Source organism: Bradyrhizobium sp. Ken01, assembly GCF_055807355.1.
Genome location: NZ_JBVVPC010000052.1, coordinates 1 through 52,077 on the forward strand (window position 1 = coordinate 1; position 52,077 = coordinate 52,077).

Genomic DNA, 52,077 nt, shown 5'->3' on the forward strand with positions numbered 1-52,077 from the left:
GCGGGCCGCTACGCCCATGCCAAACAGTTCAGCCGGCATCAGCGGCAGTTGCGCATTCTGCGCAGCCGGCTCGGCCGGATCATCCGCGATATCCGCCGCAGGATCGAGGGCCAGCCGGCACTGGAGGAGGCGTTCGCCCTCCCGCTTGGCCGGGCCTCGCAGATCCGCTCGCAGCAGCAGCGACAGCGCGGCTGGAAGCTCTATTCCTTCCATGCCCCGGAGGTGGAATGCATCGGCAAGGGCAAGGCCGCCGCACCTTACGAGTTCGGTGTCAAAGCTCCATCGTCACCAACAACCGCCGGGCTCCCGGTGGGCTGTTCGTGCTGCACGCCAGGTCGCTGCCCGATAATCCCTACGACGGTCATACCCTGCGGGACGTCATCGACCGCACCGAGGCGCTCACCGGCTGTGCGATCGAGCCGGCCTACGTCGATAAGGGATATCGCGGCCGACACGCAAAATCCCCCGTCGCGTCTTCTTTCGGGCCCAGAAGCGCGGCGTGTTCGGCGCCATCAAGCGCGAGCTGCGGCGCCGCTCCCCATCGAGCCTATCATCGGACACCTGAAGGCCGAAGGTCACCTTGGCCGCTGCTACCTCAAAGGCCGCGCCGGCGACGCCGCCAACGTCGTGCTCTCAGCAGTCGGACACAACTTCCGCCGTATCCTCGCCTGGCTCAGAGAACTCTTGTGCCTCTTCATGATCCAGCTATGGCATACGCTTGCCTGTCCAGTCCCGCTCAATTCGGCTTCTTAACGGAAGTGAGTACAAACGTCACGGCACGCTCAGCCTGTTGGCGGGATTGACCTGCTCACCGGGAAGGTCCACGCGCTCGTCAAAGACCGCCACCGCAGCCGAGAGTTCATAGAATTCCTCAAGCTCCTCGATGCCGCCTATCCGGCCAGGGCCGCGATCAAGTTGATCCTCGATAATCATTCCGCCCACATATCGAGAGAAACCAGAGCCTGGCTCGACACACGACCGGCAGGCCACTTCCAGTTTACCTTCACGCCCGAGCACGGCTCCTGGCTCAACCCATCGAGGGCTTCTTCTCCAAGTTCGCCCGCTCAGTCCTGCGTCACATCCGGGCTACATCAAAGTATGAACTCAAGGAGCGCATCATGGCCGAAATCGACGACGTCAATCGCCATCCCGTCGTCTATACTTGGTCCTACAAGCTCTCCGACGCCGCCTGATATGATTCGAACCAAGCAAACGCTGACCTAGTCACGTGAGTCTAAAGTTCGCCACATAAAGTCTACTGGGCTTTGTGGCAGAACCGTTTGACGGAAGCCAATATCTGGTCTGCGGACCTGGTCCATTTGCAGGACTTCGGGTTTCTGTTGTGCAGGACGACGAAGGTACGGATGTCGGTCTCGAGCCGCCATGCGAAGGTATGAACACCCTCGCTGGATCTGCTTTCTGTTGAGTTCAGCGAACCAGCGCTCCACCTGATTGATCCATGATGCGGAAGTCGGCGTGAAGTGAGCATGCCAGCGCGGCCGGCGGGAGCCATGCTTTGTCTTGTGGGTTGCGTAGTCATCCATGACGATATGGACATCGAGCCCTTCGGGGACTTGGGCATCGTCCTCTTTGAGGCACTTCAAGAACTCGACGGCCCGTGACTCTTGTAGCATTTGCTGATGATAAACCCCGAGGCGACATCGAGTCCGGCAAACAGCGTGGTCGTGCCATGCCGCACATACCTGTGCGTACGACGTTCCGGTACGCCAGACATCGGTAAGACCGGTTGCTCGCGATCAAGTGCCTGGATTTGGCTTTTCTCATCCATGCTAAGGGACAGGGCTCGGTTCGGCGGAGACAGGTAAAGGGCGACGAGATCGCGTACCTGAATGTCTGGCTACGGTGTGGCTGCAAGACGAACGCCGCCCACATTCGGCAAATCGTGGTGTGGGAAAAGCCAGTTTCCTCAGCCATTGAGCGGATCGACCAGTGCGTCGCGTCGACCGGCATCGTGCGCAACGTCCGCTCGATTACGGCAGCAACCTCATCGTCGTTGATGGTTCGAGGGAGGCCGGGGGGGCCTCGTCGAGAGCGGCGCAATGGTAAACTCCGGACCCGAAGGGCTGTCTGGAACACCACCGCAAGCGTAGTGATACCTGCACCATCACCCGAGAATCTGGCCGCCCTACTACTGCACGACTCGCAACCTAAAATGGAGACCTTCAAAGACTGATCTCTAGTCCGCAATTACAGCAACGTCTGGAAATCTCAACGCCTTTCGCTGGGCGCTCCCGGACAGAATTGAGCTGCGACTTTGCTGGCCCGCGCATTGTGTTGGCGACGGCATTGGCCGTCGCAGGGCCCAGCTGAGCTCGCATATCTACTTGAGCTGCGCGTGTAGCGAGACATGATCGAGTTCGCCTTCCCACCAGGACACAAACACCGCGGCAATACCGTTTCCGATGATGTTGGTAAGCGCACGCACCTCGCTCATGAACTTATCGATCGAGAATACGATGGCAATGCCAGGGACAAGTTCAGGACTGACCACAGTCAATGTCGCGGCCAGGGTGACAAAGCCGGCACCGGTAACACCGCTTGCGCCTTTGGAGGTGAGCATCGCCACAATGAGTATCGTGAGCTGCTGGCCGAAATTGAGATCGACCCCGAGCGCTTGCGCGATGAACAAGGTCGCCAACGTCATGTAAATGTTCGTCCCATCCAAATTGAAAGAGTATCCTGTCGGCACTACTAGGCCGACGACCGCCTTCGAACAGCCGAGCCGCTCCAGCTTTTCCATCAACTGCGGCAGCGCGCTTTCGGACGACGATGTTCCAAGCACGATCAGCAGCTCATCCTTGATATACCCGATGAACTTTAGAATAGAAAATCCTACCAAGCGCGCGATCAGGCCAAGCACAATGATCACGAAGAGCCCGGCTGTCACGTAAAACAGGGCAACCAATCCGAGGAGTTTACCGAGCGCGGACGGTCCGAATTCGCCGATAGTGTAGGCCATGGCTCCGAACGCCCCGATTGGCGCTGCCTTCATTACGATCCTGATGACTCCAAACACCGCTTGCGCAGCATCGTCAACCAGACCGCGCATCCGCTTACCCCCCTCCCCAAGCGCCATCAGCGAGAACCCGAATAGGATGGCAAACAGTAGCACCTGGAGCACGTCACCTCGGGCCAAGGCGCCAACTACACTATCTGGAATGATATTGAGGAGGAAATCGACCGTCTTCTGCGCTTCCGCCGTCTTGACGTAGTTGGCTACGGCCGCGGCATCCCCCTTGGGAGCGAGCCCATGACCGACCTGAGCGAGATTGCCCATGAAAAGACCCAGGATGAGCGCGAAGGTTGATACGATCTCGAAGTAAAGTAGCGCCTTGACGCCGACTCGGCCGACCTTTCGTGCATCCTGAACATGCGAAATTCCGGAGACAACAGTGCAGAAGATGATCGGCGCGATCACCATCTTGATCAGCTTGATGAATCCATCACCAAGCGCTTTGACCCAGCTACTCGTCCCCACAGCGGGCCATAGCCAGCCAACGAGAATGCCAATCAGGATCGCTATGAGCACCTGGACGTAAAGCACTTTGTACCAGGGCCCAGATTTCCGGAACAAGGCGGCGGCTTTGACAGAGCGGCGCTGGCGCTGATTGTACATCATGGTCGACCCGGCGCTGTGCTCGCAAAGAGGGTGCTCATTAAAGGTACAGCTTCGCTCAGTGTTCCTGCACCGGCGGGCGCAGGGGAATCCGACGGCTCTGAACAGCACAGTCCAGAGCCACGGACTGGCGCCTCTCCCGAATCGGCTTGCCGTCCAAGCGGAACGAAGTTCTGAACCGCTTCCGACAGCAGCGATAGAAAGTAGAGAAAGTTTCCTTGAGAGCTGGAAAGCATCAGCGTCACCACCCATTTCTATTTTTTAGTTGTTCGAAGATGCCATCCAGCATCTTCTAGGACGCCAATCTTAGCAGCCGCCGACCACTCTTCACTTCAGCAGGCACTCTCGCCGTTATCGCGTCGGAGCGCGGCCAACCTTGAGGAAACATTCGCCATAAAGAACTTATGGTGGTGCGGCCTCGCCTGCGTTCACCGGCTCGCGACTCCTGTCCTCACTTCATGTGAATGCCCCGGCATTCCCAAGAGGTTTCGATTTCGATCGCAAAACCACGAGGCCGAAAAGACATGCCAAGCAGCATTGCTCACGCTGCCTCCCTTGGCGATCTCGGTTCCGGTTTTTCGAGAGCCGTGTTTTGCGGGGCTGAACAGCACTCCTCGTAAGAGAGCTTCTCACTCCTGTAGCTCGCCAACGCCTGGAGAGAGCACTGCACGACGTCCCGTTTCGCTAGATCCGAGGCAGGCGCTGCATCCAGCCATCTCAGCGCCACCTCGACCAATTCGATCGCGCGGTCCCTCTTACCGGTCTCGTAATAGTACTGAGCGACCGCCCCGTACGACAGGAACTTCGCGCCGTCGCTGCCGCGGGGCGGATTCGCCGCCAGGATGTGTTCGGAGAGCTCCTTGCCCATGGCAAAGCGCTCCGCATGTGGAAAATCGGAGTAGTCTTTCGCGGGGTCGAACAGTTGGCGGATCGCGACGCTCATCCAAACCACGGACTTCTTCTCGATCGCGTCGCGAACTAATTGGCGCAGCACCGGCAGGCCAGCCCCCAGGTCGCGTATCTTGTGAAGCAACAATTCCGCTTGAAGCCCACGGAAGGTGACCTCGTCCGGCATCACGGCGAGGGCCTCCTCGATAGCTGAAAGGGCTGTCGGCCAATCCTTTCTCTTCATGGCGGGCTCAAGTCTGGCAAAGATTGGCTCCACCAGAGCTCTCTTCTGCGATAGTTCACGCTTTCTGCGTCGGCCCGTGTTTATCCTTTCCGCATCCAGCGCTTTGGCTTCGTCGCTCATTGCCCAGGATCCGTTCAGAACTTTGGGCAAGGCATGATCGAGCTGCGTCGGATGGCCAATAAAGGCGATGTGGCCGTCACGGTCAACGACGAATGACGTGGGAATCCCGACAGAAAAGCTTGGATCCAGCCAAAGCTTGTTCATTTCGCCGGCATAGTCGAATGCGATCGCGTAGTTCAGATTTGACAAGCTTTTTGTCAACCAGGCGTCCAAGCTGGCTCGCGCTTCATTTTCCGTCGAAGCTTGTTCGTGAGCAGCGATGCCCACCACCTCAACTCCGTTGTTCCTGTATTTGTCTTGCAGGACCACCAGATTTGGCATCGAGGCGATACATGGTCCGCACCACGTCGCCCAAAATACGAGGATATATACTTTCCCACGTTCGAACTTTCTAACGGGCTGGCCGCGTAGCCAGTTCTCCACTTTGATCGAGGGGGCCCGCGAACCGACGCTCAGCAGGTTCGCCGCACCGACTTGACTTGCGCTCTCAGTCAGACTGGTCATTGCTCAAATTCGCTTTACCTGGCTCTGCGGAGAAAATAGCAAGTCGCATGCCAGCCAGCGCTCATTGAAATTACGCATTTTTTGTATCATTCCTGTCGAGCTTGCGACGCATGTCGCATATCCGACCAGTTGCTTGGAGCTTCTCAGGCAATCGGTCGGTCGGAGGTTCTTGACGCGCCTGTTATCCGATGAGGCGGGAAGTCAGGCAGCGCAAGGTCGAGTTCACCACTCCACGTCCTGATCGGCTTCCAGGATGACCATTTCGGCGCTCGGGATCACGACGTGAACTGACCTGCTTTGGCCCGTCAACTTGCGCTTGAGTGCGATCTGACATTTCCAATGTAACTTTTTGAGCCAAGGGGGATTGAGGGATAGTTTCCTTCCTTTGCGGCCATTGCTCGAGAATTCACCCCGTCGCGTACTGGACGAGGAAAGCCCACCCGAAATGCAGAAGTTGAGCACCTGCTCATTCCGATCGATGGCCGCGTAAACAAAAGCAGCCATAGGCGGCCCGATCCAGGAAGCGCTCAAGAGCCGCCTGGGCGACGACGCTCTCGCGCATTCCCGGGCGGTCAGCAAAATGCTGTTCTGAAACTTGAACCGCTATCTTTCTGGTCCGCGGAGCTTCGCTTGGGCTCAGCTGCGCGTCCACCTCAGCGTCATTCCGACTTGAGCTCGGTTTTTTGCGGCGCCCGGCGCCAATCTGCATACTCCAGCTTGCTTCTCTCTGCGAAAGCATGATGGAGCTGCTGCCGTCGATCGCGCTGCGCTTTCTCAACCACTTTGCATTCGAAACGTTTCCGACGATCACGGGCAACACACTGCAGCCCGTCGATAAAGGCTGGGTCTTCGAACAGCCTTGGTACCAATGCGTGGAAAAACCCTGCACATAGGAGAACTATAGTGGACAGGCTAAAGCGCATAACTGAACTCGTCGCTGAAAAAACATCGATAGATAACGAGCTTAAAACGCTGAAGGAGCAGATCACTCAGGAGACTGCGGCACTCAAGAAACCCCGCGCGACGCGCAAGAAGAAAGGGAGCGAGCTCCAACTGGTGAACCAATGAGTAAGGTCGACCTTGAAGGATCGGACAAAAGAGGACTGCCATGAGCGACCTTCTCTGGTGTCCCGAATGCCGTCACTCTCGCATTAGCGAAGAACACTCCTGGCTCTTCGTTCAGCGCTGCGAAAGATGCGGAACCGAGTTGGAGGACGATGCGCCGCCTCTCGAATCGATTTCAGAGAAGTCGATTTCGGCTACAATGTCGAAGAAGAAGAGGACGACGGAGAAGCCGAGCGGGACGAAGCTGAGGGCGACGAAGCCGACCCGCAGTAAGAGGAGGAGCCGCGCGAATGCGGCTCTATTTTTGGTGTCACTTGAGTTACGCCACGGATTTAGCGTCTAAGAATATGCAGCATGTCCAGGCGATCACCGGTCATGCTCATTCGTACCGGCGCGGCCCTGTTTCGGCGGCCTCGTTCGAAGCCACGCAACGTCGGGCCCATTCGATTTGTGCGTCGGTAGCGCGCTGATTACGAGCGTACATCTCGGCCACCGGTGCCGAATATTTCGGGACGTAGTATCTGACCTCGCTGCATGATACCGCGATGTGGGTCTGTAGTGACGCGAAGCGAAGGCTTCGGAGCCCAGGGGCAGCAGCAACGTAACAATGGCCCCCGCGCGTACAATCATTCCCCCGCCGCCTGTCTGCTTCCCACGGAGAGCAGGTCTGAGTCGCGCACACGACGCAAATTAAGAATCGCGCACTGGTCAAAGCGCCGGGAAACTGTTGCTCCAACGCTTCGGTGTTGCAGATAATGGCTGCAGATGCAGGTGTTTTGAAGCGGCCTGGACGCGGCTTCGTATCAATGTCGACGCGGGGACGCGCGATCGTTGCATTGAACGGTAGCTATCAGCGCCGAAGAACTCTCCTTCTCCGCGCGGCCTTCGGGATACGCCGACCAAACCTTCTCGCGTTAGCGGCTTGCAGGCGACGCCTAAGCGTCTGCAGTTGCCCGAATAGTGCGATGAGCTCCTCGACCCGTTCACGCAGAATAGCCGAATAGTTGTAAACCTGACCTCGATTACTCATTACTGCCTCGAACAATGACTATTGAAACAATATGCAGGCCGCAACGGGAAGAGTATGCAATCGGAGGTAGGACCATACAAGCTCCAAAAGACGGTAGCGTGAACTTGGAAGGCCCCAGACACCAGAGGGGTTGTCGCTGCGCGTTCCTTTCGCTTTGTGTTTCGGGTCAGCTCCGTTCGAAGGTTCAGTCGATTGACAAGGCTGCGGGGGCGATGCTGCAATACAAGAACGGGCACACGCGCCGGCACCGGTGTGGCGGTTACTTCCCTACTGATGGGTCTGGTGCTCGCTCAAGAGGCGTGCGAGGCTTGCCCATCCCCGTGGTCCCGGAGGGAGCCTCGCCACCAGCTGTGGTGCTCCCAACCCGCTCAAACGTCGTGACGAATGCCGCGAACGCCGCGACTATCACGGCAATCGCGAACAACAGGATCACAGGGTCGGGATTCCGCTCAGTACTCATGAGCAACTCCACTCAGGCGGGCCGGCAGCTGAGCAGCGCCCCAAATAAGCCGCGCATCGCGGCGTATCAGCTTTCGGTCGAGAGCTTCGGGCCCAGCGCTCTCCAAATTATCACGTGCGCTTACAAACGGCGCAGTTTATTGCAGATTCAAAATATTTGTTGGTCAAACCGGGGCGTTGGTTCGGATGGGTTAGCGCCCCGAACAAGCGGGTGCTCCCGCGAAGCATCATGCCATGTTGGCTGAGTGTCCTGAGCGCCGTCGGGGTTGAGGAGCATGGGCAGGTTTGCTGTCGTAACCCGCCAGCGCTGACGGCGCTGCTTCGACGGTTATTGAAGGATTACGTCAAGCTGCGAAATCCGCGCGCGACAATGCCGCATCAAGTGGCATTCGAAACTGATGTGAAGCCTGAAGCGAAAGCAGTTCCGTTTCGATGCTCTGACGGAACCCAATTGGATGCCCTCAAAGGGCAAATTTAGTTATGTCCGATAATCATGATGACTCCACCGCAGTAATAAAAAATAGGATTGGGGAAAACAGAAGCAGGGAGTTTTGCGATGGAAGCTATGCGCCGCTTTCGCGCGATGGCGTTGCTATGCCGACAAGCCGCCGCGCGTGATCCCGAGAGAAGCTGGAAGCTGCTCGCAGAGGCAGAGTACTGGGAGCATCTGGCGGCTACAGCTCTAGCCCACTAAACGCACGAATTAGCGATTGCTCAAATGTCCTGTTTTATCGTGGCTCCTTAATCCAAATTATATTCCGGGGCAGGTAATGACCAATATTCGCGAGGGCTACAGCTGTGCTGTTCTGCACGCACGCCTCCAAACGCTCATCGCCGAGCTTAGAGAGGTGGAGAAGCTTCGAAATAGGCTTCGAATCGTAGGGGCGAGAACAATCGGCAGAAGACGGCGGGCTGGAGCGGGCAGCAGAGCAAGAGCCGTTTGGAGACCATGTTAGATGAACCTGAGCATTGATCCGCATCAGCCTACGGCGTAAAGAATGAGAAATAGCCGGGCACGGGGAGGCCAATCTCTTCCCAAAATCCTGGCCACCTGTTCGCCTCGCCGGTGCAGCGGCAACCGGAGTTTGTGCACTCCATCCAGTCATAGATAGCCACGAGACGAGCTTGCCATTTGTACGCCGTCTTGGGCTGCAGCGTCACGGCTGTTGCCCCTACAAGTCGAGAGCAATCGTTTGGAAGACATCCTGCTACGGGAGACAGGATATTGGGTTGATACGTAAACTGTTCGTGCCCTTCTCTGATTTCGAATTCGACGATCCCCCTCGGCGGGCAAATATTGGGCGAAGGATCTGGATCGCCGCCTACTCGCAGAACTACTCGATTGGTCTTTGCGGTGCCCGCCCAAGGAATCTGTGTCCCATCATGGCTCATTTGCTCCACAGACACATTTTTCGGCTCGTGCCTTAAGAGGGTAATCCCGAAAAAACATCTTTGCCGTTCAAGCAATTTGGGCGCGTCCGCCGACCGGCGAGGTCGCTCGGCGAGAACCGGCCAGCAGCCAAGTGCGACTAGCGAGAGTAAGATTGCTATGGAAAACGGCTTAACGACAGCATGCCCTCGAAGCATTTTTTGATCCTTCTCGACAAATTGGATCGACAACAACTGAAGCTAGGAAAATCCACGGCCCAAAAGCCACACCTGTCCTATAACGATGATCGTGCGACAACCAATGGGTGTTTCTATTGCAGAGCAGCATCTGTTGCAGCGCTTTGAGGTTTCATCAATGTCAGCCGCTGGGGGCCGTGGCGTCAACGCGCTCTGTGAACGCTGACAGCAAACGACCACTATGAGTGCGGCCATCATTGCTGTGACGCTGCCAGGGCAGCGGACAACGGCGGTCGCGTTGTCTTATTGTGCGAAAATTAGATGTGTGCGGGGTCCAACCAGCCTCGCCCGAGGAAATATAACAATCGGTAGAAATTTGGAGAGGGGGCGCGACGAGATGTCTACGCTAGGATGTGCTTATGAGCGACGAACCGAAGTTTGACCTGCTGCCCAGACCGCCTTCGTTCGCCGACGAAAAGGTAATCATTGTACAGGCGACTACAGGGCGATACTGTTCGAGTGGTACAAGATCGTGGGCAGTTTGAACGTGGTCGTTGCCCACATACAACGCGAATCGCCCGCCTTCAGACCGATCCCTGACAAACAATTCAGTGTACTGGTGGGCCTGCTGAATCGGTGTGCTCGTCTTGCCGGTCGTCAGCACAATCGCGTCCTCGCCAACATGAGACCAGGACAAACGCAGCAAGTCGCCTAGGCGCAAGCCAGTATGCCCGGCCAGATCAACGGCGTGGGCGATTTCGGCAGAGCAGGCCTTCCTGATCCGCACGACGTCAGAGATCGGTCCAGATGATCTCCGAACGATCGTTGTTGTAGAGGTGCTAATGCCTTCACAGGGATTGCCTGCGATCTTGCCGAGCTCGATGGCGTGCGCACCCGCGGGCTTCTAGCGCTGCGGCGCCAGCATTCAGGCGGCGTCTGAGTGCTGGCTTACGCATCTGCTCACGCATTTCAGCAAACCATCTGAATGGTCGCATTTTGCACCAGAAGTTCTTGGCCGATAGCTTCGTGCGCAAGCCTGTGATCCCCGACAGTCCAGCCGCCGCCGGCAGGCACCAAATTGAACAGCGTGCCTGAGATTAGACTGAAGGATCTTGCGTCGGCGAAGGTCTTGGAGGTGATCTTTCGGCGATGAGGGAATCGGTCGGTCGACCTCAGCATCTTGACGGCTTCCCCAACCACATCTTCGAATACTAGCGAGATCATACCCGTTCCCTCAATCCGCGGTCGCCTGAACCGCACGCGGGCGGGTGTTTCCCGGTGGTAACGGTGATCTTGCCGCCGCGATCAACTTCAACACGCTGGATTCCAGGCAGCGATTAGAACGTCCACGGTCTTCCGAATGTCGGCGGGCTTCACGCTGTGCGGTCCAATAGACATGCGAGACTCCGTGTGTTGCTGATTTGGCGTTAGCCGGGTTTAGGCCCGCAAAGCCACATTCTCAGCCTTTCATTCCGTTGTCCCCAGCTCGCCCACAGGTTCACTCGGAAACAGCCCTGTCGGGAATAGCTGCCACAGTTTGGGCGGACTAGACGGTCGAAAGCCCGCAGGCGCGAACCGGGCATCGATTCATCCAAGCCGGTGGGCGTCAGACGGCAGAGCCGGCTGAGTGGTCACGAAGGCAATCTTGCGCGCTGACGATGACGTTCAAAAGGTCGTTCCTGTCAAAAGCATTGTCCGGCCGTCCGCTCGCCGAATACTTTCCGCTGGAGACGTCCTCGACGTAGGTCAGCATCGCGAGCAGTCCGGGCAACGTTGTCGGAACGCTTGTGGCGAGTTCGTGCCGGACTTCAGCCTCTCGGTCGCCGAACGTCTCTTCCTTCACCGTATCCGGATCAAGGGTGCCTGGTACCACATCGCGAATTGCAGCCGAGTAGTCTGCACTCGCTTTCTTATGAGCCTCGATTTCTGCGAAGGTCGGGTCGGCCTTGACGCAGCTGGCGCCCAAAGCGCCTCCACGCGGGGATACTTTCGCCAGCCTACAAATCATTCCAGCGAGATCGCCGTCGTGCGCCCAATCGAGAGATTGACCATGCGATCTGAAGAATTCCAGCACGCGAGTGAATTCAAGCGTGTCCTCGTCTTCGTCCTTGAAACCGGGCCCCTCCACATGCCGACGGAAATAGTTCAAAGCGCGCGCTGCCCCGTCCTCGTCCATTTGCCAGCCTTCGCAAATATAACGGGTCCGCAGCACGTCGACGATTTGCTCAACCCGGGCCAAAATGCCCTGGTGGTCGACGACAGGCTCATGGGGAGCCAAGTTCATGGCGACGGCTGGCGCGCCCGCCGCTGCCGCAGACGAGACGAACATGTTCATAAGGAGCCTCCGACTCAAAGTTGGTGATCCAGTCCCGATCAACGAATCCGCGGACCCGGCACCCGGTTCGATGCGCTCGCGGGCGGGCAGGGATGCGTCTGGATAGCTGGTCGGAATCAGCGGAGGGGATGACAATCTGGCGGCGCCTGGGGCGCTGTACGGTCGTTTGCTGATCATGGTGGTGCTCTGTGGCTCAGGGCTTTTGAGGGCCCTTCTACGCAGCGGGACAGCCGCTGCAGCCGGGGGGCGAAACTCGCCAAAGCGATGAGCCGAGCGCCTTTAAGGGTTGCCCCTCTGGACAGCACGCCCGACACCGGCCATAAAGGCAGGGTTCGGAGCCGCACCGCCAAGTGCGTCCGTCGCAAAGGTCCCGGCGGGATGTCTGCATTCAGCCGTCACCCCCGACGCCGATCGGGAGCATCCTGACCAAAGATGTGCGGCTATAGCTCTGGTCCGGGTTTCGACGCCCACGGACACCCTACCCCGCTAACCAAATCAGCCCTTTCGAGGGGCGCTTCGGCGCGTCTGTGCACCCGTACTTTTTCCCAGGGTACGAACGGGCTGTGCTGCTTGCGCCGAATCGTTTCGGAGCTAGGGCCTGTCTTTCGCTCGATTGGACATTCCGTGCCCTATTTCCACTGCTCCTCGACGATGCTCGAACCCGGCGCTGTCGACTCCCGGCAACTGGGGGCGCATTGTTCGCCTAACCGGCTGGCCTTACAATCAGGCGTTCCGGAAGGCGGTTTTTGAGTACGTCAGGAACCAAGAGTTCGCACAAAAGCCATCGCGCCTCGACTCGCTCTTTTTCTTGACGACGAATATGAGGCACGCTTTTACGCCACTTCGGATGGCCGACAGGCCACGATACTGCCCTATGAGATTGAGCTGCTCGACGCCCAAGCCCCGAAGCACTTTGCTGACTGGCGAAGTCTCCAACCACAAACGCCTTTGGTCGACCTCAACCGGGTCCGTGACTATTGGTCGGGGCAAATGCTTCCTCCGCACCGGATTGACGACAACGCGACTGCAGCGTGCCGTGAAGTCATCGCTGTTACCCCGGCGCGGATCATTCGGCGTATTTAGCGCGTAGGACTTGCGCTCGCGCTTTGGTTGCGATCTGATGCCTGCTTTCTAGATATGGCATTTTGCGCCGGAGGATTTCATGTCAGTAGCGGCAGCAGCAATCATGCGGGTGATTCGTCGAGAGCTCGCAGACGTTCAAAACCACATCGAGAATAAGGAGACTGACGAAGCGCAAAGCGCGCTCGATGACGCCATTCGCAAGTTGAAGCGGATAGCGAATGAGTTGGGATGAGGGTATGGATCGAAATCAACGTCGCCTAGCGAAGAAGCAAGCGCCAAAAGCCGTCGCGGGCGGGATCGACCCATCCGCGCTCAACGAGTTTATTGTCGCGGAGTTGGCGCGACAGATTCATGGCCATCTCGGTCGCGCCAAGCAGAGCTTCAGCGTCGATGAAACGCTGGAGTATTTGTTCTCGAAGATCGATTTGACGGTGAAGGGTATGGCCGACATTCCTATCGCTTGCGGTCGCGGATGCTCCCACTGCTGCAACATTTGGGTGAGCGCCACAGCACCTGAAGTCCTTTTTCTTGCAAAGCGTCTATCGTCGCGGGCCGGCGCTCGCGTGCGGGAGGCGCATGAAATCACCAAGTCGTTCTCGCACGAGCAACGACCCTACAATCCTCACCCGTGTCCTCTCCTCGAAGCGGATAAGTGCTCCGTCTACCAGGACCGCCCCCTGTTTTGCAGGCTGGCTTCGTCTGCCGACGCAGAGATTTGTCGGCGCTCGTACACCAACCTCACCGACGAGAACATTCCCACCCCGATGATGTACATCGTCGGGCGCGATGCTTACTCAACTGCACTTTCTGTCGCATTGAAGGGAGCGGGCCTTTCGCACGTCTGCTACGAGCTCAACAGCGCACTCCAGCTCGCGCTAAATACGCCAGACGCGGAGAGAGCTTGGCTATCCGGGGAGGACATCTTTGCGGCAGCACTCACTCAAGAGGACGCCGTCCCCTTCGAAGAATCGCCCGGCCACGCCATGCTTTATGAGATGGTCTTCAAATAGCGGATGACGAAGAGAAACGCGCCTTGCACATGCGGCTCTGGCAAGAAATTTAAGCATTGTCACGGGCGTAAGGGGGCAGACGAGCGAAATGAAGTCCTCCGCCGCCGGCGCGAGGCAGAGATGCGGGGGCAGGCTCAACAAGGGCTCGGCAAAGCGGGATGCAGGCCGCGAGGAACGTAGCCTCGTGTTCCGGAAGTTCGTTGGCGAAATGGGCAGCCCATACCAGCTTGCAGATCGCGTCGAGATGGTCCGGCGATTCGCAGGGAGCAATGTCGGCATGCAGCTTCACCGCCGCCGCAATCTGCAGCGTCGCGCCGGGCGCGGTCTCCTCCGCAACCGTCATTGCGGCACCGCCCGGCCAAAGGCGAGTTCCGCAACGGCTGCCGCAGTCGCTGGCGGCAAATGGAAGTCCGCCCTCAGGCGACGCGCCTGCAACGCTTGTAGGGCCTGCGCGGGGGTGCTATTTGTGTCGGTGCTGAAGTTGAATTTGCGATTGGGGGCTGCCTTTGCCGAGGCGGCCCTTCGCATTTCAGGAGGCGTGGCGCCTCCATTCCAGCTTCAGCGAAGCTACGCGTCTCGAACGGACTGAGGGCGCCATCGCTCACCCCGATCTGGAACATTCCGTCGTCGCGCTGGATGATCAGCGCTCGGTTTTTGCGAGCACTGCGTAAGGTATTGATGGGATTGGGGCGAATTGGCGCTGGTTTTGCAGCTAACACTTTGAATGTCCTTGAGAACATCGAGCTTCCCAAGCTGAGTACTGGCTTATGGCTGTCCATAAGGACTGCTACGCGCCAATTCGGCTAATCCAACAAGGCGGTCCTCGCCGGAGGGAGACCCGGCCCCGAGGAAATCGGGATAGCGGTTGGCCGCGATGATCTGGACGTCGAGCTTAGGGTAGAGCTTGCGAAATGCCGGCAGCATCGGCGCCATGTAGATCATCGCAAACGACAGCGAACTCGTGACGCGCAGCATGCGCTTGGGCGACAGCGCGCGGTCTCTGACGCCATCCTTCAGGAGCGGGCTGCAACGCTGCAACAGATCCTGCCCTGCCTGGGTCAGCCATTGCCGGCGCGTGTTGCGCTCGATCAGCCGCACCGCGAGCCGCTCCTCCAGTCCGCTCAGGTGTCGGCTCGCGGCCGCGTTCGACATCCGCCGAATGTCCGCAGCTCTTGGACAGGCTGCCGAGCTCGGCGGTCTTGGCGAAGATCTCTAGCTGGAGCAGCCGATCCAGTTTTGGCACATATCGGAAAAGAGACCTACGAATTTGGTTGCCGCTTTCCGCAAGGCAAATTATTCGACACGCCGAACTCACACGTGACTCGAGCCAATGGCGCGCCAGTAACTGCGGCCCGTTATTTTGATGGGCGCACCAGACTCGAACCTGGGACCCGCTGATTGAGAAACCACATCCGCCGTACAATCAATCAGTTTTCGCCTCCGTGCGTTTTCATTTTCGCGTTGAACGCGCACACATCTGCCAGGTTTGTGGCCCACAACTCTGCAAACAGCCGAAGAGCGATTCTTAATATGGATACATCCAATAAGTCGTATTCGAATCGTCGGGCATCGATCGCAGGGTCGGCGTCCGCTGCGGGGGTTTAAGATGCGTCGAAGACGAGATGATCCGGCCTATGTCATCGAGAACCGCGCGGCTGGTTGAGTACGTACTGTGATTTAGAGCAAACATTTCGCTTCCCACAGCAGAAACATCGACCGTTTCGATACCGGGCACGAGAGTTGGCCCGCTCTTGGTTACGAACCCCATTCGCGACGCGGATTGCGCTTTCTCCATGGAGGCGAGCAACGCGAGATCCGTCGAGGACGCGTATAGCGTCACCGCGCCCGCCGCTGCCTTGATTTGGCTCGCGCGCTGAAGATAAATGTCGCGATCCACGTCCGGGGCCGCAAAAATCAATTCAGTAATCCCGAGCGCCGTCTGGCTCAGCGCGGCTTGCTGCAAGGCGCCCAAAACCACCTCGCTGCCCAGACTATGCGCAATCACGATAATCCGTGACACTTTGCCCGCCGTTTTAATGAGCTGGAGGAGATCGAACAAGCCATCCGGAGCGTACAAAGCACTCTCCCGATCGTAGTCATAGTCCTTCACTCCGCCCTTGGACGGCCAGGAGTACATCATGACACGGCCTTTGTAGTTCGCGTCGAAAGCAATTTGAGCCGCCTTGAAGGCTGCGTCCGAAAAGGCAACGTTGTAGCCGTGCACAAAGAGCATCAGGCTGTCGGCCGGATTTGCGATAGCGGAAGCAAACTCCTCACGAGAAAGACGATCGAGCTTCTGGATTCGGAAGTGCTTTCCATCGGCCTCCGCCTCCTTGCGCATCCCGAACCAGCTTGTCTTCGGCGTTTCGACTTCTCCCATCTTGTGAACGATGGGAATGCTAACCGTCACGCAGCCAAATGTGTTGGTGGCCGCACGACTATAGGAGATCTGGGTCAATTCCAGACCGGACCCACCGGTCACCACGCGATTGGTGGCGAAGTAGACGGGTACCAACCCCTTAATCACAGATCTATTGACCACCACCGCGGCTCCGGTGCTGCGTTTGTCGGGAGGCGCCTCCTCGCTCGCCTCACCGGTTGTCCGTCGCCACGGCCGATAGGCATGATAGTGCCGGACATGGTGGTAGTACCCGGGGCCATAGCGATAGCCGTATTTCTTGAACGCGCTCTCATGTTTCTGGGGCGCCTTCTGTATATGCCGGTTGGCCTGCTGCGAGGCCGGACCCTGGTGGGCGCAACCGGTCGCGAGCGCGCAAAACAAGACAATGAGCACTGTTCGAAGCTGCTGGAACGCGTGGCCGAGCCGATGCAACCGGTTCGAACCTCGAATTGGCAAGACGAGCATGACCATCGATCAGCTACCTACTTTGCAAGGGTTTGGGAAACGTTGACCGTAGCGCCCAGCCATCCGCGATACCTGTCGACAGCAGGTCCGCTGGTAAGCTTGTAGGTGAAGCGAACCTCCGCCCCGCCGCCGTTGATCGCGCAACCGATATTGCTGGCACCATTGGCGGTCTCAACGTGCCACGTGCACCCTGTGATGCGGTAGCCGGGCTCAGCAGGGAAAGTCTCGGCGTAGTCCGCCGAATGCTCCGCAAATACGACCGGGTGATCGTCCTTGATTTTGTCCACCGTATACGCCCGCTCGATCAGCTTCGGGTCGACGAGCTGCGACACCGGGACGTTCACGATGAGGCGGCGGTCTTCGGGCAGAAGCGTATGGATCGCTCCGGAGAGGATTTCGGGGATCTTCACGCCGGCATTGGCTTGCGTCTGCACATGCGTGGAATTCAGTTTGGTCCAGTTCTCAAACGAGATCGTTGTCTCGACCCACTTGGTCCAGCAAACAGACGGCTGCGGAATGGCCGCGATCATGCTGTACAGGGGGCTTGCAGTAATCACGGTGGCGGGAATGATGAAGTTGACGCCAAAAACATCCGCCTCGTTCCACTTGACGATGCCGCCAACTGCGATCCCCAGCAGGGCGCCGAACTCGTTGAATGCGGGGCCGCCGCTGTTGCCGACGTTCATGACCGTGTTCGTTTGCCAGCGACCGTTCGGGCTAGTCTGGTTGCTTATCAGACCGCTCGATATGCTCAGATCCAGATCGAGCGGATAACCGAGCAGATAAAGCTGAGTCCCCATCGGGGCTTGCTGGTTGTCATCGATCACGGGCATCGGACAACGAGAGGCGCCTCCGCTGTTTCCGGCGGACTGCGACAGCTCGAGAAGAGCCAAGTCTCTGGCATCGTCGCGATGAACCGCAGTGACTTTGATCGGGTTCGCATTGCGCGACCCGAGACGGGCATTGACTTCGAAGCTCTTATAGTTCTCCTCGCGTCCGATCACATGGCTGTTGGTCAGCACGAGGCTGTCGCCGATGAGCAGCCCGGAGCCGCCGCCGACTTCCTGCTTGTCGTTGTACATCACGCCAACGAACTGGACGTGAACCGTCCTGACGTTGTAACGCGCAGCAATTTGCACTGCCGCACGATCCGCCTGCGCGGGAGCGCCCATGAATACCAAAGGGCCGAGTGTCAGGAGGGATAGAATGTCCTGACAGCGGCGATATCGAGAGGGCTGAGCTGTCCGTTTCCGTTCCATGCTGGATTACAATAGTTCATTATGGAATTGGGGTCGTACTTGGTGACTTTATAATCGCCGACCGAGCCAGAAGCTTTCTCGTTGCGGCACTGCTCCGGCGCATCGTCGCGGTTCTGTTCATGGGTGAAACCAAGAGCATGTCCGAACTCGTGGACTGCAACCGCACGAATGCAGAACTCGCGTCTATTTCGACAGCCCTTGCTCCAATGATCGAAACTGAAATTGAGAGTCATGCCCGATGGCTTGCGGTCGAGATACTTGCCGACGACGTCGGTGTGGGCACCCTCATCAGAGACTCGCACGTGCACACCCGGCGCGCCGTCGGTACAGGACGGCCAGGTCTTCGAAAACCGCACGCCACCTTGCGCCGCAGTCTCCCACGTTTCCGCAACCGCTTTTCGAACAAGATCGGCATACTTTTGATCCTTCGGCTGCAGGTTTTCCCAGCAGACCGGTATCTCTTTGATGTCCCATTTCGAGCCGCGAATGACCGTGCCGTACAATTCCATTTCGGAGACTCCCGAAGGAAGCGCAGGTTGAGCGTTCGCCCCCCAGCAGAACAAGAGGACGAGCAACAGAACGAGTCTGGGCGGCCACGGGCGAAACATTTTCCTACTGCGTCGGTGTAGGGGTCGGCGGGAACACAGGCACTGGCGCCACAATGAAACCATTTGTCCGAGGCCCAGCGCCCGTACGGCGCCCGGTGGACCCGGCTGCTCCCGGGAATTCCTGCGACTTTTCTCCTCCCGGCGAGGGTGCCGTGTAAATTGGATTGTCCTTTGATCCAAGCGGCGGCGTTTTGTCCGCATAGCCGGCGGACCCGGATTTGGCTCCGTTAGCAAGGACGGCATTCGGACCGTTGATGTAGATTCCGAGATTACTGAATTGCTGAGCGGAGGCCGACGCCTGGACTGCAGCAGGCGTCCAGCGCGACGAGGTGAGAGAGTATTTTGCCTCGACGCCGCCAGTAACCTGGACTGAAAACGTGTACGTCATTTGCGCCGGCTCCGCGCTCTCCGAAGGCATGGCCGGCGTGAGATTGTTGGCGGCTATGAGGATCGCGTTGTCCCGTAACCAAGCTGCGAGCGGCTTGGATGCATCGACAATGATGCGCTTGTAGGCGGCGCGGTCCGGATACTTATGCTCGGCGAGGCCCTCGAGTTCGATCAGGTCCGCAGGCGCTCCTCGATAGCAGCCACGCTCATACCTTGCTGGATCCGCCGGCGCCGGCGCCGTATCGGACGCTAGCTGGGCGTTCTGCTTCATCAGAAATGACCAGATCAGGTCATAGGTATCCTGGGCTGAAGCAGTGGGGCCCACATGGGTCACGTCATTACTGCTCACGCTCAGAATCCTTTTGTAGTCGAATGCTGTACCGGATCCGAGCCCGCCGGTATCGGTCACCTTCAACTCCAGAAAGAATGTGCCGTACAGGAAGGGGTCGATGTCGAAATGAGCGTACCTATCGAACGCCTCTTCAGGCCGCCTCTTGTAGATCTTCAGGTATTCCTTTCGCCTCTCGCGTTCGAGCTGGTAGAAAGTCACGACCTCACACCTGATCGACTTGAGAAAGTACGGCAGCTCACCCACCGTGATCACACCTGTCTGCGGGTCATGAATATGATACAGGCTGGTGCACCCGCCCACGGCAAGGCAGATGCCAATGCCAGCCGCGGCTCGGCTGAATATCCCCATATGAACGCCCCCGTCCGCGTGCCTGAGCACCCGCGGATCTCCCGTGCACATTGAAAAACAGTCCGCATGGGTTCGTCAATAGCATCGTGACAACAATGCAGCTTTTCGTTGTCCCCACTCGGTTTTGCGCAGATTTTCACTGCGGTCGTACACTTCTGCGAAAGCGAGTCACTTGTGGCGGCTCGGCACCGGCCGACAAGTGTGAGCAACTGGTCGGGCCGATTGCAAAATCGTCGGCGCACGCCTATCGATGGAATATATTGGTGGTGGTGATTGGGACGAAAATTTTGCCTGGGCGCGTGGACAGCCGAGCCGAAACGTCAGTTTTTGATGCCTGGAAGAAGGAGGCGCGGGAGCTTGCCGCGCGGCAGGAGCTAGTCACGAAGGCCAGTCGGGATGATCTCAGGAAAGCTCTGATCGAGCTCGATACGCTGTTTCGGAATGCTCCGGGAAGCGTGCACAAGGCCTACCGAAATCTTACAGAAAAGCGAATCGAGGACGCACGAGAGAGCTTCACCGGCGCAATAGGAGATGGCCATCTCTCTTGGTCGCTGTCCGATGAGACGCCTGAACTCGCGGCCGTAAGAATGGGCGGCCTGATACGGGAACTCGATCGTGCGCTTGCTGATCGGCGGTCTCATTGGCCGATCGCGCCGAGTGAGTGGCACGTCGAGCAGCTTAGATGTTGGTTCATTCCGCGGCAGGGCGTGAGCGCATTGCGTCCGGCTCGAAGGCTGCAGGCCTACTCAAAACGAGGCCTGCTCTTTCATCGGATCTTGCCCTCAGTGATACAGGGCTATCCTGTCCAGGTCGTGGATACTCGCACATTGCATAGTACCGCACCGGATGTGAGCGAATGGAAGATGGGCGCTTGCCTGTTCAAGCCACTAGAGCTCGAGCCAGAGTTCTGTTCAACAGAGGGCGATAAGCGCTTCATCATCTCGGGCATTGAGGTGCCGTTAGCTGAGGACACGATTTCTCAGCAGATCAGTCAGGCTCTGAAGGAGAACTGCATCGCGATTGTGTGGCCCGAGTTAACCGTCTCGCCGGAATTGCGCGAGAAGATCCTCAAGCTCGTTCGAGATCGCGACATCACGGACGAGCTGGAAGCTCCCGAAATTCTGATTCCAGGGACCTGGCACGAGACAACCGACCGTGGGATCGTCAACCGAGCCCGGATCTACAACGGCTATGGAGAGGAGCGCCTGATCTACGACAAGATCGCCCCGTACGCGGACGATGGTTGGGGAACGGAAAACATCGCTGCGGGTGACCGCGTATGTGTCCTGGCAACCGAAGGCGCTTTGATTGGGATCGCCATTTGCCTGGATTTCTGTGACGTCTGCGAGACACCCTTCAGCGAACTCGATGTGGACGTGATGCTTGTCCCATCGATGGGAAACGACCGCACGATGCACGGCCACCAGATCACTGCGGCTCAGGTTGAGGTGCGGTTCGGCACCCGTAGCTTCGTGGTGCAGCATCCGACCCAAACAGCGCTCAAAGATCACAGAATAGGTAGCATCCTACCGCTTCTGAAGGAACCCAGCGCGGTTTCTCTCGAGGAACTCGGTCAAAAAAGCGTTTGGGCTGCCTACAAATGGGGCCCTTGAACCTAGATTCGGGGACTAAAATCAGAGTAAATCGTTGTAAAACGTTCTTAATGGTTGTGGTGTAGGGCTAGCCCATGTCGGACGTAGCATTGGAAAAGATAGAGACGGGCGAAGCGACGGCGAGCGAGGCACGGCGTGTCATTTCGGACCTCCTCAAAGAGGGCTCCGAAAGAAGCTTGGAGCGCCTCTATGCAACACTCGGGGCGTGGGTTTGGAACGCCCTTGAAAGCCGTCGGCGTGACCCTGAGCTGCGGGAATGGTTCGATATCTTGCGTCGGATGAGCGCAACACTCGGACCAAGGAATGCTGCCTATGCGGAGCGCTTCAGAGCATTCTACGACCTTCTGCAGATGTCGATCAATACCTCGAAGCTCGCGCGTCCAGACGAGGTCATGCATCGTCAGCACGTCGTCGCAATACTTGCGTTACTCCGCGACACACCGTCGGGCCAGATGGAAAAGGCAGCGATCGCAAAGAGGTTGTCTCTGAGAGATGCAAATCTCAGCCGTATCCTCCGCCTCATGACGAATGCGCGTTTCGTGGAGCGAACAACACAGGGCAAATTCGCTCATTTCGCGCTGACGCGTGACGGCTTGCTTGCGTTAGAAAAGCGCGAAGCGAAGGAGCGTGGCGGGTCAACCCATCTCGTTCGAGACAAATTTCCGGTAGCCGCCCACCCGCTCCACCTAGCAGCAGATGCAGACACGGTTGTTCGCACCTTTATTGATTTGGCAATGCAGGGCTCATCGCACGCCACAGCTGGGACGCTGAACGCGAGCGCTGTCGGCGTCCGGCGAGCGATGGAGGACTATCTGCTCCATTTCCATGGGCCGGCACCCGCCGCGCCCGGATATATGAAGGCGAGGACGAAAAGCTCCTATCAAGCTCTTACCGTCGCTGTCGTACAGGCAAAAAAGGCCGAAGCGCACGGCTCCTACACGATAGAACCCATGACGAGTGCCAAAGCCGTCTCATTCCCCGTGGGGATCCTGCATCTGCAGGGAGAGGACACCGAACATGTCGAATGAAGATCTTAGTGCTTCGAAGCCGGATGAGGTGCAAAGCGATCCCGACGCTGTCATGTTGTATGGAAGCGCCCTGGTCGACCGGCTTACATATATCTCGGCGACATTCAGCTCGCTGGTCATGAGTATGGGCAGAGCTGCGCGTGACAATCGCGATGTCCTAGTCCCGCTCGTCGAGGTGAAGTTCGAGGGGCCGACCGGCCAGGACGACACTGTATCCAACACCTTTTTTTCGGGGCTAGTGCCGCTCGAAAATATAGCTTTCGTTCTCGAGGATATGTCTAGCGATCTCACGACTGTTTGCCATCACTTAAGCGCGGTGGGTGCCGGCCCGGTGAAACCTGACTTCAAGCGACTGGGCGAGACGAAGAGGCTTTTAAGCGAAGCCAAGGATAACCTCGAAAAGTGTCTGGCCGATTTGGAAAGAATCGGCTGACGCTCGCGAAAGCGAGGGCTCGAGGTGGTCGGCTGCCAGCCAGGCACCAGGCAAAACCACCTACTTCTTCGAATGGCAACGAGAGTGGTGGCACGTCGGCGACCTAGACTTTATACAAGAGGACGCCGCTTTCCTGATCATACCTGAGGAGTCTCATGGTGCGGCTCGGATCTTCTTTGATGACGCCGAGAGGGAATATATCGGACCCAACTACAAGTGCCCGTTCATCGATCCGTATTGGGATCTTCAAAAATTGAAAACTACACTCAAGGCGCCATAGCAAACTATAAGGAGAACACTTCTTCAACGTCCAAGAGCCTGTAAATCCCCGTTCGCCCTTGGGGAACCAAGTCGATCGTGTTGTTCAACTTGGCGCGAAGCCTTGGCACGAAGACGTCCAGTCGAACGTGCTTATCACCTTTCTCTCTACGCAGCACCTCGATGTTGAAGACTTCGCTATCGATAGCATGACCCTGCACCGCACAGAGATGGCGCAGGAAAATGTGTTCGGTTATCGAAAGCCGCTTGGAGATCCCCAAACGATCGGTAATCTGACGATCACCAATCGTGAACATCCAATTCCCGATCCGAAACCTCCGGCCGGAATGCGATTGCTTGGAACGCCTCTCGGTATGCGTTCTTCGCCAGACCGACATTGCCCGGGGTGCGATTGCCATGAAGCCGTAGGATTTTTCGACGTAATCATCTGCTCCATACTCGATGAGAGGTGGCGCCTCCTCGTCAATCGGCAGATTAGAACATACGATGATGCCAGCATTCGTATTGTTGATTACAGCTTTCACGAAAGCTTTGCCCGTTTCCTTGTCGGTCGGCTTTCCCCAGTATTCCGAGATATCAAGGTCAAGGAAATACAAGTCGATATCATCTTTCTCGAGATATTGGCGAGCGCTTGCTACGTCGTTGACCCACTCTATCTTGCAATCAAGCTGCCCAATTTTCGTCAGGGGATTTTTTAACGCCGTTCCAATGCGATCTGCATCAGCCTTATCGTCATCGACGATTAGGATGCGGGGGGCACGCATCACATCGGCCGGACCGGAAGGACTCTTGTCTGCGAGATCGGTAGGCTTTTTGGTCGAAGCCATCACTCGGTCAGCCGCCCCTGCATCAGCATCGACAACAGAAAGCACGGCATGATCGCGATCTCCGGCTTGTGCCCAGCGTGAAGCAAAACCGTGGAGAGCGTGATTACCGTCAAGAAGGCGATCAACATCTTCCAAGATGGCTCGTCCGCAGTCATAGCGACCTCCACAATTAGGGCACATAGCCCCCATACCCTACATAACGCACAATTTCCTACCTGAGATTGGTAAACGAAACACTAAGCTGCCAGGGCATCGAGGACATGACCAAGCGGCAAGCGTGCGGCTATCGAAGTCGCTTGAGGACGTCGTTGTACGCGACACCGAGCGAGAAGCGCATCAAGGTCGGCAGGACGCTCGGAGTCGAAGCGAAATTGCGCGTGCCACTCGAGCTTTGTCCGATGAACACCGCAATGGGGTTGTCGGTGAACTGCCCCCCGTGAAAGACGATGAGCGAACCGCGCCCGAGCCAACCGTGAAACTGCCCATCGCGATATCGTAGATATAGGTGAAGTCGCCCGTGCCCTACTAGCGCCGCCGACTTGCCAGCGGTTTAGAAAAAGTCGGAAGCCAGTAGGGCGGAACATTCGTACGCAAGGCCAGCGCGGCCCCACTCCTGTTCTGGACCATCATCGAGAAGACGCCTCGCAAGTCCGGCCGTAGCGCTGGCGCCCCGATATTTATCCAGCCGCCTCCCGAGCATGGGAGAGCATGACGACGCCGCTCCCTTGTATAGCGTTTCCAACTATTGAAATTCACGACTTGCTGCATGAAGTCGTGTAAAGAATTCGCACTCTTGACTGCGGCAAAGTGCACTCCCAGTCGGCACTTCGCGCGGCCGGTCCCGATGCACGTCGATGATGATGACATGGCCCTCGGGGCGGCGGCAACGGCCTCACATTTCATAGGAAGGCTGCCATTCAACTCATTTCGAGAGAGCTTGAATCGTACATAGCGTCATATTGTACGCTTTCGATCGCAGTTGCGCCTCCGTTGTGCCATTGCGAAGACAGTTATCGCGGATGTGTCGGCTTATGGACAATACCGCCAATGGCATGAGTGATGCTTGTTGGAACAAGCGAGAGGTTAGATCGACGCCGTCGATGCATGTGCACTCGGCAGCCACCGGATCCTGCTGGACTGGGGGCGCTAGGGTGAGTGAGCCATCGGCGCTGTCTTCATCTATCGCGGCCGCGGCTTGCGACCGTGAAGTGTCGCGGTGATGGGCGACGAACCGAGGATGATGCATGAGCGAACCGACATGAGGGATGCAACGCGAGGGTGCCCCCTCAAGATCTCTTTGTTCCCAATGGCGGAGCGCCGACGTGGATAATATACAATCGATGACTGCACAGGAGCTGCGCTCTGCAATTAGTGGCGGCAGGGTCTTGGAGGTAACCACGACAACGGGCTGTGTCGTCGGATGTTCTTATTGCCCGCAGGACAAGTTCGCCGAACGGCAAAGAGCTATATCCGACGTGAAGCATCTTTCTTTGCAGGATTTCAAGCGATGCCTGGCGCGCGTACCAGCAACTGTGGACATCAGCTTTTCCGGGTATTCGGAGCCTTGGCTCAATCCGGCTTGCACCGAAATGGTTGAGCATGCCTACGCGTGTGGCCATGGAATCCGGATTTTCACAACCCTCGTAGGAATGAATGGGCGGGATCTAAAACGCTTGCGTGCGTTGCAGTTCCGCGGTTTCCTGGTGCACGTTTTTGACGACGGCACGCATATGGACAGTGGTCTCGTCAAGCGCAACTATGTCGATTTGATGCGCCAACTTGTCGATGCCGGCATTTCGTCACTGCTCTTCATAGTCATGGGCGAGGTGCATCCTGAACTACTCGACATAATACCTGACGAAGCGCTCGTTCGCTCGCGTCCCCCGCGCAGCAGGCGTGGGAGCGGCGAGCTTAGGATGGTTGAAGCACGACAGCCAATCGTTGGAGCGTTGAGATGTCCAGACGAACGACAATACCGGAATGTTCTTCTCCCAAACGGCGACGTTACCTTCTGCTGCATGGATTTTGAGCGACGCCACGTTCTGGGCAACCTTCTCCGCGACAGACACAAGGATCTCTTTGAAGGGGCGGCTTTTTGCAAGATTACCAGTCGCATGAACGGCGCGGACGGTTTTCTACTTTGTCGATCGTGTGAATTCGCTGAGCCACTGAGGTCGGAATGCTCATCCTTGAGAGCAGTTGACCCTGACTGATCGAAACGAATCGGGAGCCCAGGCGAGGACGGCCTTGCCGCTCATCATCACATCAGCCGCGGGGACGACCCCGCCATAACGGAGGGTTGCCATGGCCTGGAGCATTTTGTTGGTCGCGGGCCTCCTGGAAGTCGCCTGGGCAATCGGGCTCAAATACACCGAGGGCTTTACCAAGTTCGTTCCGTCCGTGCTCACGCTCGCGGCCATGGCCGGCAGCGTGATCCTGCTCGGCCTTGCTCTGAAGACGCTGCCGATTGGAACTGCCTATGCGGTCTGGACCGGCATCGGTGCGGTCGGCACCGCAGCGCTCGGCATCATCCTGTTCGAGGAGCCGGCCGCCGCGTTTCGCTTTGCCAGCATCGGACTGATCGTGGCCGGCATTGTCGGGCTGAAGCTCGTGTCCTGACGAAAACATCGAAAGCATTGACCCCGACCAGGTCAGCGCCGCAACGATCGCCGAGACTCTGGCCGCCGTAATTGTCGAGCTGGCCTCGTTTGCAGCGCACCGCCGAGGGGCGCGGCACCGACAACGGCGCGGTGATAATGTGGCCGCAGAAAGTCGCCGTGAACCAGATGCCGATGCAGGCCCTCTGGGCCGAGACCTGTTGACCGCGAGCCTCAGTCTCGCAACGTGAACGCCCGTGGTACGGACGATACGCCCGTCGCCAATCGGCGTGCCCACGGCCATTGCGTCTGGCCCGATGCACCACCTGGAGCGGCACCAACAATTGGCTGCCAAGCTCGCCAATGCGACCAGAACAGTAATGGACCCAGCTATGCCGCTGATGCTCATGGCGGCGGCCAAGAAAGGTCGCTTGCTCGAGTCATGCGATGCCTGCTCTACGGAGCTGCAGGGGAGAAGGTGCATCACAGGACGACATGATCGGCAGAGCGTCTTCGTTTGCTCCGAACTGGTTCCGACCATCCCGCCTAAGAGTACGAGACCATCCTACTCGTCGCATGGTTGGGCGGCAGTGTTGAGGACTTACTCCCGATCGAGCCAGCTCGCTCGTGACTGTCACCTCACGCGGGAGCCGATCGCGGCGTATTCTGGTGTAGGGGCCAGCCATCAAGGATGTGCATTCGCGTCGTCCGAACAGCTGGCTGGTCGACCACCCAACCGAATGCACGCTCGATATAACGAAGGTACGGCAAAGCTGCCCGACCATAAGCCCAGTCCGGCACGATCGGCGGCGCGTTGCGCGGCCCGGTATGGCCCTGTGGAAGATTGCGTCTGATCGAACGCGAGACCATTGCGCACCAACCATTCTCCGACATCCATGCCATCAGCTGAACAGGTCGCAATCGTCCGTCCAGACTCATCCTGCAGCACTGACAGGCAACTGACTTCGCGCTCTGCAATGAAGCCTTCAAGGTCGCGCACGGCCCTGAGGCCACATCGATATGGATTGCCGTTGATATCTCTGCACATTTGGGACTTGTCCGGCGCGTCGATGCCCCAGAGCCGAACGCGAGTCCTGTTGATTTCAACGGTGTCGGTGTTGATGACCTTTGCCCGCCCGGTCAACTGGCCGGCCAACACGATGCTGCACAGTGCGAACATGGTCAACACCACGATCAATCCGGGCATAGCGATCTTCTTTTCCGAACTGCGAACATTCCGGCCGAGCGCAGCAGAGCATAGGCAAGTGGCCAAAGGCGCTCGATCGCAGTGCCCAGAAGGGTGCTAATGTTGAATAGGTAAGCTCGCTCGACAGATGAATCTCCCTGAATGAGCAGCGCAACACCTCCCTCGCGTCCAACCTCGCCCACGATGGTTTGTGACGCGCCTGCTGCGCTGACCGAATGGGGCCATTGCTCCACGTCATTGCGGCAGTCCGCCTCGACTGCATCGCGCACCGGCAGGACGAAATCCGTCGTGCGCGTACGCTGATTAGCCATCAAGCAAGCGCAGACCGCTGCCCGCAAGTCCGCGTCATACGAATTCCTGATGGCCTTGTCCGAAATGAGCATAAGCTCGCCGCCTTTCTGGCACCGATAGCAGCGAGCACGCGCCGTCCGCGGTCGCTGCTCACGGCAACTATAAGGGAAAGTGTATGCATCGCTGGAGCAAAACGGGCGCTCCGAGGGCCATCGTTGTTATCAACGGCAACATGCCTTCTACAGGCGGTTGGCGACGACTCCGCCCGTAGTCACGCCGCCCAACTTGTTTCGCGAGCGCCAGCACAGCCATCTCAACCCCTAGCTGGACGAGGGCCACAAGTGCGTAGGAAACCGCGAACCATGCGATGTTATAAAGATTGGCGGCGCCGAAGCCCGCGCCGTAGAGGGCCCAAAACGTGACGCAGACAACGATACCAGACTGATACGCCGTCGAGAGGGCAAGCGCCTTGCTGTACTGCAGATCGCGATGCGCGGTGTTGGACGGGATGAGCCGATTGGCGAGCGCCTGGATCGCAAACAGCGGCACCAGAAGCGTCGTGGCATTCATACCAAATTGCGGCAGGTCGGCCGGAACAAAGAGTATGTTTTCCAGCAGCAGGCCGAGCGCAAGACCAAAAGCAGCCGCCGCCGCGCCGAACAACAGAAACAGCATCGAGCCGGGGACGAAACGCACCTCGGAGACCCCAACCGCAAAGTGCGGCAGACTCTCGAAGAACATGAACACAAGCGTCGCGGCGATGGCTTGCAGGGCAAATGACAGAGCGCCCCGCTCGCGCATAGTCTCGACCAGAAGCTTGGCGGCGACGCAGCACGTCGCAAGGCCTAGCACGCAGCTTAGCACAAGCTTGGCGCCTGTTACTATTCCCGGTTCGATATGCATGGTCCAGGTCCCTCTTGCCTTTGTACTCGGGCCTTGTGTGGTAGACCGCTCGAAACGGCATTTCAGTTTCCGCACCTCGGTCGACCGCTAACGTCCTGCTTCCGCCATATCGGACCGGGTGTGCACACAGCCTCCGCTCGGTCTGCGGGACTTTGATAGCAACAGCTATGCCACCCCCGCCACCGCGCTTAAGCCTCTGATTGCGCGTTGAAACGTTTCCGTCCCCACAAGGCTCGCCGTGTGAGCTAGCTGACATACTCTGGATGAAATTGAACACACATGGGTGCCCCGTCTTTGCTCAACCTGTGCCGTTTCGAACAATCGTTCTACCTCCCTTCTTGAATTGGAAATCCTGCGGCCGCCGGCGCGAAGACACCCTTTGCACGCGAACTAGCCGAGCGCGGCCGACCGCGCGAGGACCAGGGCATTCTCCAGCTGATCGGCGATGCGCTCCTGGTCCAGCAGCGTGTGGCGGGCCGCGCAGCCATTGCCGAGAAGCCCGACGCACTCTGGGGCAAGCCGGCGCTGGAGCGGCTCTATTCGCGGCTGACTGACGAATACGAATTGAAGGAGCGTCTTGAGATGCTCCAGCGCAAACTGCGGGCCATTCCGGACGGCCAACGCCCCGGCGGACATCATCGAGACACGGCGCTCGCTGCGTCTGGAAGGTTATAGTCGTGCTGATCGCGACGAAAGTTGCGATCGGATGCGGTCAGATTATTGCAGCAGCTCAGTGAAGTGCGGCTGGTCACAGCAGGCGAGGCGCTTTCCTGGCCTTTGAGCGGGCTCACTAACGTATCAGGCCGGCTAGTTGCGAGGAACACGCTGTTCGGCGCACGCGGCGGCGTGTTTTGGCGAAGCCTTCGCCGTGCTCGTGCACGCGAGGTTCGACGAAATCCCGGTGCGGCTCGCGACCGAGCAAATAGGCGAGGCGACTTCCGGCGCAATTCTCCGGAAAATCGATCAACGATCATGCGTTTATGGCAGACGCGCGGCAGAGCGTTCACCCCGACGATCCAGCGTGATCCGAGAAGACCCTTTGTCAGTTTGCGGCGGACCGCAACTGAGCTTGTCCGCTGTTGCCGAGTAGCTCGCGGAATACTTGCGCTTCCCCCGTCGTTCGCCAGCGCGCGGCCAGTGACGACCGGAACAAGGACGGTCGATTTCACCAGAGCGCCTCGCTAAGAGCGAACGCCTTTCGCCGCGTTGACACATCGCCGCGGCTCGGTCGACGTCGCCTTCGGTGATTTCCCTTGCTTGGCTGTTAGCGAAAGGCTCCGTGATCGAGGAGCGCAGCGCACCGCGCGTGCTACAACTGAACATGAAAGCTCCGAACCGCGGTCCTCGGGTTGACTAAGGGGACGGTCGCCGAGCTATACGCGCTCGGTACTGCCATGGAGCGTGCATGGCAGCTCCGCGTCAGCGATAAACGGACGACAAGGAACTGCGCCGCGAATTTCAAGCGGTTTTGACCTCGCAAGCAGGCGCCGAGATATCCGACGTCCCGGTTGCCTGTAGACATTCCATCTGCAGGGATTGTCCTCAAAGCGCCCTCGCCACTCACGTGCGGGCGGCAACTTCCCCCAAATCCACTTCTGAACAGAACCCGCCATGGCGATGCTTAGCTGGCTCGTTCAGAAGGCCGGCGAGCCTGAGGCCTTCAAGGACACCTTCGAGCCGCTGTTCGCGAACGATTGCGGCGAGCAGCGAAACGGCCTCCTCCCGATGGACGGTGAAGCCGACGTCAGGCGCTCGCTGAACCAAGAGGTCCATCAGGGTGGGAAGTTCAGAAACGTGGTCGCGTAAGGTCGAGACCACATCATTGGCGAGATAGGTCGCCAAATCCCCTTTCGCCGGCGGATCAAAGTCCAACTCGACCGCGGCGCGCTTCTCGATTGCCTCTCGTATCAACTCGCGCTGGCTTCGTGCATTCATCGAGAGCATGAACGCCGCATCCGCGAGCTTCTCGCGCCGCAAGCTTCTCAGTTCGACTATGCGAGCCTGGATGTCGGCAATCGAACTCTCACGCCCTGCATCTGCTCGCCACGCGTTAGCTCCTGCCCTGCTCTTTTGTACCCGAACCATCATCATGCTCTCCGGCGGACGATATATCCCGGCGATACAGCGGAATGAAAGTGCAAAGTTGTGTGGTGCATGCGCGCAGTCCGCCTGACGAACGCGGAACCGGCGGTCGCGCGAAGGACTCAGAATGCGCTATTTTCGTGATGCGCTCGTGCTTTTCTCGTCTACAAGGCGCGGGATGGCATGTTGTCGGGTCGTGGCTACGGCCGAGCGAAGGCCTGCTTCCAACATTCCGTCAGTAGGTGATAGGCAGCGAGGCGGTGGCGGCGGGCGGATCACCGCCAACCTTCCAGGGAGGACGAAACCGGCCAGATATTCCGGAAGACAACCAGACCGTGGACCAGATCCGAGACGGACGACGTTGCGTTTGCACCCTTGCTTCGGATCCGCTCGCTTTGGCTATCTTCGGGAATATTATAGCGGAAACCGGAAACTGCGTTTGTCCACCATGCAAGGGCCCGCCGGGTAGATGGAAGATTGGGACACCGCTTGAACGTGACCGGGTTAACGCCGATTTCGCGCGTGATCTCGTTGCATCGCGAGAACGACGTAGCCGCCGTGGCAGGGCTCTCACCTGAAGATTTAACCGAACTTGAATAGGACACCGTAACCGCCGCGTGGGTAGCTCCACTCGATATCACCACTTTCTTCGCAGATCACCCTGCAGGTGCCGCACTCGATACACCCATCGACTGTCACCTCAACATGACCTTTATCGTTGAGCTCGTAGCACCGTGCAGGGCAGGCCTTCAGCATCGACAAGAGCCGCGAGGATGGCGTGGTGTGCGGACGTACCTTGATGTGGGCGCGGCCGGAATCAACGAGATAACGGTTGTAGAATAGTTTATCCTCGACACGTTGGGATGGCTCGCTCGGCATTGTTTCTGGCTCCGTCGTTCGTCATTGTCTTAGGTTTGGATCATCGCCAGGCCCGGGCAATGCGCAGGGCATCGCTAAACAGCCCACTCCAAGACCGGGCCTTGATGAACGAGCTCAGCATCAGCTTCTCTTTCTCGAGCTTTGGTGTGCCGTCGACGCGCACGTAATCCTGCATCGCCTTGGAGAAGAGCTGCGGATATGTGAGAAAGAAGTTCTGCGAGTGGGTATGCATGAGTGCCGGCATATCTTTGTACTTCTTCAGGTCCTTGATCACGAAAGAATCAGTTAGCATTTTCTTGTAAAGCGAAAGATTTTTGGCCGTCATCGGATCTTTTCGCGATCTGATAAGGCAGATCGCTTCCGCCGCGATACGGCCCGACGTCATCGCCAAATTGGACCCCTCGCGATGGATGGCGTTGTTAAGTTGGGCGGCGTCTCCGACGACCACCCAGCCCTCCCCGCAAAGCTGCGGGATTGCCCTGTACCCACCTTCGGGGATCAAGTGCGCGGAATATTCCTTGACCTCCGAACCTTCGATGAGCGGCGCGACGGATGGGTGACGCTTGAAACCCTCGAGCAGGCCGTAAGGCGTCTCGCCGGTACGCTGGAAGTCGGCAACAAGACAGCCAATACCGAGCGAGATGCATTCCTTATTGGAATAGATGAAGCCCATACCGGTCATGCCGCGGGAGATGGTTCCGACCGCTTCGATGACGAGCCCCTCGTCGCCTTTGAGATTGAAGCGAGCGTCGATTGTCTCGCGTGACAAAAAATGCATCTCCTTAACCGCGAGTGCGACCTTGTCCGGTTTCGGCCGCCCTCTTAAGCCCGCGCCCGTCCCGAGCACTCCGTTCACCCCCTCGGCCAGCACGACAACATCTGCATGGATTTCACCCCCATCGCGGTCTGTGCGCACCCCGACGACCCTGCCATGGGAATCCTGGAGGAGCTCGGTCACCGTGGTCTCGCACAGCACGGTAGCGCCGGCGTCGCGGACCTTCTGCGACAACCATTTATCGAACTGGGCGCGGATGATGGTGTAGCGGTTCGGCTTCTCCTCGTTGAAATCATCGGATCGATAGTGAATCCCTGTGTGCGAACGCTCGTCCAGGATCCAGAAGCGTTGCTCGACTAGATGCCGCTCAAGCGGCGCATCTTCTCGGAAATTCGGAATCAGCTTCTCCAGCATGTCGGCATAAAGGATGGCCCCTTGCACGTTCTTCGACCCGGAATACTCGCCGCGTTCCAGCTGCAGCACTTTCAGACCCCGCTCGGCCATTGTAAGCGCCGCCGCGTTCCCGCCCATGCCAGCACCGACGACGATGGCGTCGAATCTTTCCTGAATCATAACAAGCTCCCCTAGCCAGCGATGCGGTCGTGCGAGTGCGGCGATAGCTGCGCGCGGAATGCAGAGGTCAACGCCGGCAACAGTCGAATGGCGTCGGTGACGATGCCGATATGGGCAAAGTCGAAGATCGGAGCGTTCTTGTCAGTGTTGATGGCAACGATGAGGTCGCCGCCCTCCACGCCGACGCGATGCTGGATAGCGCCGGAAATGCCGGCCGCGATATAGAGCTTTGGCCGGATGGTTTTCCCGGTCTGGCCGATTTGTCGGTCGGAGGTGGCCCAGCCCTTCTGGACCAGCGGCCGCGAGCAGCCATATTCGCCGCCAAGCACGTCCGCGAGCTGGTGTACAAGTTGGAAATTTTCAGGCGATCCCAGACCGAGCCCTCCTGCGACGACCACGTCGGCATAGGCAAGGTTGGACTTTGTAGACTCGCGGTCTGGCAGGAAGGACAGGACCTTTGTGACGATATCTTCTTCTACAAGCCCGAGCGGATGCGAGATGACGCGCGAGACGGCGCCTGTCACGCGCTCGGGCATCGGCATCACGCGCGGACGGACGGTTGCCATCTGTGGACGATAGTTGAGTGTGTAGATCGTGCACAACAGTGAGCCGCCAAACGTCGGGCGGGTCGCTGCAAGCGAGCCGTCGGCATCGACATCGAGCTCGGTGCAGTCCGCAGTTAGGCCGGTGAGCAGTGTGGTGGCCACTGAGCCGGCGAGGTCGCGGCCGAGTGTTGTTGCCCCTAGGAGTAGGATTTCCGGCTTATAAGTGTTGACCAGCTCTGACAGGGCCTTGGTATAGGACTGGTTGCGATAATCGGCCAAGAGATTGTCTGCGACGATATAGGCGAGGTCGGCGCCGTAGCAGAAGGATTCGGCGACCGCCTGCTGCGTTGTCTCCCCGACCGGGCCGATGACAACCGCGGCGAGGTCAACATTGAGCTTGTCGGCGAGCCGGCGGCCGGCCCCCATCAGCTCCCATGAGACGGGGTGCACAACCCCGCGTTCCTGCTCGATGAAAACCCAGACGTGCTTATACGGCTTAAATCGCGCGGGCAGCTCCCTCTTGGTCGCCGCGCGACCACCACCCGCGGCCGGAGCTGCACTTTTCGGTGCGGTGCTCATCATCTGTACTCCCATTCGCATTCAGTAGCGGCTCGCCAGGGCAGCATGCTCCGCCTCCAGGTTGGAATTTGCGCTTGAAGATTTCTTCAGTTAAGCGTCGGGCCGCAAGCCGGCCGGCATCCCGTCAGCACCGCCTGGCAGCAGCGCCGGACCGATACAGCCGTTGCTGGACCTTGACGACGAGCCCGGAAGCATGCGCCTCGGGTTCGTTCCGGATGCGGCATTCTGGGACGACGGTTTGGTTCCGGGCACTGCTAAGGCACCGACCGGGCCGGTCAGGCGTGCCGATCGATTGGTCCTCCTCATCTTAGAGATGCAACCGAGGTGCAACAGATCGAGGACCTGCGAGGGGCTCGGCTGGTAGGATTGTCGGCCGCGTCGTTGCCGGTGGAAGCGCGATCCCATTGCTCCGAGTGCGCTTGTTTCTTGCCGATCATAGCGACAGGCCCGCAACTCCTGGCGAGGACAGGAGGGGCGGCGCTCAAGGCGCCCGGTCAACAGCGCCGCACGGCCGGCGCTGTTGAGCAACGGCTCCCCCCGCGAAACCTCGGCCAGGGATCGGCCAACGGGGGCGCACGAATCAAAGGCACCTTTCAGCTCAGCCAGGTATGCGACGATCGCTTTGGCGTCGCGGCGCATTATGGTGCCGGCAGGCAGCGCGCGCGAACCGGCGCGGCGTCAAAAATAAAATCGATGCGGACCAAAACGAGCATGCGCTTCTCCAGACTAGCTGAGCATATGTCAGCAATTGTCGTACCAATTGCGCAGGCGATGAAAATTGACCGTTATTTCACAATCTTACTGAAGAACGAAGTCGGATCGGCGGCCTCTCACGAGGTCGAAACATTCGAGGCCGTACTGACCCGTGTCCGGAATGCGACAGAAGACACTCATCTGAACCTTGCTGAGCTTTCCTGGCGACGTGTGCGGTCCCGCTGCCGGCGCATGATTGCAGGAGATAGGTACAGCATGCGTACCAGCTTAAAAGGATGGAAATATCAGCGGTGAGTCGTGATTGGCCTCTAACGAGCCGAGGTGCTCAAGCTGCGGATCCGCGAGGCCGCGACTGTAACTTTCCGCTTGAATTCGAAACCATGGCTTGCTGTCAGGCTCTCGGGACCTTCACGGTCCAGAGCACGACATATGAGCTCAATTCAGTCCAACAAATCGAGCTGGACCAATGCTGGATGCTTGTTCGCTTGTGGTGCGGCCGCATCCTTCAGCACCTTGAATACGCGCTGTTCGATCGGGGAGGACGTGACGAAGTCGGCATAGGCGCGCTCAAGCGTGGCCTTGCAACGCGCGGCGATCTCAGGATCAGATGCACCGGTCAACTCCTCGCCTGCGAGATATTGGCCCATGCGACGCAGGATGTGAAGCCGCGCCACATCGACGATTTTCGCATCGTACTCGACGCCGAGGAGTGAAAAAAAATCCTCTGCGGCCGAGGCCTTGTTCAATCGCGCAAGGATCCCATCCGTCGCCATTCTCAACCTCCATCTCGATCCGCGCCCAGAAACGACCAGGCTAGAATGTTTCAATCCGATCGCGCGACGCGCGTGGCTGATTCGCTGTTGACGAGCGAGCTGTCGTGAATGTCGCGCCAGATCGCCACCACCGTTTCTTGCGCAACCAGACCTTGGTGCTCGATGGCATGCTTGCGGACGGGCGCGGGGATGGTTTCGCTTTGCTCGGTGCCGAAAGAAAGTTGCACGACAGCAGCAAGGTGATCGCGGCGAACCCTGAATGCTTGCCGATCACAATCCGGGGGGAGCGCTCGAGCAGCCCCCAGTCGAGCCCTTCGTAGCTGCGCCGGGTCCTTTAACAGCCCGTGGACGTGGATGCCGGATTCATTGGTAAAGACATGCTCGTCGACGATCGCCTTGCTGAGCGGGATGGTACGGGACGCAGCGGCTGCAACGACGACCGCGGCTTTTTCCAGTTCGGATAGCAGCACGCCGGTATCACCGCAACAGAGCTGTCTGAGTGCGACGGCAACTTCCTTCAGCGGCGCATTGTCGGCTCCTCGAGATATCAACCCACGATCATCAGACGCCGCCTCGGCCCTAGGTCGGGTGCGCGCAATCGTTTGCCCCGGCCTGTTTTCACCCCCCATGCGACAGGTGGCCGAAAGCTCGTCGGATATACCTGCAATGGCGCCAAAGAGGGGTATCAATAATGAACTCAGCCTTTCAAGCTTGGGACGGCTTGGACGGCGTCATCAAGGCGGCGCAGATGATCCCGCCGACGTCCGGCCATCCGGCTCTCCCCGCTCTCTTCGCCGAAGCAAAGATCAAAATCATTGCATTCCGTGCAGACCGGCGTGGTACACATCACCAGGCCGTCATCTTCGCATAGCATGCGATAGAAGAAGCGCTTCCAGCGCATGTTCTTCGTATTGCGAGCCGCCAGCGGCCCGAAATGGCGCATGAGGACACGGGACAATTCATCCCGCTTCCGCAGCCCGAGATCTTCCCACAAGTGATTAGGCTCCATGGCGCGCCGGGCGATCATCGTCGCGAGCCAGCCGCCAACCTCGCCATGAGTGGAACGTTGCGCAAGCAGGAGGTCGCGTACCATAACTGTCTCGTCAGGCGCCGGTAAGGCGGACTGATCGCGCCAGGTACAGCTCCTGACCGGGGTGGATGGGAAGTATTGCACCAACAGCGCATTGAGCTCCTGGTTGGTTAAGCCAGCCCGTTCGGGAAGTTGGCCGCCATCCATGGCTGATGTGGCCAGAATGCAAGCGAGCACATGGTGATCGAAGTCATCATTGTCGCTGATATCGACTTCTGCCGGATGGCGCCCGGTCAGAAGCTGGTAGAGCTCACTCGCGTCGCGCTGCTCGGCGGCGTGAGCTACCGATACGCGAGATGAGATCGTGTCGGCCGTTTTTCCTTGTGTGCCGATCATAACTTTCGCACAGCTTCTGAGTGGACGATGTCGGCCTTCCCGGATCGAGAAGGCCGACAACATGAACTATGCCGAAATAGCGGCAAGCTCGGCAGCGGTCTTGCCGACCTGGCTCTCGTCGACGGGCTTGATGATGCCGTGTTCCATGAGCATATCTTCGAGCTCGTCCATGCTGATTGGGGTGGGGATAGCGCCTTGTCCGGCATTATTGTGGATCTTGGTCGCGAGATTGCGATAGTGATCCGCCTGCTTGGAGTCCGGCGCGTATTCCAGCACCGTCATTCGGCGCAGCTCCGCGTGCTGCACGACATTGTCGCGCGGCACGAAATAGATCAGCCGGCTGCCGAGCTTCTTGGCAAGAGCGTCGGCAAGCTCCAGCTCCTTGTCGGTCTGCCGCTCGTTGCAGATGAGGCCGCCGAGACGCACGCCGCCGGAATTCGCATACTTCAGAATACCTTTGGAGATATTGTTGGCGGCATACATCGCCATCATCTCGCCGGACATGACGATGTAGATTTCCTGTGCCTTATTCTCACGGATAGGCATCGCGAAGCCGCCGCAGACGACGTCGCCGAGCACGTCGTAAGAGACGTAGTCGATGTCCTCATAAGCGCCATTCTCTTCCAGAAAGTTGATGGACGTGATCACGCCGCGTCCAGCGCAGCCGACCCCCGGCTCCGGACCACCGGACTCGACGCATCGAATGTCCCTGTAGCCGAGCTTGATGACGTCCTCGATTTCGAGGTCCTCGACGCTGCCGGCATTCGCCGCCAGGCTCAGAATGGTGTCTTGCGCTTTGGCGTGCAGGATGAGGCGAGTCGAGTCCGCTTTGGGATCGCAGCCGACGATCAGAATCCTTTGGCCCAGCTCAGCAAGGGCCGCCAACGTATTTTGCGACGTCGTCGATTTGCCGATGCCACCCTTGCCATAAAACGCGATTTGTCTCAGCGAAGACATGTTGCTCTCCATCAACCGATTACCAATTTTTCGCGCCGAATGCGCGAGCCTGTTTCTCTCGTAGAAACCATGGGCACACGAGTTTCGGGAAGGAGGCCATCGCTCGCCATCAGCGTCGGCGTGCCCTCAGCCCTCGCTCGTTGTTGCTCCATCCAGTTAGCAACTGGCGTGCCATTTCATTCGCACCTGCGTTAAGCCTTTGATTACCCTCAACTAACAGCGTGGCCTCGGACGCCGGCGTGCTGTGGCGGACCGGACAGCCGCAAGGGCTATGACAGAAACCCGACAAAGGCTCGGCGCTCCGATTCCACTACGAGCGCCGGCCAAGGAGCACAAACGGGAAATCCCGCGCCTTCCGCCCGAGACGATTGAGGAGACGACATGTTGCAGATCGGGCTCGAGGACATCGCCACCATCAAAGGCGAATGTTCCACGATGGGCATGGCGGGCACTTGCCGCCGGATCGGGTGGCATATTGCTTGCTCAGTCAGTCGCGGAACGCTGTTCCGTGTAACCCGATGTTGTGAGGACATTATGCTTGGAATTGGAAGTAAGTTGCCGCCGTTCGACATCATAGGCGTGAAGCCCGGCTTTCACCTGCAGGAGGAGGACGGGCAAAGCGCTTTCGAGACGCTGACTGAGAGAAGTTTCCCCGGCAAATGGAAAGTCATCTTCTTTTACCCGAAGGATTTCACATTCGTCTGCCCGACCGAAATCGCCGAGTTTGCCCGCCTGTCGAAGGATTTCGCCGATCGCGACGCAATCGTGCTTGGTGGGTCGACCGATAACGAGTTTTGCAAGCTCGCCTGGCGGCGTGACCACAAGGACCTGCACCGTCTATCCATCTGGCAGTTTGCCGACACCAAGGGCGCACTGGTCGATGGCCTTGGAGTGCGCTCGCGTGATGGCATCGCACATCGCTATACCTTCATCATCGATCCTGAGAACACGGTCCAGCATGTCTATGCGACCAACCTCAATGTCGGCCGCAGCCCGACTGACACGTTGCGGGTTCTGGATGCGATACAGACTGATGAGCTCTGCCCTTGCAACCGCGAGATCGGCGGCGACACACTTAAAACTGCCTGAGGCAACATGTCGATCGTGCAGTTGAAGGAGGAGCTCCCGCATTCTAATGACGTCAGACTCGGTACCGTCTAACGTGGAGGCTATTTCCTAGAACCCCTACCCGTTTGCCTTTCGAGTTCGCCGTGCCCGACCTGCTTTTTGATAGGGAGCTGACAGGCGCTCTCGGCGACGAGCTGGTGCAGTTGGGACTTCGGGTGGAGGTCCTGACACCCGACGAGTTAAGCCGCGCCACAACAGTTCGGCGAGGCAATGCACGTCTCTCTGTTCCGGATACCTTCGCCTTTGGGATCGCTGAGTCCCGCCAATGGACCTTGCTTACCGGCGACGGGATATTGTGCGAGCTCGCCCTCGCCGAACAGATCGAGATCCACGGCGTCCTATGGTTGATCGACCAGTTCGCCGATGGAAATCATGTCACTTTTAGCCGATTGCACGAGGGCTTGAACACTCTACTGGCCCATCCGAGATGCCGCCTGCCTGTGCAGGAAGTGCGTCGCCGATTGGCTCACTACACGGAGCAAATTCGCCAGGGCTAGCACTACAGTTGCATTTTTTGCTTGAGGTGCGCTCGCTTTGCTTCGGCTTGGTGAGCGCGTCGCCAGAGCGACCATGCGATGATGCGAGCGGGTTGGATGCGCCGTTGCGCGAGCTTGAGGGTGATCCGACGGATTTCCTGGATCGACCAGCGGATCAGGAGCGGCGTTTGATCTATCGGCGCGGCAACTTTTTTTGGGCCCCCCAACGGTGGCGTTAGCTCGGTGACGGATCGCGGCCATCATGGCGAAGGCCAGCATGACCAGCGAGACATGACGGCCACCCGTGCCAGGATCGGGTCTCATTGTGATCGAGACCAAATTCGTTTTTGGCGGTTTCGAAGCCATCTTCGATGGACCAGCGGCTGCCTTCTACTGCAACCAGCTTCTTCGCCGACGTGCCTTTCGGACACCAAGTGGAGAAGAAGGCGAGTTCGCTGTGCCCGATGTTGCGGCGAATCAGCAGGCCTCGCGTCCAGGTTCCGGTCAACGTGCTGTTGTAGTCTCCAGCCTCGAGGTCGGCCAATTCGAGATAGGCCCAATCATACAGCCGCGGCCCTTTGGTGCCGTCGCCCGCTGACAGTCGTCGCCAGGCCTTGCCAGGAAGGCTCTGCGCCACATTGCCAGCGGTGTCGACCAAGACCTGCGCCTTGCCCCAAGAGCGGATCTGATGGTTAGACGCAATGCCCAGGACGTAGCCCTTGCCGGCGTTTCGCAGCATGGCTTCGATGTCGCCCGTTCCATACACGCTATCCACTGCAACGAAGGAGAACGGCACCTTGGCTCCGATCGCCTGCGCGATCATCTTCCGTGCAAGCTGCGGCTTCGTCGCGAAGCACATGTCCTTGGGAACCCGCGCCGCCTTCATCCGAGCGGGAGCGTCCGTCCACTCCTTCAGCAAGTAAAGCCGGCGATCGATGAAGGCGTGGCCGTGACGCGACGCATAGCAGGCAAACACGCCAATCTGACAATTGGTGATCTTGCCTGCCGAGCCGGTGTACTGCCGCGCAACCCCGCACGATGCTTTGCCTTGCTTCAGAAACCCGGTCTCGTCGATCACCAGAACCGCATCAGCGTCTGCCAGAGTTTCCAGCGCATAGTCCCGCACCAGTTCACAAAGGGCATCAGCATCCCAGCTCCCGCGGCCCAGAATCGCCTGCTGACGCCACGGCCCAGCATCCCCTGCTGCTTCCGCCCGCATCCAACCAGTCTTGCGCGGCTCATTGCCTAGCAACCCGTCGAGAAAATGCCCTGCCGACGCCGCCAACCGATCCTGACTAAACAGCGGGCGCATCCGCTGCTTCACATCCCGTAATGACGATGGCCACAGTTCAAGCGTCGTCTCAATCGATGCTACAGCCATCCATGATCTCCCGAATCATGGTTGCCTATCGATTCAGAAGCCACTCAAAGATGCAACTGTAGTGCTAGGTTACATTCCCCACCAAAAATCTATCCCGCGCGACGCCGCAGCGGGATGCAGCGCTACAAACGGATATAGATCAGTAGGACTACCGGGGGCCACCGCCAATCTTCAGGCTCACCGAATGAGAGGCGACTTACGTCGAGTTGCCCGTCATGCTCGGCGCCCGCCATCTCCTCATGGATAACCAAGGCAACGGCGTCAAAGGCGCCGCCCGGCACCTTTTTGGTGAGGACGACGTTGTTATCTACGCCCGCGCCAACATTCCGGTCGGATCGATCGGACGCGGCTCGTCGACCGGCAACAATGTGTGGTTGACGTAAAATGCTCCACGGCGCGGTGAATCAGGCGACGCCTCGAAACAAAACCAACCGCCCTAGGCCGGGGCTTGGGTCTTCCAGCGCATTAAGTGCCTCTCCAACGCTTCGAGGATGGCGTTGAACGTCAACCCGATTAAGGTGATGGCCAAGATACCAAAATACATCTGCGGGATCAGAAAACTGTACTGGCTGTTGATGATGAGGTAGCCAAGACCGGCCTTCGCACTGACCATCTCTGAAGCGACGAGCACCAGAATGGCGGATGCGCTCGCGAGCCGAATACCGACGAAGATAGGCGGAATCGCCGCAGGAAGGATCACCTTGCGGAACAGTTGCGGCGGCGGCGCGCCCATCGTCCGCGCCGCTTGATCAGGAGCGGATCGACCGGCTTCACCGCGGCGATGGTGTTGAGCAGCAGCGGCCAGGCGCAGCTATAGATCACCATGGTAATCTTCGACAGCTCGCCGACGCCAAGTAGCAGGATGAACACCGGTAGCAGCGCCAACGGTGCAGTGTTGCGGCAGATCTCGATGAACTGATTCAGCGCTTGCTGAGCCGGGCATACCAGCTGACGCTAGATTAGATAATCGAGACCTTGCCGAAGGTACTAAGAGCGGAGGAAGCGTGGAGCGCTCCTTCGAACTCGCGGCTTAGGCCGCAAATCCGTCAGCGACCTCAAGCGAGATCCAAAGCCGGCGGCGAAGGATGGCTTTCTTGGGGCGCGTCCCCTTCATCGTTGCTTGATATTGCGTGCTCACTCCCAAGCGTTAAGGAGTCAGACAAGCCGGTTCAGGCCGATCCAAGAATTCAGTGCCACGTGTTCAGTGTTGTGGTGATACGCCACAAGCTTTTGTCGGGTAAGTCGAGATCGATGCCCGAGGAAAGTCGAACGTCCGGCGCGTTGGCGCTGGCGCTGGCCGATGGTTATTGAGCTTATCGGTGACGGAACGATGTGATGGTTAGGTAACAATGGTTGCTGCATTTCTGCTCTCTTGCACGAGCTTAGCGCTCCGTGCTTCTGCGTGAATGCGGCGAGCGGAGGTCAAGCGCGGTCTCGTCCGCCGATTCACGATGGCGGGCCGCCAACTGAGGCGGTCCTACTCTTGCAGGACTTCATGTTTGGATTTCCTCGACTGGCCAGCTCATCACATCCCTTCGCAGCTTTCTGCAGGTGGCGTGCAACAATTGTGGTGCGGATCACCAGGGGCCAGAGGCTCACCGATGACGTGGATCGCTCATCCAGCTCGGCTTACCACTGATATACTTCGGTGCGTCGATAATGGATGCCGGGTTGTGGTGGGCATCTGTCGGAAAGGCATAATCCGCATCACTGCCCTCAGTGATATAGCCGGTGGCATAGAGCGTCTCCAAATAAGCATTGTCGGACAGCAGCACGTCGGCATAGGGCTCAAGCGCGCCGAAAGTGGCGCGGAACTCCATGTCGGGACGGCCGGGCAGGGTGATAGGCACACCCTGAGCACTATAGTAAAATTTTTGCCCGTTAACGGAGAACGCTTCCGAGATATAGGACGTCGTGACAGGCGTACTGGCGAACTTCTTGCCCGCGGCCTGGAATGTCGCGGCCACCTGATTCATCTTGTCGAAGTTGTCGGTTCCCTTGAAACGGGAGATTTCCACCATGGTGAGATGGCCCAGCTTGTCGAAGGAGGTCAGCCAATCGCTGGCCTGGGTCGCCTTGGTCTTTATCGATGTGAGACGACTGGACGTCTTCCGCCTTGATGAGAAGCGGAATCAGATTGAGCTTGTTATCAGGCTGGACAGTCACATTGGCCTGGTTCAGCGCATCAAGTACATTGGTGGTCTTGCTGTCCCAGCTCGCAATAACCCGGTCGGTACTGGCACATAGGTTGAATAGATCTTGATGCCGAGGTGCCTGCCCACGTCAGCATTCTTAGGCGCTGACAGCGCCTTGATTGTTGCGATCGTCGATACCTCGTCCTTGGGGGTCGATGATAACGTTGAACTCCTCGCCGTTTCTATTCTTCTCACGAACATAATTGATGATCTTCTGCAAGTCTTCCATCTGTTGCGGATTGCCGTTGCGGTCAAGCGCCGGAAGTCGTTCATTATTGATGGGATTCCATATCGAGGTTCATGTTCTTGATTTCCTCGGTAGAGACATCCGAAATCGGGCAATTGTTCGGATCGTTGGTAACCCGCCCGAGTGTAGTGTCATGCATCATCCAGGCATGACCGTCCCTATCCGCGCGAAGATCGAGTTCGACACCGTGGAAACCGTGCTTAAGCGCGTTGTCGGCGGCTGAAATGGTGTTTTCGAGAATGCCCTTGGAATTATCGAATAGACCGCGATGCGGCAGTATTTGCTTCCGATGCGGATCAATGCCGCGGGTCGTGGCTTCGGGGCCCGTCAGGAAAAGATCCTTCCCGTAACCGGAGGTGTCGATTTCGGACTCTGCGTCGCCAAGAGCGGGCCCATCCAGACCGAAGCTGGATTTCCAAGCGGCCTTGTTGCCGGCCGCCAGCCACTCGGTTATCGTCGTGTTGACGGTGCCATCGACGGGATCGTCCGGATCATTGGAGCCAAATTTTTGGGTTGTCTCGCCACATGCGGGAACCGGTAGAGAGATGGCTTTAGCGCCCAGCTGCACCCGGCCGATTTGGGTTTGCATGCCAGCCTTCGCCCCGTCTCCCGCGATCGCATCGGTGACACTGCCAGCTACAGTTGAGGCGACAGCCATGGTCCCAATCAACCCTAGCCGGGTCAGCTGCTTGCGCCAGCGGCGCGCACTGAAAGAGAACACGTTGCGGACGGTGCCGCCACGCAGATCTGTCACGTTGGCGGCGGTGCCCGAAGAGTTGAGCAGAACTGTCCGTTGCCTCAACATGAGCGCTCTCCGTCGGTCTCAAATGTTACTTGTGGTTGCTGTTGCGGTGTGGAGTCTACCGGCTTTCTTGAAGAGGAAGACGGATCACTGTCCGCGTTGGCGCTTCTTCAAGAGAGAAACAAGCTTGTAGATCTGAAGCATGTTCGGATCAGCCGCGCAAGAGCTGTCGCGCCCGTCTATGGCGCATCCAATTTTGGGAGGGAACGCCTGTGCTTCGCTGAAAAATGCGGTGGAGCGTGACAGTAAGGCGGCCGATTGCATGGCGGTGGTCCTTCGAGAACGAGTTTGTTGCGTGTAAATGAGAGGTCATTGCCCTCAGTCAGGAGGGTGAAGATAGCGCGCTTCCGCGCGGGCAAGTTCGTCATACCTCAACAGTTCGAAGACCTCGTCGAGCGTCGCAACATTGGGCTCGATACCGGCAACGCCTTCTTCAGCAATGATGCGACGGCAGATCTGCCGCATTGCCGCTATCGCAGCTCGCACTGAGTGGTTGGCCCAGATCACTGTTGAGATGCGGGCATTACGATACGCAGAGACCGGTGTTCGATAGTATGTCGTTGGCACGATCACGACGGGCAATCGGCTTTGCCAGGTGCGCGTGAAGGAAAGAACCTCGTCCGCGGTGCTCTTTCGCGAGTGAATGAGGATCGCATCCGCACCCGCGTCTGCGTAAGCGTGAGCGCGTAAAATTGCTTCGTCCATTCCATGCCCCGCGATCAACGCCTCGATCCGGGCCACGAGGACCAAGTCTTCCGCGACTGTATCCTTAACTGCCCGCAGGCGGCCGGAAAATTCGTGGATATCGGCGAGGGGATGACGATCGCCAATGAGCGAGTTCATCTTCGGAAAGCAGCTGTCCTCCAGCGCAACGCCCGCAGCGCCTCGCTGACGGAGCTTGCGGGCGAGGAGGCGTGCATTGTTGAAATTCCCGAAGCCACCATCCCCGTCAACCAGAACAGGCAGTTTGGTTGAGTCCACGATCCGCTCGACCGCATCGACAAGTTGGCTCCATGACGCTTCGTTGACATCACGATAGCCGAGAGAGCAAGCAATTGAAAGACCTGACGCCCAGAGACCTTTGAACCCTGCGCGCTCGGCGATCGCAGCGGAGAGGCCGTCATGCGCTTCCATGAGGACGGAGAGTTCAAGATTGGAGCAAACCTGTGCATGCAGCATTTCTGCGGGCGAGGATGCGGTGCATCGATCAGGACCGTTGGCGAGTACAGATTGTGGTTGATGTTTCATGCCGAACGCCCCAGGAGCGACGGTTGAGCAACCCGACTGAGCAGCCCAACCTTCATTCGGCAACCAGTGCCCCTTTCTGACATCTAGATCAATTAGCAGGCTTGATAGTTGACGGGGCATTCCTCGCCCGTCCGGTCGAGGGCGATGGCTCTCTCTGTGGATCGACGCCACCTACGTGAAGGTGCGCCAGCAGGGGCGCATTGGCTCGGTCGCGGGGATCGTCGCGATCGGCGTACAGTGATGGCCGGCGCGAAGTTCCCGGCATGGATGTCGGCCTGCGCAGGCTCGCCAGCCGGGGTCTGCGCGGCCTCAAGCTGGTGAATCTCGGACGCCACGAGGGCATCAAGGCCGCCGCCGCCAAGGTGCTGAACGCCACGCCGCAGCGCTGCCGGGTGGGAGATCGTTGAAAAAGTTCGCGCAGACTGATTCCGTTTTCCTTGTGATTCGCGATCGGAGGGGCGCCACATGCTGGGAAGGAACAGGATCAGCTGGAGCTGTTCGTCACCGGCTCGCTTCGCCAGCTAATCCCCGACGATCACGTGGCGGTTCGGGTCGATCGCGTACTCGATTCTTCTTGGCTACACTACGAAGTCTCACTGTTATTGCCTCGGCGATGGCCGGGCGATTATCCGGAAGTCGCTGTACGGTCGATGCTCGCTGGGCTGTCACTGGGCATCGACGACGGTCGGAGGCTCAAGTCAATGTCGCCATCCGATGGTTCGTCGGCTACGGACCGCATGACGCTCTTCCCGACCAGCTTGATACGCATCCGCCAGCGGTGGGGTGCAGAGCGCCACCGCATGATCTTCAAGCGGACGGTCGGGGCCCGTCTCAAGGCGAAGATCGCCACCGCTGAGGTCGTTCACATCGATGCATCGCTTATCCGCGCCACTGTGAGCTCAATAGGCCTCGTCGGTGGCGCGGGCGGCACTCTCAGCATCGGACTGCGGCATGTTTCAACCGCCTCGTGCATCGACATGCTTGCAAATGATAGAAGCCATCGCCAATGGCAACTTGAGACGTGCTCGACTCCGAGCATCATAGAGCCGCAACTCTCGTCTCAATTCTAACGACTTACGTTTGCGCTCGGGTCAACTACCAACGCTAGTATTTGATCTAGTGATGGGAGCAAACTATTTGGCGGATGAGCATCGGGCTACGCAAACATCAGCTGCAAGGAGTTCAGTATGCAAACACACTCACAATCTGTTCTGGCCGACGGCCGCGATCGACGCGTTGGCTCCTCGGTTGCAAAATACTGTGTGCTCAGGTCTGCTCCAACCGCGCCCCTCCTTCCTCGTGTAAGTGCATGAAGGGCACCTTGGCGCGATGAAGAGGTCGCCGGCCTCAATGAACTCTTAAGCCCCATTTGGCTACGACGCGGTTGTCGAACGGAAGAGTGATATCCGCCGAGGCAGATCGCGTACCGGCGGCGAAGCGGTTGCGATCACTTAACAAACTCGACAATCGATGCAGGAGGAGCGCGCATGTTGGCGCAACGGATGTCTTTGCTGTCAGGTTCGGGCACTGCCGTCGCCCGTGAGGCGGCTGAGATAGCTGCCGCGACCGCCCGTCAGATCATCGATCTGGCCGCCGGCGAAGTCATCATCGAGCCACCATCATCCGTTCGCGAAGGAGCGATTGCCGCCATCAATGCCGGGGCGAACCGGTATACCGATTCCATCGGCCTGACGCCGCTTCGCGGCGCTGTCGCCGCAAAGCTGTCTGCGGAAACAGGCATCGGCTGGAATACGGATGACATCGCTATCACTGCGGGCGCAAAGCAGGGCCTGCTCGACGTTGCCTTGGCCCTGTTCAATCCCGGAGATGAGGTCATCATCATTCGCCCCTGCTGGCCGACATTCCCGTCCCAGGTTCTTCTCGCTGGCGCAAAGCCCGTGTTCGTTGATGTTCGCCCCCCGACATATACTCCTGATATCGTCGCAATTCGCGCCGCTGTCACACCGCGCACGAAAGCCATTATCATAAACTCGCCGAACAATCCGACTGGCGCAGTGTATGATCGAACGACTCTACAAGCTATCGGCGATCTCGCGATCAACTATCAGCTCTGGATCGTTTCCGACGAATGCTACTCCAGCTTGGTCTTCACCGGTTCGCGCCATGAGTCGATCGTCATGGCGCATCCCCGCGTCCGTTCAAGGACGATCCTGGTCAACGCCTTCTCAAAAGAGCTGGCGATCACCGGTTGGCGTCTGGGTTACTTCGCAGCTCCTCCGGAGATCGTTTCCGCGGCCAAGAAACTGCAGAGCCATACGACCTCGAATGCCAATGTAATCGCACAGCACGCGATCCTGCATCACCTTCAAGTCGGCGACGGCAGTTTTGAACGGAAGATGCATGAGCGTCTGTCCGACGCTCGCAACAATGGTCTTCGCATCCTCTCTGGTCTGCAGGACGTGCCCCCGCCGAGTGCCGATGGCTCGTTCTTCTTCTATCTCGATCTGAGTAGGCTTGTCTCAGCTCTGCCGGCAGGAGGTCCCGTTCGATCGACCGACGACATTGCACGATTGCTCCTGGAGGAAGCCGATGTGGGATCCGTTGCCGGCGGTACCTTTGGCGACGTGAATGGCCTGCGTCTCTGCTTCGGTGCTCCACCAGACCTGCTGGAGTCGGGACTAAAACGCGTCGTCGAGACCCTGAACAGCCTGAAGACCAGGCAAGCAACGGCCTGAAGCTTGCCAGAAGGACGTTTCAAAAATGCTCAATGGTACACGGGCGGTGATCCTTGCCGCAGGAATGGGCTCCAGGCTGCGCCCCTACACGGAATTCGTTCCGAAACCTTTGGTGGAGGTGAACGGAACCCCGATGCTGCACAACGCGCTGCATCAGTTGTCTGAGCTCGGGGCTCGCGAAGCAACCATCGTCGTGGGTTATCGCGAAGAAGCCATCGAACAGTCCTGCGGCCATCGGTTCGAGGAGGTCGACATCGAGTATGTCCACAATCCCATCTTCGATCGGACCGGCAGCGCCTATTCCTTATGGCTAGCGCGAAATACAATGCTTGCCGGCGACACCGTCTTTCTCGAAGGCGATGTGTTCTTTGAGCGCGAAGTCCTCGAAAGAACACTTCGAACGGTCTCATCTACCCAGCAGAGCGTAGCGGCTGTTGCGGCGTTCAACGCAGCAATGAGTGGTTCCGCCGTCAAGCTGGTTGACGATGGTTCTATCGTCGCGTTCGTCATGAACCAGACGCCCGTCGAGGCCCAGGCCAGGGGTCTCTTCAAGACCATCAACTTGACGCGCTTTTCCGCAGACGCCTCGCGCGAACAGCTGGTGCCAGCATTGCACCAGGCTGTGGAAAGCGGGCATCGTACGGCCTATGTTGAGCAGGTCCTCGCACGGCTTGTCGAGCAGCGAGAGCTGCAGCTTTCAGCGGCGGATTGCAGCGATACCCGCTGGTTCGAAATCGATTGCGAAGATGATCTGCGCCTAGCGGAGAAGATTTTCGCGCCGTCGACGGGAGCAAGGCGATGATCGGGTATCTCCGTGACTACGCAAATGCCATCACCGCCCTCGCCTATCTGTTTGCCGTCATCGGGCTGTTCCTGGCCCTCAACGGCAAGATCGAGCTCGGCGTTGCGGCAATGCTCTGGACCTGGTTTCTGGATCATTGGGATGGGCATGTTGCCCGCAAGACGAGCCATCTTCGCCGTCGAGGTGTACCGGAGTTCGGAAAGAGCTTTGATGGATTTGCCGACTTCTTTCATGGAGTCGTGTTCCCGGCTGCAGTGATCATCCTTATCAGTCAAGGAACTGCCCTGTCGCTCGTAGCGAGTGTGCTTCTCGTTTTAGCGGGCGCGATTAGGCTCAGCTATTTCGAGAACGTCGGACTAACGGCCGAAGCTCGGTTCATCGGGATTCCGGTTTCGTATGATACTCCCCTACTCGCTGTGATGTTGTTGCTTCGACCGTTAATGTCCGTGGAGACATTCGAGACGACACTGCCCCTACTTTTTTCAGTGCTTGCAGTCCTCCACGTATGCGCCTTCGTGAAGGTCCCGGCAATCCGAGGCCTGGGTATCCCGATCGCCACGGCCGGAGCAATTGCGGTGTCGTTTGCCCTCATGGCCATCAGTGTGATCCAGGACCGCCTAGGAGGTTCAAAATGAAGAGTCCGTTTGCAGCAACACCTGCCGTGAAAATCCCGCTTCAAAGTCAATTTGACGAACGCCTCAAAAGCCCGATCGCACTTAGGCTGAATCCGCCACCGCCAGTATCACATGTTTTTGATTCGGTCATGAGCACTGCAATCACTGGTATTTTGGCAAGGGAAGCTCTCAGCGAAATCATTGGGCATCATCGTTGGTGCGGGACCGAAGCCGACCGACGAGCGGGTGCTGATCTCTGCGCCTCGCGCCTGGGTTATCGAGCTGATGAAGCGCGTATTGTCCTGACAAGCAGCACACAAAGTACTCTGAATATGCTCATTCCCGGCCTTGTCGGCGCAGGCGGGATATTGGCTGTCGATGAGCTAACCTATCCGCCAATCAAGGCGTTTGCAGCGCGTTACGGCGCAAAGCTCGCGCCAGTCCGGATGGATGACGATGGCATGATCCCGGACGCGTTTCGGCAGGTGTGCCGGACGCATCGTCCAAAAGCGCTATATCCGCTCTCGACGCTTCAAAACCCGACCACAGTCACCATGTCCTTGGAAAGACGCAAGACAATCGCAGAGATTGCCAGAGAGTTTGGCGTCTCCATCATCGAGGATGACATCTATAGCCTTATTCCCCGAAATGCGCCAACACCGCTATCTGCCCTTGCCCCAGAAATTTCCTGGTATCTGCTCGGGTTGGCCAAGAGTGTGGCGCCGGGAATGAAAGTAGCTTATGTCGTTGCGCCGTCCAAGGAGGCTGCGGCGAACCTGTTCTGGCCGGGAGTCCGGGCTACGTTCTGGATGACGGCACCTCTTAGCGCCGCGCTCGCCACAGAATTGATTGAGACTGCATCGATGGGAAAGATGCTCGACGCTGTTCGTCGCGCAACCGCCGCGCGGCATATTTTGGTCCGTCAGTATCTCACGAACATCGATCACCGACTTGGGGATGGCGGTCTCCATGTCTGGATGCCAACGCCGCCTAGCGTCACAAGTGCCGATCTAACCGCGAGACTTGAGCAAGCCGGCGTGCTTGTTTCGACGAGCGATGGCTTCGTGATCGGTGAAGCGGAGCCGCCGCGAGCGATCCGGTTCGGCCTCGGCAACCCATCAGACGATTCAACCCTCGAAAGGGCACTCACGACTATCGCGGCGGAGTACGACAGGCACCGATCGGCCTAGGCGCAGCGTGATCTAAGATCTTGGGTGAAATTAACATGTCCACAGAAAGCACGACAACCAGTCAAGCTGCATCGGGCCGGATTCATAGGCCCTGGGACGATTTTGATGGCCTCGGGCACTTTTACCAGTTTCGCCCGGAGTACCCACCGCGCATCGCAGAACAATTGAGGTCCGTGCTCCGTGGTACCACGGGCGGCCGCATCATCGAGGTCGGCGCGGGGACAGGGCTATTCACGCGAAGCCTTGCCACGGTTTTTGGCTCGAGCTTCCAGATCTTCGCACTTGAACCGAATGAACATATGCGGCGGCATGCTGAATCTCAGACGCCAACCGGCATGCTCGTGGACTATGCGGATGGGGTCGCCGAAAATCTGCAAGCGGTGGACGGCTCTGCTCAATTGGTGACGGCTGCTAGTGCAGTGCATCGCTTCAATCGCCCTGCCTTCTATCGAGAGGCCCAGCGTGTCCTTGCGCCTGGTGGTCTCCTCGCGATCGTTCAATATGAGCCTTACGACAGGGATAGTGCCTTCGCGGATGGTTTTCTGTCAGTCATCGAGGCAGCACTCCCCAATTACCACCGGCGTCGGCACTCCAGACCTGAGGGCGGCTACTCTGAGATTGATATTTCGGCCGAGTTAAGAGCCGAATCCGGCCTGAAAGACATCAGGCGAGACGCGTTCGTTTTTACCGAGCTGATCGATCGGGAGCGGTTCGAGCATCGCGCGCGATCGTTCACAATCGTGCAGAAGGCGATCAATAACCGGGGAGAAGAGGCGCTTCTTTCGGCGCTCCGCGTCGTCTTTGAACAGCACCGCGACAGCAACGCATTTGTCGAGATGCCTTACGAGGCCGAAATCATCACAGCACGTCGTACCTAGATTGTCGGGCTTTCTTCCTTCTGTGACGTTGGCGATCAGAATACGGTTTGCTTGTCAATCGGCGTTCGACTGGGGCTCTGACGCATATTCGATGATCGTGATTGTTTTTATGGCGCGCCAATCAGCCTAGCCTGAAGGAGATCGAGCTTAGCGCGCCCGTACATCTGCCGCTTGACCA

Annotated in this window: 48 protein-coding genes and 7 pseudogenes; 24 read left to right on the forward strand and 31 right to left on the reverse strand. The window is 58.3% G+C overall.

What is annotated here, in order from left to right; translation table 11 throughout:
* Positions 1-753 (forward strand): annotated as a pseudogene (locus AC0L3S_RS33115) (transposase family protein); the annotation flags it as partial.
* Between the two features lie 51 nt (positions 754-804).
* Positions 805-1,224 carry a transposase gene (locus AC0L3S_RS33120; RefSeq protein WP_374762666.1) on the forward strand — a complete coding sequence of 140 codons (420 nt, stop codon included), beginning with the start codon at positions 805-807 and terminating at the stop codon, positions 1,222-1,224.
* Between the two features lie 31 nt (positions 1,225-1,255).
* Here AC0L3S_RS33120 and AC0L3S_RS33125 read toward each other — a convergent pair.
* The 4 genes and pseudogenes from AC0L3S_RS33125 to AC0L3S_RS33140 form a co-directional block, all read right to left on the reverse strand.
* A pseudogene (locus AC0L3S_RS33125) lies at positions 1,256-2,037 on the reverse strand (IS630 family transposase); the annotation flags it as partial.
* A 304-nt stretch (positions 2,038-2,341) separates the two neighbouring features.
* Positions 2,342-3,637: a C4-dicarboxylate transporter DctA gene (dctA, locus tag AC0L3S_RS33130; RefSeq protein WP_259218632.1), complete on the reverse strand. Its 1,296-nt coding sequence runs from the start codon at positions 3,635-3,637 to the stop codon at positions 2,342-2,344.
* Between the two features lie 541 nt (positions 3,638-4,178).
* Entirely contained in the window at positions 4,179-5,393 is a 1,215-nt protein-coding gene (locus tag AC0L3S_RS33135) for a TlpA disulfide reductase family protein (protein WP_259217527.1), read from the reverse strand.
* Positions 5,394-5,615: 222 nt separating this feature from the next.
* The gene (locus AC0L3S_RS33140; RefSeq protein WP_259217528.1) at positions 5,616-5,897 is read right to left on the reverse strand and encodes a hypothetical protein; all 282 of its coding nucleotides are present in this window, start codon (positions 5,895-5,897) and stop codon (positions 5,616-5,618) included.
* 233 nt (positions 5,898-6,130) lie between these two features.
* On the opposite strand from AC0L3S_RS33140, the gene AC0L3S_RS33145 reads away from it, so the two are divergent.
* Together AC0L3S_RS33145 and AC0L3S_RS33150 are read left to right on the forward strand one after the other, a co-directional pair.
* Positions 6,131-6,286 carry a hypothetical protein gene (locus AC0L3S_RS33145; protein WP_204513371.1) on the forward strand — a complete coding sequence of 52 codons (156 nt, stop codon included), beginning with the start codon at positions 6,131-6,133 and terminating at the stop codon, positions 6,284-6,286.
* A gap of 10 nt (positions 6,287-6,296) precedes the next feature.
* The gene (locus tag AC0L3S_RS33150; protein ID WP_204513370.1) at positions 6,297-6,461 is read left to right on the forward strand and encodes a hypothetical protein; all 165 of its coding nucleotides are present in this window, start codon (positions 6,297-6,299) and stop codon (positions 6,459-6,461) included.
* Between the two features lie 3,695 nt (positions 6,462-10,156).
* On the opposite strand, the pseudogene AC0L3S_RS33155 reads toward AC0L3S_RS33150, so the two are convergent.
* Positions 10,157-10,390, reverse strand: a pseudogene (locus AC0L3S_RS33155) (tyrosine-type recombinase/integrase); the annotation flags it as partial.
* 729 nt (positions 10,391-11,119) lie between these two features.
* Positions 11,120-11,848 carry a hypothetical protein gene (locus AC0L3S_RS33160; RefSeq protein WP_259217529.1) on the reverse strand — a complete coding sequence of 243 codons (729 nt, stop codon included), beginning with the start codon at positions 11,846-11,848 and terminating at the stop codon, positions 11,120-11,122.
* 1,162 nt (positions 11,849-13,010) lie between these two features.
* Here AC0L3S_RS33160 and AC0L3S_RS33165 point away from each other — a divergent pair.
* Entirely contained in the window at positions 13,011-13,163 is a 153-nt protein-coding gene (locus AC0L3S_RS33165) for a hypothetical protein (protein ID WP_219682157.1), read from the forward strand.
* 4 nt (positions 13,164-13,167) lie between these two features.
* The gene (locus AC0L3S_RS33170; protein ID WP_259217530.1) at positions 13,168-13,941 is read left to right on the forward strand and encodes a YkgJ family cysteine cluster protein; all 774 of its coding nucleotides are present in this window, start codon (positions 13,168-13,170) and stop codon (positions 13,939-13,941) included.
* 49 nt (positions 13,942-13,990) lie between these two features.
* Here AC0L3S_RS33170 and AC0L3S_RS33175 read toward each other — a convergent pair whose 3' ends face one another.
* The 6 genes from AC0L3S_RS33175 to AC0L3S_RS33200 all read right to left on the reverse strand — a co-directional run bounded on the left by AC0L3S_RS33175 (position 13,991) and on the right by AC0L3S_RS33200 (position 19,761).
* Positions 13,991-14,284 carry a hypothetical protein gene (locus AC0L3S_RS33175; protein ID WP_259217531.1) on the reverse strand — a complete coding sequence of 98 codons (294 nt, stop codon included), beginning with the start codon at positions 14,282-14,284 and terminating at the stop codon, positions 13,991-13,993.
* Positions 14,285-14,706: 422 nt separating this feature from the next.
* The gene (locus AC0L3S_RS33180; RefSeq protein ID WP_259217532.1) at positions 14,707-15,093 is read right to left on the reverse strand and encodes a LysR family transcriptional regulator; all 387 of its coding nucleotides are present in this window, start codon (positions 15,091-15,093) and stop codon (positions 14,707-14,709) included.
* Positions 15,094-15,466: 373 nt separating this feature from the next.
* Positions 15,467-16,813, reverse strand: coding sequence for an alpha/beta hydrolase (locus AC0L3S_RS33185; RefSeq protein ID WP_259217533.1), 1,347 nt, complete (start codon positions 16,811-16,813; stop codon positions 15,467-15,469).
* Positions 16,814-16,824: 11 nt separating this feature from the next.
* Entirely contained in the window at positions 16,825-17,979 is a 1,155-nt protein-coding gene (locus AC0L3S_RS33190; protein ID WP_259217534.1) for a S1 family peptidase, read from the reverse strand.
* A gap of 20 nt (positions 17,980-17,999) precedes the next feature.
* Positions 18,000-18,575, reverse strand: coding sequence for a M12 family metallopeptidase (locus AC0L3S_RS33195; protein ID WP_231189440.1), 576 nt, complete (start codon positions 18,573-18,575; stop codon positions 18,000-18,002).
* 103 nt (positions 18,576-18,678) lie between these two features.
* Positions 18,679-19,761, reverse strand: a complete 1,083-nt coding sequence (locus tag AC0L3S_RS33200; protein WP_204513360.1) for a hypothetical protein — start codon at positions 19,759-19,761, stop codon at positions 18,679-18,681.
* A 95-nt stretch (positions 19,762-19,856) separates the two neighbouring features.
* On the opposite strand from AC0L3S_RS33200, the gene AC0L3S_RS33205 reads away from it, so the two are divergent.
* The 3 genes from AC0L3S_RS33205 (at position 19,857) to AC0L3S_RS33215 (ending at position 22,835) form a co-directional block, all read left to right on the forward strand.
* Complete coding sequence (locus AC0L3S_RS33205; RefSeq protein ID WP_259217535.1) at positions 19,857-21,374, forward strand: carbon-nitrogen hydrolase family protein; 1,518 nt, start codon at positions 19,857-19,859, stop codon at positions 21,372-21,374.
* A gap of 74 nt (positions 21,375-21,448) precedes the next feature.
* A complete protein-coding gene (locus AC0L3S_RS33210; protein ID WP_204513358.1) occupies positions 21,449-22,402 on the forward strand; it encodes a helix-turn-helix domain-containing protein in 954 nt (317 codons plus the stop codon).
* Complete coding sequence (locus tag AC0L3S_RS33215; protein ID WP_085351816.1) at positions 22,392-22,835, forward strand: hypothetical protein; 444 nt, start codon at positions 22,392-22,394, stop codon at positions 22,833-22,835. The genes AC0L3S_RS33210 and AC0L3S_RS33215 overlap by 11 nt, the downstream gene beginning before the upstream one ends.
* Positions 22,836-23,119: 284 nt before the next feature.
* Here the strand turns inward: AC0L3S_RS33215 and AC0L3S_RS33220 are convergent, their stop codons facing one another.
* A complete protein-coding gene (locus tag AC0L3S_RS33220; RefSeq protein ID WP_204513356.1) occupies positions 23,120-24,076 on the reverse strand; it encodes a response regulator in 957 nt (318 codons plus the stop codon).
* A 1,187-nt stretch (positions 24,077-25,263) separates the two neighbouring features.
* Here AC0L3S_RS33220 and AC0L3S_RS33225 point away from each other — a divergent pair.
* Together AC0L3S_RS33225 and sugE are read left to right on the forward strand one after the other, a co-directional pair.
* Entirely contained in the window at positions 25,264-26,154 is an 891-nt protein-coding gene (locus AC0L3S_RS33225; protein ID WP_259217540.1) for a radical SAM/SPASM domain-containing protein, read from the forward strand.
* Between the two features lie 91 nt (positions 26,155-26,245).
* Positions 26,246-26,560 (forward strand): quaternary ammonium compound efflux SMR transporter SugE, encoded by a 315-nt coding sequence (gene sugE, locus AC0L3S_RS33230; RefSeq protein WP_219682360.1) that lies wholly within the window; start codon positions 26,246-26,248, stop codon positions 26,558-26,560.
* A 663-nt stretch (positions 26,561-27,223) separates the two neighbouring features.
* On the opposite strand, the gene AC0L3S_RS33235 is transcribed toward sugE, so the two are convergent.
* From AC0L3S_RS33235 to AC0L3S_RS33245, 3 genes are all read right to left on the reverse strand, one after another.
* Complete coding sequence (locus AC0L3S_RS33235) at positions 27,224-27,745, reverse strand: thermonuclease family protein (RefSeq protein WP_259217541.1); 522 nt, start codon at positions 27,743-27,745, stop codon at positions 27,224-27,226.
* Positions 27,733-28,128, reverse strand: coding sequence for an SAM-dependent methyltransferase (locus AC0L3S_RS33240; RefSeq protein ID WP_219682358.1), 396 nt, complete (start codon positions 28,126-28,128; stop codon positions 27,733-27,735). The genes AC0L3S_RS33235 and AC0L3S_RS33240 overlap by 13 nt, the downstream gene beginning before the upstream one ends.
* 67 nt (positions 28,129-28,195) lie before the next feature.
* Complete coding sequence (locus AC0L3S_RS33245) at positions 28,196-28,939, reverse strand: energy-coupling factor ABC transporter permease (protein ID WP_246648894.1); 744 nt, start codon at positions 28,937-28,939, stop codon at positions 28,196-28,198.
* A gap of 375 nt (positions 28,940-29,314) precedes the next feature.
* Between AC0L3S_RS33245 and AC0L3S_RS33250 the strand changes: the two are divergent.
* Positions 29,315-29,676, forward strand: a pseudogene (locus tag AC0L3S_RS33250) (RMD1 family protein); the annotation flags it as partial.
* A gap of 823 nt (positions 29,677-30,499) precedes the next feature.
* Here AC0L3S_RS33250 and AC0L3S_RS33255 read toward each other — a convergent pair.
* From AC0L3S_RS33255 to AC0L3S_RS33270, 4 genes are all read right to left on the reverse strand, one after another.
* A complete protein-coding gene (locus tag AC0L3S_RS33255; protein ID WP_259217542.1) occupies positions 30,500-31,027 on the reverse strand; it encodes a hypothetical protein in 528 nt (175 codons plus the stop codon).
* Between the two features lie 576 nt (positions 31,028-31,603).
* Positions 31,604-31,900 (reverse strand): ferredoxin family protein, encoded by a 297-nt coding sequence (locus AC0L3S_RS33260; RefSeq protein ID WP_085383486.1) that lies wholly within the window; start codon positions 31,898-31,900, stop codon positions 31,604-31,606.
* Positions 31,901-31,940: 40 nt separating this feature from the next.
* On the reverse strand, positions 31,941-33,248 hold the full coding sequence (locus AC0L3S_RS33265; protein ID WP_204513351.1) for an FAD-binding protein: 1,308 nt from the start codon (positions 33,246-33,248) through the stop codon (positions 31,941-31,943).
* A gap of 11 nt (positions 33,249-33,259) precedes the next feature.
* Entirely contained in the window at positions 33,260-34,375 is a 1,116-nt protein-coding gene (locus tag AC0L3S_RS33270; RefSeq protein ID WP_374762368.1) for an electron transfer flavoprotein subunit alpha/FixB family protein, read from the reverse strand.
* 321 nt (positions 34,376-34,696) lie between these two features.
* Here AC0L3S_RS33270 and AC0L3S_RS33275 point away from each other — a divergent pair, with 321 nt between their 5' ends.
* Positions 34,697-35,380: a hypothetical protein gene (locus AC0L3S_RS33275; protein ID WP_259217544.1), complete on the forward strand. Its 684-nt coding sequence runs from the start codon at positions 34,697-34,699 to the stop codon at positions 35,378-35,380.
* 146 nt (positions 35,381-35,526) lie between these two features.
* On the opposite strand, the gene nifW is transcribed toward AC0L3S_RS33275, so the two are convergent.
* From nifW to nifH, 4 genes are all read right to left on the reverse strand, one after another.
* Positions 35,527-35,859 (reverse strand): nitrogenase stabilizing/protective protein NifW, encoded by a 333-nt coding sequence (gene nifW / locus AC0L3S_RS33280; protein ID WP_219682356.1) that lies wholly within the window; start codon positions 35,857-35,859, stop codon positions 35,527-35,529.
* Between the two features lie 50 nt (positions 35,860-35,909).
* Positions 35,910-36,329 carry a hypothetical protein gene (locus AC0L3S_RS33285; RefSeq protein ID WP_219682355.1) on the reverse strand — a complete coding sequence of 140 codons (420 nt, stop codon included), beginning with the start codon at positions 36,327-36,329 and terminating at the stop codon, positions 35,910-35,912.
* A gap of 227 nt (positions 36,330-36,556) precedes the next feature.
* A complete protein-coding gene (locus tag AC0L3S_RS33290) occupies positions 36,557-37,285 on the reverse strand; it encodes a nitrogen fixation protein NifQ (protein ID WP_259217545.1) in 729 nt (242 codons plus the stop codon).
* Positions 37,286-37,351: 66 nt separating this feature from the next.
* Positions 37,352-38,242 carry a nitrogenase iron protein gene (nifH, locus tag AC0L3S_RS33295; protein WP_007600043.1) on the reverse strand — a complete coding sequence of 297 codons (891 nt, stop codon included), beginning with the start codon at positions 38,240-38,242 and terminating at the stop codon, positions 37,352-37,354.
* A gap of 534 nt (positions 38,243-38,776) precedes the next feature.
* On the opposite strand from nifH, the gene AC0L3S_RS33300 reads away from it, so the two are divergent.
* Together AC0L3S_RS33300 and AC0L3S_RS33305 are read left to right on the forward strand one after the other, a co-directional pair.
* Positions 38,777-39,331: a peroxiredoxin gene (locus AC0L3S_RS33300; protein ID WP_219682354.1), complete on the forward strand. Its 555-nt coding sequence runs from the start codon at positions 38,777-38,779 to the stop codon at positions 39,329-39,331.
* Between the two features lie 122 nt (positions 39,332-39,453).
* Positions 39,454-39,867, forward strand: a complete 414-nt coding sequence (locus tag AC0L3S_RS33305; RefSeq protein ID WP_259217546.1) for a PIN domain-containing protein — start codon at positions 39,454-39,456, stop codon at positions 39,865-39,867.
* A gap of 210 nt (positions 39,868-40,077) precedes the next feature.
* Here the strand turns inward: AC0L3S_RS33305 and AC0L3S_RS33310 are convergent.
* Positions 40,078-41,227: pseudogene (locus tag AC0L3S_RS33310) on the reverse strand (IS701 family transposase); the annotation flags it as partial.
* A 215-nt stretch (positions 41,228-41,442) separates the two neighbouring features.
* Here AC0L3S_RS33310 and AC0L3S_RS33315 point away from each other — a divergent pair.
* Positions 41,443-41,610 carry a hypothetical protein gene (locus AC0L3S_RS33315; protein WP_219682353.1) on the forward strand — a complete coding sequence of 56 codons (168 nt, stop codon included), beginning with the start codon at positions 41,443-41,445 and terminating at the stop codon, positions 41,608-41,610.
* A gap of 53 nt (positions 41,611-41,663) precedes the next feature.
* On the opposite strand, the gene AC0L3S_RS33320 is transcribed toward AC0L3S_RS33315, so the two are convergent.
* From AC0L3S_RS33320 to AC0L3S_RS33330, 3 genes are all read right to left on the reverse strand, one after another.
* The gene (locus AC0L3S_RS33320; protein WP_246648890.1) at positions 41,664-41,960 is read right to left on the reverse strand and encodes an ABC transporter permease; all 297 of its coding nucleotides are present in this window, start codon (positions 41,958-41,960) and stop codon (positions 41,664-41,666) included.
* Entirely contained in the window at positions 41,924-42,097 is a 174-nt protein-coding gene (locus tag AC0L3S_RS33325) for a hypothetical protein (RefSeq protein ID WP_246648889.1), read from the reverse strand. The genes AC0L3S_RS33320 and AC0L3S_RS33325 overlap by 37 nt, the downstream gene beginning before the upstream one ends.
* Before the next feature lie 725 nt (positions 42,098-42,822).
* A complete protein-coding gene (locus AC0L3S_RS33330) occupies positions 42,823-43,248 on the reverse strand; it encodes a hypothetical protein (protein ID WP_259217549.1) in 426 nt (141 codons plus the stop codon).
* A gap of 16 nt (positions 43,249-43,264) precedes the next feature.
* On the opposite strand from AC0L3S_RS33330, the gene AC0L3S_RS33335 reads away from it, so the two are divergent.
* Entirely contained in the window at positions 43,265-43,474 is a 210-nt protein-coding gene (locus AC0L3S_RS33335) for a hypothetical protein (RefSeq protein WP_259217550.1), read from the forward strand.
* Between the two features lie 45 nt (positions 43,475-43,519).
* Here AC0L3S_RS33335 and AC0L3S_RS33340 read toward each other — a convergent pair whose 3' ends face one another.
* The 3 genes from AC0L3S_RS33340 to aepX form a co-directional block, all read right to left on the reverse strand.
* On the reverse strand, positions 43,520-43,642 hold the full coding sequence (locus AC0L3S_RS33340) for a hypothetical protein (protein ID WP_259217551.1): 123 nt from the start codon (positions 43,640-43,642) through the stop codon (positions 43,520-43,522).
* A gap of 52 nt (positions 43,643-43,694) precedes the next feature.
* Positions 43,695-44,474, reverse strand: coding sequence for a glycerophosphodiester phosphodiesterase family protein (locus tag AC0L3S_RS33345; RefSeq protein WP_259217552.1), 780 nt, complete (start codon positions 44,472-44,474; stop codon positions 43,695-43,697).
* A 315-nt stretch (positions 44,475-44,789) separates the two neighbouring features.
* A complete protein-coding gene (gene aepX, locus AC0L3S_RS33350) occupies positions 44,790-45,650 on the reverse strand; it encodes a phosphoenolpyruvate mutase (protein WP_259218636.1) in 861 nt (286 codons plus the stop codon).
* Positions 45,651-45,835: 185 nt separating this feature from the next.
* Here aepX and AC0L3S_RS33355 point away from each other — a divergent pair.
* The 7 genes and pseudogenes from AC0L3S_RS33355 to AC0L3S_RS33385 form a co-directional block, all read left to right on the forward strand.
* Positions 45,836-46,114: pseudogene (locus AC0L3S_RS33355) on the forward strand (transposase); the annotation flags it as partial.
* Positions 46,115-46,168: 54 nt separating this feature from the next.
* Positions 46,169-46,618 (forward strand): annotated as a pseudogene (locus tag AC0L3S_RS33360) (transposase); the annotation flags it as partial.
* 588 nt (positions 46,619-47,206) lie between these two features.
* Positions 47,207-48,415, forward strand: coding sequence for a pyridoxal phosphate-dependent aminotransferase (locus AC0L3S_RS33365; protein ID WP_259217553.1), 1,209 nt, complete (start codon positions 47,207-47,209; stop codon positions 48,413-48,415).
* Between the two features lie 25 nt (positions 48,416-48,440).
* Positions 48,441-49,217, forward strand: coding sequence for a phosphocholine cytidylyltransferase family protein (locus AC0L3S_RS33370; protein ID WP_259217554.1), 777 nt, complete (start codon positions 48,441-48,443; stop codon positions 49,215-49,217).
* Positions 49,214-49,852, forward strand: a complete 639-nt coding sequence (locus AC0L3S_RS33375; RefSeq protein ID WP_085398500.1) for a CDP-alcohol phosphatidyltransferase family protein — start codon at positions 49,214-49,216, stop codon at positions 49,850-49,852. The genes AC0L3S_RS33370 and AC0L3S_RS33375 overlap by 4 nt, the downstream gene beginning before the upstream one ends.
* On the forward strand, positions 49,849-51,021 hold the full coding sequence (locus tag AC0L3S_RS33380) for an aminotransferase-like domain-containing protein (protein WP_085398499.1): 1,173 nt from the start codon (positions 49,849-49,851) through the stop codon (positions 51,019-51,021). The genes AC0L3S_RS33375 and AC0L3S_RS33380 overlap by 4 nt, the downstream gene beginning before the upstream one ends.
* 35 nt (positions 51,022-51,056) lie before the next feature.
* A complete protein-coding gene (locus tag AC0L3S_RS33385; protein ID WP_259217555.1) occupies positions 51,057-51,899 on the forward strand; it encodes a class I SAM-dependent methyltransferase in 843 nt (280 codons plus the stop codon).
* Positions 51,900-52,077: the final 178 nt, after the last annotated feature.

Bases quoted from the DNA above. Each gene is read 5' to 3' on its own strand.
- nifH (WP_007600043.1), bottom strand. From the start codon at position 38,242: ATGTCTTCGCTGAGACAAATCGCGTTTTATGGCAAGGGTGGCATCGGC.
- AC0L3S_RS33315 (WP_219682353.1), top strand. From the start codon at position 41,443: ATGCTCGGCGCCCGCCATCTCCTCATGGATAACCAAGGCAACGGCGTC.
- aepX (WP_259218636.1), bottom strand. From the start codon at position 45,650: ATGCTGCATGCACAGGTTTGCTCCAATCTTGAACTCTCCGTCCTCATG.
- AC0L3S_RS33255 (WP_259217542.1), bottom strand. From the start codon at position 31,027: ATGATGGTTCGGGTACAAAAGAGCAGGGCAGGAGCTAACGCGTGGCGA.
- AC0L3S_RS33135 (WP_259217527.1), bottom strand. From the start codon at position 5,393: ATGACCAGTCTGACTGAGAGCGCAAGTCAAGTCGGTGCGGCGAACCTG.
- AC0L3S_RS33245 (WP_246648894.1), bottom strand. From the start codon at position 28,939: ATGCATATCGAACCGGGAATAGTAACAGGCGCCAAGCTTGTGCTAAGC.
- AC0L3S_RS33210 (WP_204513358.1), top strand. From the start codon at position 21,449: ATGTCGGACGTAGCATTGGAAAAGATAGAGACGGGCGAAGCGACGGCG.
- AC0L3S_RS33300 (WP_219682354.1), top strand. From the start codon at position 38,777: ATGCTTGGAATTGGAAGTAAGTTGCCGCCGTTCGACATCATAGGCGTG.
- AC0L3S_RS33375 (WP_085398500.1), top strand. From the start codon at position 49,214: ATGATCGGGTATCTCCGTGACTACGCAAATGCCATCACCGCCCTCGCC.
- AC0L3S_RS33260 (WP_085383486.1), bottom strand. From the start codon at position 31,900: ATGCCGAGCGAGCCATCCCAACGTGTCGAGGATAAACTATTCTACAAC.
- sugE (WP_219682360.1), top strand. From the start codon at position 26,246: ATGGCCTGGAGCATTTTGTTGGTCGCGGGCCTCCTGGAAGTCGCCTGG.
- AC0L3S_RS33195 (WP_231189440.1), bottom strand. From the start codon at position 18,575: ATGGAATTGTACGGCACGGTCATTCGCGGCTCGAAATGGGACATCAAA.
- AC0L3S_RS33385 (WP_259217555.1), top strand. From the start codon at position 51,057: ATGTCCACAGAAAGCACGACAACCAGTCAAGCTGCATCGGGCCGGATT.
- AC0L3S_RS33240 (WP_219682358.1), bottom strand. From the start codon at position 28,128: ATGCTCATTTCGGACAAGGCCATCAGGAATTCGTATGACGCGGACTTG.
- AC0L3S_RS33320 (WP_246648890.1), bottom strand. From the start codon at position 41,960: ATGGGCGCGCCGCCGCCGCAACTGTTCCGCAAGGTGATCCTTCCTGCG.
- dctA (WP_259218632.1), bottom strand. From the start codon at position 3,637: ATGTACAATCAGCGCCAGCGCCGCTCTGTCAAAGCCGCCGCCTTGTTC.
- AC0L3S_RS33175 (WP_259217531.1), bottom strand. From the start codon at position 14,284: ATGACGGTTGCGGAGGAGACCGCGCCCGGCGCGACGCTGCAGATTGCG.
- AC0L3S_RS33270 (WP_374762368.1), bottom strand. From the start codon at position 34,375: ATGATGAGCACCGCACCGAAAAGTGCAGCTCCGGCCGCGGGTGGTGGT.
- AC0L3S_RS33165 (WP_219682157.1), top strand. From the start codon at position 13,011: ATGTCAGTAGCGGCAGCAGCAATCATGCGGGTGATTCGTCGAGAGCTC.
- AC0L3S_RS33265 (WP_204513351.1), bottom strand. From the start codon at position 33,248: ATGATTCAGGAAAGATTCGACGCCATCGTCGTCGGTGCTGGCATGGGC.
- AC0L3S_RS33185 (WP_259217533.1), bottom strand. From the start codon at position 16,813: ATGGTCATGCTCGTCTTGCCAATTCGAGGTTCGAACCGGTTGCATCGG.
- AC0L3S_RS33345 (WP_259217552.1), bottom strand. From the start codon at position 44,474: ATGTTGAGGCAACGGACAGTTCTGCTCAACTCTTCGGGCACCGCCGCC.
- AC0L3S_RS33330 (WP_259217549.1), bottom strand. From the start codon at position 43,248: ATGGTGGAAATCTCCCGTTTCAAGGGAACCGACAACTTCGACAAGATG.
- AC0L3S_RS33145 (WP_204513371.1), top strand. From the start codon at position 6,131: ATGATGGAGCTGCTGCCGTCGATCGCGCTGCGCTTTCTCAACCACTTT.
- AC0L3S_RS33380 (WP_085398499.1), top strand. From the start codon at position 49,849: ATGAAGAGTCCGTTTGCAGCAACACCTGCCGTGAAAATCCCGCTTCAA.
- AC0L3S_RS33365 (WP_259217553.1), top strand. From the start codon at position 47,207: ATGTTGGCGCAACGGATGTCTTTGCTGTCAGGTTCGGGCACTGCCGTC.
- AC0L3S_RS33370 (WP_259217554.1), top strand. From the start codon at position 48,441: ATGCTCAATGGTACACGGGCGGTGATCCTTGCCGCAGGAATGGGCTCC.
- AC0L3S_RS33170 (WP_259217530.1), top strand. From the start codon at position 13,168: ATGGATCGAAATCAACGTCGCCTAGCGAAGAAGCAAGCGCCAAAAGCC.
- AC0L3S_RS33290 (WP_259217545.1), bottom strand. From the start codon at position 37,285: ATGATCGGCACACAAGGAAAAACGGCCGACACGATCTCATCTCGCGTA.
- AC0L3S_RS33215 (WP_085351816.1), top strand. From the start codon at position 22,392: ATGTCGAATGAAGATCTTAGTGCTTCGAAGCCGGATGAGGTGCAAAGC.
- AC0L3S_RS33180 (WP_259217532.1), bottom strand. From the start codon at position 15,093: ATGTCGAACGCGGCCGCGAGCCGACACCTGAGCGGACTGGAGGAGCGG.
- AC0L3S_RS33140 (WP_259217528.1), bottom strand. From the start codon at position 5,897: ATGGCTGCTTTTGTTTACGCGGCCATCGATCGGAATGAGCAGGTGCTC.
- AC0L3S_RS33190 (WP_259217534.1), bottom strand. From the start codon at position 17,979: ATGGGCGCTCCCGCGCAGGCGGATCGTGCGGCAGTGCAAATTGCTGCG.
- AC0L3S_RS33205 (WP_259217535.1), top strand. From the start codon at position 19,857: ATGCAGCTTTTCGTTGTCCCCACTCGGTTTTGCGCAGATTTTCACTGC.
- AC0L3S_RS33200 (WP_204513360.1), bottom strand. From the start codon at position 19,761: ATGGGGATATTCAGCCGAGCCGCGGCTGGCATTGGCATCTGCCTTGCC.
- AC0L3S_RS33235 (WP_259217541.1), bottom strand. From the start codon at position 27,745: ATGCCCGGATTGATCGTGGTGTTGACCATGTTCGCACTGTGCAGCATC.
- nifW (WP_219682356.1), bottom strand. From the start codon at position 35,859: ATGGCGACGGATGGGATCCTTGCGCGATTGAACAAGGCCTCGGCCGCA.
- AC0L3S_RS33160 (WP_259217529.1), bottom strand. From the start codon at position 11,848: ATGAACATGTTCGTCTCGTCTGCGGCAGCGGCGGGCGCGCCAGCCGTC.